General features: G+C 67.7%; 48 protein-coding genes (1 of these 48 running past the window's edge). 21 read left to right on the forward strand and 27 right to left on the reverse strand.

Annotated features, from left to right (window positions below):
* Nucleotides 1–4,314: carboxyl transferase domain-containing protein (locus ACFVWG_RS40300; protein WP_391548807.1), on the forward strand; the 4,314-nt coding region annotated here is incomplete at its 5' end.
* Nucleotides 4,315–4,324: 10 nt separating this feature from the next.
* Nucleotides 4,325–6,604 carry a transglycosylase domain-containing protein gene (locus ACFVWG_RS40305; protein WP_391548808.1) on the forward strand — a complete coding sequence of 760 codons (2,280 nt, stop codon included), beginning with the start codon at nt 4,325–4,327 and terminating at the stop codon, nt 6,602–6,604.
* On the opposite strand, the gene ACFVWG_RS40310 is transcribed toward ACFVWG_RS40305, so the two are convergent.
* From ACFVWG_RS40310 to ACFVWG_RS40320, 3 genes are all read right to left on the reverse strand, one after another.
* Entirely contained in the window at nt 6,590–6,925 is a 336-nt protein-coding gene (locus tag ACFVWG_RS40310; protein WP_391548809.1) for a hypothetical protein, read from the reverse strand. The genes ACFVWG_RS40305 and ACFVWG_RS40310 overlap by 15 nt on opposite strands.
* A gap of 88 nt (nt 6,926–7,013) precedes the next feature.
* Nucleotides 7,014–7,238, reverse strand: a complete 225-nt coding sequence (gene infA, locus ACFVWG_RS40315) for a translation initiation factor IF-1 (protein WP_391548810.1) — start codon at nt 7,236–7,238, stop codon at nt 7,014–7,016.
* A gap of 2 nt (nt 7,239–7,240) precedes the next feature.
* The gene (locus ACFVWG_RS40320; RefSeq protein WP_391548811.1) at nt 7,241–7,996 is read right to left on the reverse strand and encodes a GNAT family N-acetyltransferase; all 756 of its coding nucleotides are present in this window, start codon (nt 7,994–7,996) and stop codon (nt 7,241–7,243) included.
* 210 nt (nt 7,997–8,206) lie between these two features.
* Here ACFVWG_RS40320 and ACFVWG_RS40325 point away from each other — a divergent pair, with 210 nt between their 5' ends.
* From ACFVWG_RS40325 to ACFVWG_RS40335, 3 genes are all read left to right on the forward strand, one after another.
* Nucleotides 8,207–9,004 (forward strand): hemerythrin domain-containing protein, encoded by a 798-nt coding sequence (locus ACFVWG_RS40325; RefSeq protein ID WP_391548812.1) that lies wholly within the window; start codon nt 8,207–8,209, stop codon nt 9,002–9,004.
* Nucleotides 8,910–11,327: an FG-GAP-like repeat-containing protein gene (locus ACFVWG_RS40330; protein ID WP_391548813.1), complete on the forward strand. Its 2,418-nt coding sequence runs from the start codon at nt 8,910–8,912 to the stop codon at nt 11,325–11,327. Before ACFVWG_RS40325 ends, ACFVWG_RS40330 begins: the two co-directional genes overlap by 95 nt.
* 88 nt (nt 11,328–11,415) lie before the next feature.
* Nucleotides 11,416–11,646, forward strand: coding sequence for an Imm74 family immunity protein (locus ACFVWG_RS40335; RefSeq protein WP_391548814.1), 231 nt, complete (start codon nt 11,416–11,418; stop codon nt 11,644–11,646).
* 40 nt (nt 11,647–11,686) lie between these two features.
* Here the strand turns inward: ACFVWG_RS40335 and ACFVWG_RS40340 are convergent, their stop codons facing one another.
* The 3 genes from ACFVWG_RS40340 to ACFVWG_RS40350 are packed head-to-tail and all read right to left on the reverse strand — an operon-like array spanning nt 11,687 to nt 14,037.
* A complete protein-coding gene (locus ACFVWG_RS40340) occupies nt 11,687–12,877 on the reverse strand; it encodes a cytochrome P450 (protein WP_391548815.1) in 1,191 nt (396 codons plus the stop codon).
* Nucleotides 12,874–13,401 carry a TetR/AcrR family transcriptional regulator gene (locus ACFVWG_RS40345; protein WP_391548816.1) on the reverse strand — a complete coding sequence of 176 codons (528 nt, stop codon included), beginning with the start codon at nt 13,399–13,401 and terminating at the stop codon, nt 12,874–12,876. The genes ACFVWG_RS40340 and ACFVWG_RS40345 overlap by 4 nt, the downstream gene beginning before the upstream one ends.
* Nucleotides 13,402–13,452: 51 nt before the next feature.
* Entirely contained in the window at nt 13,453–14,037 is a 585-nt protein-coding gene (locus ACFVWG_RS40350; protein ID WP_391548817.1) for a TetR/AcrR family transcriptional regulator, read from the reverse strand.
* Between the two features lie 97 nt (nt 14,038–14,134).
* Here ACFVWG_RS40350 and ACFVWG_RS40355 point away from each other — a divergent pair, with 97 nt between their 5' ends.
* The 3 genes from ACFVWG_RS40355 (at nt 14,135) to ACFVWG_RS40365 (ending at nt 18,912) form a co-directional block, all read left to right on the forward strand.
* Nucleotides 14,135–14,620, forward strand: coding sequence for a hypothetical protein (locus ACFVWG_RS40355; RefSeq protein WP_391548818.1), 486 nt, complete (start codon nt 14,135–14,137; stop codon nt 14,618–14,620).
* Between the two features lie 70 nt (nt 14,621–14,690).
* Nucleotides 14,691–15,326 carry a nucleotide disphospho-sugar-binding domain-containing protein gene (locus ACFVWG_RS40360; RefSeq protein WP_391548819.1) on the forward strand — a complete coding sequence of 212 codons (636 nt, stop codon included), beginning with the start codon at nt 14,691–14,693 and terminating at the stop codon, nt 15,324–15,326.
* Between the two features lie 172 nt (nt 15,327–15,498).
* Nucleotides 15,499–18,912, forward strand: a complete 3,414-nt coding sequence (locus ACFVWG_RS40365) for an error-prone DNA polymerase (protein ID WP_391548820.1) — start codon at nt 15,499–15,501, stop codon at nt 18,910–18,912.
* Between the two features lie 120 nt (nt 18,913–19,032).
* Here ACFVWG_RS40365 and ACFVWG_RS40370 read toward each other — a convergent pair whose 3' ends face one another.
* Complete coding sequence (locus ACFVWG_RS40370) at nt 19,033–19,593, reverse strand: hypothetical protein (protein WP_391548821.1); 561 nt, start codon at nt 19,591–19,593, stop codon at nt 19,033–19,035.
* Between the two features lie 219 nt (nt 19,594–19,812).
* Here ACFVWG_RS40370 and ACFVWG_RS40375 point away from each other — a divergent pair, with 219 nt between their 5' ends.
* On the forward strand, nt 19,813–20,241 hold the full coding sequence (locus ACFVWG_RS40375; protein WP_391548822.1) for a hypothetical protein: 429 nt from the start codon (nt 19,813–19,815) through the stop codon (nt 20,239–20,241).
* Nucleotides 20,242–20,490: 249 nt separating this feature from the next.
* Here ACFVWG_RS40375 and ACFVWG_RS40380 read toward each other — a convergent pair whose 3' ends face one another.
* On the reverse strand, nt 20,491–21,753 hold the full coding sequence (locus tag ACFVWG_RS40380; protein ID WP_391548823.1) for a S8 family serine peptidase: 1,263 nt from the start codon (nt 21,751–21,753) through the stop codon (nt 20,491–20,493).
* 85 nt (nt 21,754–21,838) lie between these two features.
* On the opposite strand from ACFVWG_RS40380, the gene ACFVWG_RS40385 reads away from it, so the two are divergent.
* From ACFVWG_RS40385 to ACFVWG_RS40395, 3 genes are all read left to right on the forward strand, one after another.
* Nucleotides 21,839–24,433, forward strand: coding sequence for a CHAT domain-containing protein (locus ACFVWG_RS40385; RefSeq protein ID WP_391548824.1), 2,595 nt, complete (start codon nt 21,839–21,841; stop codon nt 24,431–24,433).
* A 63-nt stretch (nt 24,434–24,496) separates the two neighbouring features.
* On the forward strand, nt 24,497–25,060 hold the full coding sequence (locus tag ACFVWG_RS40390) for an RNA polymerase sigma factor (RefSeq protein WP_391548825.1): 564 nt from the start codon (nt 24,497–24,499) through the stop codon (nt 25,058–25,060).
* A gap of 17 nt (nt 25,061–25,077) precedes the next feature.
* Complete coding sequence (locus tag ACFVWG_RS40395; protein WP_391548826.1) at nt 25,078–25,542, forward strand: hypothetical protein; 465 nt, start codon at nt 25,078–25,080, stop codon at nt 25,540–25,542.
* Nucleotides 25,543–25,584: 42 nt separating this feature from the next.
* Here ACFVWG_RS40395 and ACFVWG_RS40400 read toward each other — a convergent pair whose 3' ends face one another.
* The 4 genes from ACFVWG_RS40400 to ACFVWG_RS40415 all read right to left on the reverse strand — a co-directional run bounded on the left by ACFVWG_RS40400 (nt 25,585) and on the right by ACFVWG_RS40415 (nt 32,060).
* Nucleotides 25,585–27,033: an alkaline phosphatase PhoX gene (locus tag ACFVWG_RS40400; protein ID WP_391548827.1), complete on the reverse strand. Its 1,449-nt coding sequence runs from the start codon at nt 27,031–27,033 to the stop codon at nt 25,585–25,587.
* Nucleotides 27,034–27,566: 533 nt separating this feature from the next.
* The gene (locus ACFVWG_RS40405; RefSeq protein WP_391548828.1) at nt 27,567–29,030 is read right to left on the reverse strand and encodes a DUF4832 domain-containing protein; all 1,464 of its coding nucleotides are present in this window, start codon (nt 29,028–29,030) and stop codon (nt 27,567–27,569) included.
* Nucleotides 29,031–29,042: 12 nt separating this feature from the next.
* Entirely contained in the window at nt 29,043–30,803 is a 1,761-nt protein-coding gene (locus ACFVWG_RS40410) for a DUF4832 domain-containing protein (RefSeq protein ID WP_391548829.1), read from the reverse strand.
* 114 nt (nt 30,804–30,917) lie between these two features.
* Complete coding sequence (locus ACFVWG_RS40415) at nt 30,918–32,060, reverse strand: ROK family protein (RefSeq protein WP_391548830.1); 1,143 nt, start codon at nt 32,058–32,060, stop codon at nt 30,918–30,920.
* A gap of 169 nt (nt 32,061–32,229) precedes the next feature.
* Here ACFVWG_RS40415 and ACFVWG_RS40420 point away from each other — a divergent pair, with 169 nt between their 5' ends.
* Together ACFVWG_RS40420 and ACFVWG_RS40425 are read left to right on the forward strand one after the other, a co-directional pair.
* Nucleotides 32,230–33,210: a Gfo/Idh/MocA family protein gene (locus ACFVWG_RS40420; RefSeq protein WP_391548831.1), complete on the forward strand. Its 981-nt coding sequence runs from the start codon at nt 32,230–32,232 to the stop codon at nt 33,208–33,210.
* A 10-nt stretch (nt 33,211–33,220) separates the two neighbouring features.
* Entirely contained in the window at nt 33,221–34,216 is a 996-nt protein-coding gene (locus tag ACFVWG_RS40425) for a Gfo/Idh/MocA family protein (protein ID WP_391548832.1), read from the forward strand.
* On the opposite strand, the gene ACFVWG_RS40430 is transcribed toward ACFVWG_RS40425, so the two are convergent.
* The 6 genes from ACFVWG_RS40430 to ACFVWG_RS40455 form a co-directional block, all read right to left on the reverse strand.
* Entirely contained in the window at nt 34,209–35,525 is a 1,317-nt protein-coding gene (locus ACFVWG_RS40430; RefSeq protein ID WP_391548833.1) for an aspartate aminotransferase family protein, read from the reverse strand. The genes ACFVWG_RS40425 and ACFVWG_RS40430 overlap by 8 nt on opposite strands.
* A 1-nt stretch (nt 35,526) precedes the next feature.
* Entirely contained in the window at nt 35,527–36,873 is a 1,347-nt protein-coding gene (locus tag ACFVWG_RS40435; RefSeq protein WP_391548834.1) for an aminotransferase class III-fold pyridoxal phosphate-dependent enzyme, read from the reverse strand.
* Nucleotides 36,870–38,414 (reverse strand): aldehyde dehydrogenase family protein, encoded by a 1,545-nt coding sequence (locus tag ACFVWG_RS40440; RefSeq protein ID WP_391548835.1) that lies wholly within the window; start codon nt 38,412–38,414, stop codon nt 36,870–36,872. The genes ACFVWG_RS40435 and ACFVWG_RS40440 overlap by 4 nt, the downstream gene beginning before the upstream one ends.
* Nucleotides 38,415–38,691: 277 nt before the next feature.
* Nucleotides 38,692–39,057, reverse strand: a complete 366-nt coding sequence (locus ACFVWG_RS40445; protein WP_391548836.1) for a hypothetical protein — start codon at nt 39,055–39,057, stop codon at nt 38,692–38,694.
* Entirely contained in the window at nt 39,054–39,629 is a 576-nt protein-coding gene (locus ACFVWG_RS40450) for a hypothetical protein (RefSeq protein WP_391548837.1), read from the reverse strand. Before ACFVWG_RS40450 ends, ACFVWG_RS40445 begins: the two co-directional genes overlap by 4 nt.
* A complete protein-coding gene (locus ACFVWG_RS40455; protein ID WP_391548838.1) occupies nt 39,620–40,180 on the reverse strand; it encodes an RNA polymerase sigma factor in 561 nt (186 codons plus the stop codon). Before ACFVWG_RS40455 ends, ACFVWG_RS40450 begins: the two co-directional genes overlap by 10 nt.
* Nucleotides 40,181–40,398: 218 nt before the next feature.
* Between ACFVWG_RS40455 and ACFVWG_RS40460 the strand changes: the two genes are divergently transcribed.
* From ACFVWG_RS40460 to ACFVWG_RS40480, 5 genes are read left to right on the forward strand one after another with little or no spacing between them, the layout of a single operon-like run.
* Complete coding sequence (locus tag ACFVWG_RS40460) at nt 40,399–40,890, forward strand: Asp23/Gls24 family envelope stress response protein (RefSeq protein ID WP_391548839.1); 492 nt, start codon at nt 40,399–40,401, stop codon at nt 40,888–40,890.
* 39 nt (nt 40,891–40,929) lie between these two features.
* Nucleotides 40,930–41,118, forward strand: coding sequence for a hypothetical protein (locus tag ACFVWG_RS40465; RefSeq protein WP_132173446.1), 189 nt, complete (start codon nt 40,930–40,932; stop codon nt 41,116–41,118).
* The gene (locus tag ACFVWG_RS40470) at nt 41,111–42,220 is read left to right on the forward strand and encodes a DUF6286 domain-containing Asp23/Gls24 family envelope stress response protein (RefSeq protein ID WP_391548840.1); all 1,110 of its coding nucleotides are present in this window, start codon (nt 41,111–41,113) and stop codon (nt 42,218–42,220) included. Before ACFVWG_RS40465 ends, ACFVWG_RS40470 begins: the two co-directional genes overlap by 8 nt.
* Nucleotide 42,221: 1 nt before the next feature.
* Nucleotides 42,222–42,797: a hypothetical protein gene (locus ACFVWG_RS40475; protein ID WP_391548841.1), complete on the forward strand. Its 576-nt coding sequence runs from the start codon at nt 42,222–42,224 to the stop codon at nt 42,795–42,797.
* Nucleotides 42,798–42,846: 49 nt separating this feature from the next.
* Nucleotides 42,847–43,314, forward strand: a complete 468-nt coding sequence (locus tag ACFVWG_RS40480) for a nitroreductase family deazaflavin-dependent oxidoreductase (protein WP_391548842.1) — start codon at nt 42,847–42,849, stop codon at nt 43,312–43,314.
* On the opposite strand, the gene ACFVWG_RS40485 is transcribed toward ACFVWG_RS40480, so the two are convergent.
* Nucleotides 43,315–45,048 (reverse strand): L-aspartate oxidase, encoded by a 1,734-nt coding sequence (locus tag ACFVWG_RS40485; protein WP_391548843.1) that lies wholly within the window; start codon nt 45,046–45,048, stop codon nt 43,315–43,317.
* 168 nt (nt 45,049–45,216) lie between these two features.
* On the opposite strand from ACFVWG_RS40485, the gene ACFVWG_RS40490 reads away from it, so the two are divergent.
* Both ACFVWG_RS40490 and ACFVWG_RS40495 read left to right on the forward strand, forming a co-directional pair.
* Nucleotides 45,217–46,566 (forward strand): NAD(P)/FAD-dependent oxidoreductase, encoded by a 1,350-nt coding sequence (locus ACFVWG_RS40490; RefSeq protein ID WP_391548844.1) that lies wholly within the window; start codon nt 45,217–45,219, stop codon nt 46,564–46,566.
* A 947-nt stretch (nt 46,567–47,513) separates the two neighbouring features.
* Nucleotides 47,514–49,208: a DUF222 domain-containing protein gene (locus ACFVWG_RS40495; protein ID WP_391548845.1), complete on the forward strand. Its 1,695-nt coding sequence runs from the start codon at nt 47,514–47,516 to the stop codon at nt 49,206–49,208.
* Between the two features lie 463 nt (nt 49,209–49,671).
* Here ACFVWG_RS40495 and ACFVWG_RS40500 read toward each other — a convergent pair whose 3' ends face one another.
* The 8 genes in view from ACFVWG_RS40500 to ACFVWG_RS40535 are tightly spaced (at most 35 nt apart) and all read right to left on the reverse strand, a layout consistent with a single transcriptional unit that may run on beyond the window.
* Nucleotides 49,672–50,874, reverse strand: coding sequence for an ROK family protein (locus tag ACFVWG_RS40500; RefSeq protein WP_391548846.1), 1,203 nt, complete (start codon nt 50,872–50,874; stop codon nt 49,672–49,674).
* Between the two features lie 12 nt (nt 50,875–50,886).
* Nucleotides 50,887–52,578, reverse strand: a complete 1,692-nt coding sequence (gene groL / locus ACFVWG_RS40505) for a chaperonin GroEL (protein WP_391548847.1) — start codon at nt 52,576–52,578, stop codon at nt 50,887–50,889.
* Between the two features lie 35 nt (nt 52,579–52,613).
* Nucleotides 52,614–53,639, reverse strand: coding sequence for an NAD(P)-dependent alcohol dehydrogenase (locus tag ACFVWG_RS40510; protein WP_391548848.1), 1,026 nt, complete (start codon nt 53,637–53,639; stop codon nt 52,614–52,616).
* Nucleotides 53,636–54,331 carry an iron-sulfur cluster assembly protein gene (locus ACFVWG_RS40515; RefSeq protein WP_391548849.1) on the reverse strand — a complete coding sequence of 232 codons (696 nt, stop codon included), beginning with the start codon at nt 54,329–54,331 and terminating at the stop codon, nt 53,636–53,638. Before ACFVWG_RS40515 ends, ACFVWG_RS40510 begins: the two co-directional genes overlap by 4 nt.
* Entirely contained in the window at nt 54,331–55,374 is a 1,044-nt protein-coding gene (locus ACFVWG_RS40520; RefSeq protein ID WP_391548850.1) for an amidohydrolase family protein, read from the reverse strand. The genes ACFVWG_RS40515 and ACFVWG_RS40520 overlap by 1 nt, the downstream gene beginning before the upstream one ends.
* A gap of 14 nt (nt 55,375–55,388) precedes the next feature.
* Nucleotides 55,389–55,763, reverse strand: coding sequence for a propane 2-monooxygenase effector subunit MimD (gene mimD / locus ACFVWG_RS40525; RefSeq protein WP_391548851.1), 375 nt, complete (start codon nt 55,761–55,763; stop codon nt 55,389–55,391).
* On the reverse strand, nt 55,760–56,944 hold the full coding sequence (locus tag ACFVWG_RS40530) for an aromatic/alkene monooxygenase hydroxylase subunit beta (protein WP_391548852.1): 1,185 nt from the start codon (nt 56,942–56,944) through the stop codon (nt 55,760–55,762). The genes mimD and ACFVWG_RS40530 overlap by 4 nt, the downstream gene beginning before the upstream one ends.
* Nucleotides 56,941–57,671, reverse strand: the 3' portion of a protein-coding gene (locus ACFVWG_RS40535; RefSeq protein WP_391548853.1) for an NADH:ubiquinone reductase (Na(+)-transporting) subunit F. The gene runs 334 nt beyond the window's last position; the window shows 731 of its 1,065 coding nt (coding positions 335–1,065); the start codon falls outside the window, past its right edge — the gene reads right to left on this strand; the stop codon is at nt 56,941–56,943. The genes ACFVWG_RS40530 and ACFVWG_RS40535 overlap by 4 nt, the downstream gene beginning before the upstream one ends.

Below are 57,671 nucleotides of genomic sequence, written 5' to 3' on the forward strand. Positions count from 1 at the left end.
GCGCTGGCCCGTCTGCGCCGCGCGGTCACGGCGACCACCGTGCTGATCGAGGGCGGCGCCACCAACAAGAGCTTCATCCTCGAACTGCTGGACCAGCCCGAGGTGATCGACGGCAGCGCCGACACCGGGTGGATCGACCGGGTCCGCGGTGAGGGCCGTCTGGTCTCGCACAAGCACTCCGGGATCGCCCTGGTCGCCGCGGCGATCGAGGGCTACCAGGACGCCGAGAAGGTCGAGCGCAGCCGCCTGCTGGAGACCGCCCACGGCGGTCGTCCGCAGGTGCAGCACGAGGTCGGTCGCGCGATCGACCTGAAGCTGCGTGGCGCGAGCTACCGGGTGACCGTGACGCGGATCGGCCGGACGCGGTTCCGGGTCGGCGTCGGCTCCGGTAACGATCCCTTCCAGGTCGTGGACGCGGACCTCGAGCGCCTCGACGGTCACAGCGGTCGGCTGACGGTCGGCGGGCAGCGGTTCCGGCTCGTCACCGCCACGCACGGCCCCGTGCACCTGATCGAGGTCGACGGGGTGACCCACCGCGTCAGCCGGGATGAAGGCGGCGTACTGCGTTCGCCCGCGCCTGCTCTCGTGGTCGCGACGCCGGTGCAGACCGGTGCCGAGGTCGAGGCCGGTGCGCCGGTCCTCGTGCTCGAGAGCATGAAGATGGAGACGGTGCTGTATGCGCCGTTCAAGGCCACGGTGAAGGAGCTGCAGGTCTCGACCGGCAGCCAGGTCGAGACCGGAGCACCGCTGCTCCGGCTGGAGCCGATTGCCGATGAGGCCGACGCCGAGGCGGCTGCTCCGGTGCAGAACGGCGTACGGCTTGAGCTGCCGCGTCGTTCGGGTGAGATCTCGCCGCAGGAGCGCGTCGAGCGCGGTCTGGACGACCTGCGCAGCATGCTGCTCGGGTTCGATATCGACCCGCGCGACGAAGGCGGGATGCTGGCCGGCTACCTGCTGGCCCGGACCCAGTTGCCGCAGCCCCCGGTGGTCGCCGAGATCGACCTGATGTCGGTATTCGCGGACTTCGCCGAGCTGAGCCGGAACCGGCCGGCCGGTGAGGAGATCAGCACCGAGAACCGGGTGCACAGCCCGCGTGAGCACTTCCACACCTACCTGCAGAGCCTCGACCCCGAGCGCGGCGGTCTGCCGGCCGAGTTCCAGGCCCGGCTCGCTCGCGTGCTCGCGCACTACGGCGTGACGGATCTCGAGCGCAGTACCGAGCTCGAAGAGGCCGTGTTCCGGATCTTCCTCGCGCAGCAGCGGACCACGCCGGACATCCTGCTGGTCACGTCGGTGCTGGAGCGCTGGATCGACGAGTCGCGCCCGGAGGCACCGCTCGACGAGGCGGTGCACGAGTTGCTGGACCGGCTGGTGCTGGCCACGCAGCTGCGGTTCCCGATCATCGGCGACCTGGCGCGCAGCGTCCGGTTCCGTTGGTTCGACCAGCCGCTGGTCGACGCGGCACGCGCTTCGGTGATCGACGGCGTCGGTGACGAGGTCGCCGATCTGGCCGCGAACCCGGCCGCGCCGAACCGGCAGGACCGGATCGACGCGCTGGCCGCGATCCCGGAGCCGATCGTGCGGTTCCTGGCTGAGCGGCTGGAGGGTGGCTGGGGTGAGCGTGAGCCGCTGCTCGAGGTGCTCATCCGCCGGCACTACCGCGAGTACGAGCTGCACGACGTCCACGAGGTCACCGTCGAGGGACGGCCGTTCGCGACCGCCGACTACACGATCGACGACCGGCCGACGCACCTGGTCACCACCGTCGGGACCACGGCCGAGCTGGCCGACCCGGACAGTGGCTTGTCCCAGGCTTTGACCGCGCAGCTGGACGGGCGTCCGGCCGGCCACGAGGCAGTCGTCGAGCTCTACCTGTACGGCGCGGATCTGCCCGCCGTACAGCAGGATGCTTCTGATCTGTACCGGCGGATGGTGGCCGAGCTGCCGATCGCTCAGCGCGCCCGCCGGATCTCGGTCGCCGTGGCGTCGGGTGACGGTCAGCCGGTCTCGTACTTCACGTACCGCCCGGCCGGTGGCTCGGTGGTCGAGGACGACAACGTCCGTGGCGTGCACCCGATGGTCGGCCGTCGCCTGAACCTCTGGCGGCTGCGCGACTTCCGGATCACGCGGCTGGATGCGCCGGACGACGTACTGCTGTACTACTGCGTCGCTCGGGACAATCCGGCCGACCAGCGGCTCGTGGCGCTGGCGCAGGTGCGTCAGTTCGCGGTGGTCCGCGACGAGGACGGCCTGGTCACCGGGCTGCCGCACGCCGAGCGGGCGATCGCGAACTGCCTGGAGGCGATCCGCCGGGCCCGCACCGCGCGCGGTGCGGCCGGAGCCAAGCTGGACATGAACCACGTCTGGATCCACATCTGGCCGGTCGTCGACGCCCAGGTCGACGAGGTCACCACGCTGAAGAGCAAGATCGCCCCGATGACGGCCGGTGCCGGGATCGAGGAGGTCCTGATCCAGGGCCAGGTCGAGGCTCCGGACGGCGTCGCCTACCCGGTCGCGGCCCGCTTCTACGCCCAGCCGGGCGCCGGCGTCGTCACGTCGATCGAGGAGCCGCCGACCACCAAGTTGATGCCGCTCGACGACTACGCGCAGAAGGTGCAGCGCTCGCGGCGCCGGAACACGATCTATCCGTACGAGGTCAGCGGCATCGTCACCGGTCCGGGCGGCTCGTTCGTCGAGCACGACCTGGACGACACCGGCATGCTGGTACCGGTCGAGCGTCCTAAGGGCCTGAACAAGGCCGGGATCATCCTCGGTCTGGTCAACACGCCGACGACGCGCTACCCCGAGGGCATCACCCGGGTCGCGCTCAGCGGCGACCCGACCAAGGCGCTCGGTGCGGTCGCCGAGCCGGAGTGCGCACGGATCATCGCGGCCATCGACCTGGCCGAGCGGCTGCAGATCCCGATCGAGTGGTACTCGCTGTCGGCCGGGGCCCGGATCTCGATGGACTCCGGCACCGAGAACATGGACTGGGTCGCGAAGGCGCTGAAGCGGATCGTCGAGTTCACCCAGGCCGGTGGCGAGATCAACATCGTCGTGGCCGGGATCAACGTCGGCGCCCAGCCGTACTGGAACGCCGAAGCGACGATGCTGATGCACACCAAGGGCATCCTGGTGATGACGCCGGACAGCGCGATGGTGCTGACCGGCAAGCAGACCCTGGACTTCTCCGGCAGCGTCTCGGCCGAGGACAACTTCGGGATCGGCGGTTACGACCGGGTGATGGGCCCGAACGGCCAGGCGCAGTACTGGGCGCCGGACCTGAAGGCGGCGCGCGACGTACTGATGTCGCACTACGACCACACGTACATCGCACCGGGGGAGTCGGGGCCGCGGCGCGCGGAGACGACCGACCCGATCGATCGGGATGTGACGCCGTACCCGCACATCGTCGAGGGCAGCGACTTCAAGACCGTCGGCGAGATCTTCTCGGCGGAGACCAACCCGGATCGCAAGAAGGCGTTCGACATCCGCACGCTGATGCGGGCGGTCAGCGACCAGGACCACCCGGTGCTGGAGCGCTGGGCCGGGATGGCCGACGCGGACACCTCGGTGGTTCAGGACGCACGGCTGGGTGGCTACCCGGTCTGCCTGGTCGGGATCGAGTCCAAGTCGGTACCGCGGCGCGGCTTCCCGCCGGCCGACGGACCCGACACCTACACCGCCGGCACGCTGTTCCCGAAGTCGTCGAAGAAGACGGCACGCGCGATCAACGTGGCCAGCGGCAACCGGCCCCTCGTCGTACTGGCGAACCTGTCCGGATTCGACGGGTCACCGGATTCGATGCGTAACCTGCAGCTCGAGTACGGCGCTGAGATCGGTCGCGCGATCGTGAACTTCGAGGGTCCGATCGTGTTCTGCGTAGTCTCGCGGTACCACGGTGGCGCGTTCGTGGTGTTCTCCAAGCAGCTGAACCCGCGGATGACGGTGCTCGCGGTCGAGGGCTCTTTCGCCTCGGTGCTCGGTGGGGCACCGGCTGCGGCCGTGGTGTTCTCGGCCGAGGTCGACGCCCGGACGGCGGCCGATCCGCGGGTCGCGGCGCTGGCCGAGCAGGTCGGTGCGGCGAGTGCGGCCGAGCGGGCCGAGCTGGCGACCGAGCTCGCGGAGGTGCGAACCGCCGTACGGTCGGAGAAGCTGACCGAGGTGGCGACCGGGTTCGACAAGATCCACAGCATTCAGCGGGCTCGCGACGTCGGCTCGGTGGACGCGGTGATCAGCGCGGCGGAGTTGCGGCCGCGACTCATCGAGGCAATCGCTCACGGCCTGTCGTCGGGTGGTACCGCAGAGGTCTAAGCTGTGCGCCATGCGCAGCGGGGAAGGCGCTCCAAACAAGGCACGAGCGTTGATCACGTTCATCGGCGTCAGCGTGCTGTCCGGTGCGCTCGCGGCTGGGCTGGCGATTCCGTTGGCCGGATTCGCCGGAATCAGCAGTGAGCAAGTGGTGAAGACGGTCCAGGACCTGCCGCGTGAGCTGGTGGTCGAACCCGTTGCCGTCCGCAGCCGGATGCTGGCCGCGGACGGTTCGGTGATCGCGACCCTGTTCGAGCAGAACCGCGTGCCGATCCGGCTGAACCAGGTCGCGCCGATCATGAAGACCGCGATCATCGCGATCGAGGACTCGCGCTTCTACGAGCACGGCGCGCTGGACCCGAAGGGCACGCTGCGCGCGGTGATCCGGAACCAGGGCAGTGGCGAGGTCCAGCAGGGCGGCTCGAGTATCACCCAGCAGTACGTGAAGCTCAGCCTGATCGAGAAGGCCCGCACGCAGGCCGAGCGGGCCAAGGCGACCGAGGTCTCCTACGAGCGCAAGCTGACCGAGCTGCGCTACGCGATCGCGCTCGAGGGTCAGCTGACCAAGAACGAGATCCTCGAGCGGTACCTGAACCTGGTCAACTTCGGGGACGGGACGTACGGCGTACAGGTCGCTGCCCAGCACTACTTCGGGACCACGGCGGACAAGCTCACACTGCCGCAGGCCGCGTTGCTGGCCGGGCTCGTGAAGAACCCGACCGGATACGACCCGACCAACAACCTCAAGCGTGCCAAGGCCCGCCGCGACGTGGTGATCCGGCGGATGCTCGAGCTCAACGTGGTCTCGGTGCACCAGGCGAACCTGGCGCTGCAGACCCCGGTGATCGACCGCGCCAAGATCCGTCCGGTGCCGAACGGGTGCGCCAACTCGCGCTACCCGTTCTACTGCGACTACGCGGTCGCGAAGCTGCTCGCGAACCCGGCGCTCGGCAAAACCGTCAAGGACCGCGAGCACTACCTGAAGACCGGTGGCCTGACCATCCGGACGTCGCTGGACCCGCGCATCCAGGCGGCCGCGCAGGCGTCCATCGACGAGCACACGAAGCCCACCGACACCGCGGTCGCGGCGATCACGGTCGTCCAGCCGGGGAGCGGACTGGTGAAAGCGATGGTGCAGAGCAAGCCGTACGGGAACGGGCGTAACCACACCAACTACAACTACAACGTCGAGAAGTCGTACGCCGGTGGGTACGGCGGGTTCCAGAACGGTTCGACGATGAAGGCGTTCACGATCGCGGCGGCGATCCAGGCGGGGATGCCGCTGGACTACCGGATCAACTCGCCCCAGCAGATCGACATGAGCGACAAGAAGTTCCGGACCTGCACCGGCTTCACCCGTGACCCCACGTATCGCCCGCGGAACTCGACCCGCAGCGGCAACCTCACCATGGTCGAGGCGGCCCGCTACTCGACCAACACCTACTTCCTGCAGCTCTCGCAGCGCGTCGGGCTCTGCCCGATCGCCCGGGTCGCCGCCCGGCTCGGCATGTACAACGCGCAGACACTGCATCCGCTCGACCAGGTCATCTCGATGACGCTGGGCGTCAACTACGTGACCCCGCTGCAGATGTCGAACGCGTATGCGACCTTCGCGGCGCGCGGCAAGTACTGCCAGCCCTTGGTCGTCACCTCGGTCCGGAGCAAGGCCAACCGGCCGGTCATCAGCCCGAAGGTCAAGTGCAGCCAGGCGCTCGCCCCGGGAGTTGCCGACGGCGTGAACAAGGTGCTCAGCGCGGTGATGGAGCCCGGCGGCACCGGCGGCAAGCTGAAGTTCGGCCGCTGGGACCTGGCCGGCAAGACCGGAACCATCCAGGAGAACAAGGCCGTCTGGTTCTCCGGCTACGCCCCGAACCTCGCGGCCGCCGCGGTTGTCGCCGACGCCAACCTGCCCTACACGAACCTGATGTACGGCCACACCCTGGACGGCCGCGACATCTCCGACCCGACCGGCTCCGGCACGGCCGGCCCGCTCTGGGAGACCGCGATGCGCGGCGCCCTCAAGGGCATGCCGCTGCGGCACTTCGTCGAGCCGTCCAAGAAGATCATCAACGGCGACCGCAAGGGCCTGCCCGACGTGACCGGCCTGGACCGCGCCGAAGCCACCAAACTGATCCGCAAGGCCGGCTTCGACGTCACGATCGCCAACAAGCTGGTCACCTCACCGGTCCCGACCGGCAAGGTCGCCTACACCGACCCGCGCACCGACTCCGGCGCCACCAAGGGCTCCCTCGTCACCATCTACCTGTCCAAAGGCCCCTCACAGCGGCCGTAGGTCTGAACCGGGAATCCACGTGACCCGGCCGCTCTCGTCGCAGAAGCGGCCGAGCCATTCGCCGTTGTGGCGGATCCACACATCGAGCTCCCCGGTCGCCCACTCCGCCCGCTGCACCGGCTGCACCGGATCAATCCGCCGTACGGCGTCCGCGGGGCGCGGCCCGTGCGTGTCGTACTGCACCTCCAGATCGGAGGCCATCCGGACCGCCTCCACCTCGGTGCCGAGACCACTGGCACGCCAACCATTGACCGCGCCGTCCCAGACACCGAACCCATCGGATCCGTCATCTGCGGGGCGCACCGTGAACCGACCAAGCATATTTTCAGATTAGCCGATCATCGAACATATGTTCTAGTCTTGATCCGGTGAAGGTTCGTGCACAGTGGGTCAGGCGCCCGTGATCTCGTCAGTTGCGGTAGCGGAAGATGATGCGGCCTCGGGTCAGGTCGTAGGGGCTGAGCTCTACCAGGACCCGGTCCTCGGGGATGATCTTGATGTAGTTCTTGCGGATCTTGCCGCTGATGTGGGCGAGGACCTGGTGGCCGTTGGTGAGTTCGACGCGGAAGTTCGCGTTGCGGAGGGATTCGACGACGACGCCGTCGAGTTCGATGGCACCTGCTTTTCTGGGCATGGTCAGGCCCCCTTCTGATTGACGCTGCGGTGGACGAGTTCGAGGTTGCTGCCGGTGCGGCGGGCGCCGAAGCCCGCGAACAGTGCGGTGGCCGCGACGTTGGTGTCGTTGACCTCGGCCGCGACCGTCTCGGTGCCGGCGCGGTGCAGTTCGGTCAGTACGTGGGCGAGCAACGCGCGGGCGATTCCGGTACGGCGCTCGCCGGGCCGGACCGCGATCAGCCCGATCCGCGGTTGCCGGGTGTGCGTGGCCAGCCGGAGCAGGCCGACGTACCGTTTGTTGCGTTGGGCAACGGTGTACTTCGACGGGTCGAGCGGTCTGGTCCCGCCCTGCCAGGGGAGGACCTCGGCGGGCATGGTCTGCCACTCGATCTCGCTGCGGATCGCCTGGTCCAGCTCGCGCAGCGGTTCTTCTTCAGCCGTCGTGATGACGACCCCCGGTGGTAGAGCGACTGAGGAGGGCCCGGTCGGTACGACGAATTCGTGCTCGCGGCGCCAACTGGTGAAACCGGCGCGTTCCCAGCTGGCCGTCAGGTCATGGTCGGTCTCGTCGACGACCGTGTACAGCGGACCGGTCTGGTCGGCCAGGATCGCCGCCGCCAGTGGTTCGAAGACATCGTCGCGCCAGGTGTCGATGCTGAGGAAGGTGCGGCCGTCGAGCCTTCGCGATGCATGACCGCGACCGACGACCAGATCGTTCTCCACCGCGTGCCATTGGTTCTCGGCAACACGGGAGACCGTGAGAAGCAAAGAGTTCATAGGTGTTTCCTTTCGGGAGTGCCCAACATCTCGGGGCGCTCCCGGCGACACCTATGTCAATCGCCCGCCCGTGACCACGGGAAGGGGAGCACCCACTGCGAAACAGCGTTCATGGGTTCCCACCTCCAAAAGTGATGTCACGGACCACGGCACGGTACCAACCCACCCGCCGTACCCGCCAATGGTTTTTCCGGCCATTAGGATTCCCGGATGACCGAGGGTGAGACGACCAGGCTGGTTGCCTGGAGCACTGAGCTTCGCCGGGTGCACACACGGATCCGCGAAGCCCTGCAGGTCACCCGTGGTGCCGTGCAGCAAGGGATATCGAGCGAGCAGGCGAGCCGTGACCTGCTGCTCTACTGTCATGGGTTCTGCGCAGCGCTCGACGGGCATCATCAGGGCGAGGATCGCGCACTGTTCCCGGCCATCGAGGCTGCACATCCGCAGCTCGCTCCTGTCCTGCGCTCACTCACGCAGGACCACTCGATGATCTCGCACCTTCTGCAAGGGCTGCGTGAGGCGGTCGATCGGGCGGCGTCTCCGGCCGAACTCGATCAGCACCTCGATGGCGTGGCAGCGATCATGGAGAACCACTTCCGCTACGAAGAGAAGCAACTGCTCTCCGTGCTGGAAAACCTGGAACTCCACGCTGCGTGCAGGACGTGCTCGGGCCACTCTGAGCCGCTGCCGCGCACCGGTCGTGATTTCGGTCACAGGTTCTCTCGGCGTGGACTGGAAGCGCTCCCAGTTTCCCCTACGCTGGCCGTGGCCAGAGTGTTGAACGCTCAAGCACTTGTTTCGCATTCGCGACGAGTCGCTCGTGTGCCCAGCGATCTCGTGGTGACCCCGCGAGATCCGGCACAGACCGAAGGGGAGTCAGATGTCCGCCCGAAAGAGACCCTTGGTGCGGGTGATGACCGTGCCCGCGGTCGTTGTCCTTCTCCTTGCCGGTCTGTTGCCGATCTCGGCCGCCTACGCCGCCGAGGCGCCGTACCCGCATGCCTGTGAGCCCGACAGCCCGCTGTGGCCGGGTTGCATCCCGACCGAGACCGCGATGTCCAATGCCACCAGGACCGGCCCGAACAAGGCCTTCTTCTGGACCGGCGGCATCGAGACCCAGGCTGGAGCGATCGCCTCTGTGCGTGGTGGGTCGACGCTGGAGATGCTGCTCGACAACGCCCACCTCGTGATGCCTCGGCTGAAGCCGCGGACCCAGCCGGCTGTCGACGCCTGGGACTACGCGTCGCGCTCGATGGCGCGGTCGGCTTCCGGCTCGTCGTACGTCGTCAAGGGCGACACCGTCCGGCCGGGGAATGTCTGGGAGCGGGTGGAGTTCCCGGCGCTGAAGGCGAACCCGTTGATCAACTGCGTCTACGAGATCACAGCCCGAACTGCGGATCAGCAGCTGCTCTGGTTCCGTCCCGGCAAAGAGCGGGAGTGTCTCGACAAGGAGCAGCTGGAAGAGGCCATCCTCGCCTGCAAGAACTGGGACAGCGCGGATTGGCCGCACGACATCAAAAGTGAGGACCCCACGTCGACGGTCTTCTTGAACGGTCAGCCCTGGAACGAAAGAATGTTCCTCTACGGCGGTGCCCCCGATCCTGGCGGCCAGACCAGAACACACGTCTTCTCCACCGCGCCGACAACTGCTCGGTCGGTGGCGGAAGCCCGGACTTTCGTGCAGAACAACGGCCGCATGTACGTGCGATTCGCCGCGAACAATCGTGACGTCGAGTCGATCGAGGTCCGCACCGCCGACGGACGGGTCGTCCTCGAGAACGCCGGGATCGACACGCTGGACTGCGAAAGCGCGAAATTGGGCAAGTGGGGGCTGCGGAAGCGCAACATCCGCGCGCTTCCGGCCGGCGACTCGATCACCTACGGCATCGGTAGCTCCACCGAGTCGAGCTATCGTGCGGACCTGATGGACCAGTTGCACGGCAACACCGTCGACTACGTGGGCTCGCAGCGGTCCGGGCAACTGTCGGATCCCGACAACGAAGGCCACCCCGGCGCGGTGATCAGTGAGATCTCCGGAAGCGCACTGGGGACCTTGTCCAGCAGCCGGCCCAACGTGGTGCTGCTGCACGCCGGAACCAACGACCTGAACAAGCCCGTCGACCCGGACAACGCTCCCGGCCGGCTCGCGAAGCTGATCGATGACCTCACCGCCGCCGCACCGCAGACGCCGGTCCTGGTCTCCACCCTCGTGCCCGCGTCCAACCCGACGACCCAGGCACGGATCGAGGACTACAACAGCCACGTCACCGAGATCGTGAACGACCGGCGTGAGGCCGGCAAGCGTGTCGTGGAAGTGGACATGGGCGCCCTGACGACCGCCGACCTGCGCGATGGGCTGCACCCGAACGACGCCGGCTACGAGAAGATGGCCGACGCTTTCTACGCGGGTCTCACGATCGCCAACAGCAGAGGCTGGATCGTGGATGCCACCGGCGGCGGCGGTGGCGGCGGCTCCGTCTGCCAGACCGATCCCGTCTGGCATCCGTGGGGCCAGGTGGCCAGTGGCGGCTTCACCAACACCAGCAGCCCGCAATCCCCGTACGTCGACTTCGCCGACCTCAACGGGGACAACCGCGACGATTACCTCGTCGTCAACAAGACGTCGGGTGCGGTGACCGCCTATATCAACGGCGGGCTGGGGCCGAAGGACGGCAACGCCGTCTGGCACCCGTGGGGCGAGGTCGCCTCCGGCGTGCTCACCTCGGGGAACTACCTCGATTTCGCCGACCTCAACGGAGACGGTCGCGACGACTACCTCGTCGTCAACAACACGTCGGGTGCGGTGACCGCCTACATCAACGGCGGGCTCGGTCCCAAGAACCAGAACGCTGTCTGGCACCCGTGGGGCAAGGTCGCTTCCGGGGTCAAGACCGCGAGTAACCACGTCGCCTTCGCCGATCTCAACGGTGACGGTCGTGACGACTATCTGTTGGTCAACAACACGTCGGGCGCGGTGACCGCCTACATCAACGGTGGTCTCGGACCCAAGAACCAGAACGCGATCTGGGACGCGTGGGGTCAGGTTGCCTCCGGCGCCGGCGAGTTCGTCGTTTTCGCCGATCTCAACGGTGACGATCGCGACGACTACCTGCTGGTCACCCCGCAGAGCGGCGCGGTCACGTCGTACGTCAACGGCGGTCTCGGCCCGAGGAACCAGAATGCGATCTGGCATCCCCGAGGACAGGTCGCCTCCGGCGGCGGCGCATCGGGCGCGATGGTCCGGTTGGTCGATCTGAACGGTGATCACCGCGACGACTACGCCATGCTGAACAACGTAGGGGCCGTCAACCTGTACGTGAACGGCTGCTAGCACGTGTTCTAGGTACGGGGATGTGCTCGGCGGAGGTCGGGCCGAGCACATCCGCACCTGTTTCCGCCCCGTGGCAGAAAGGTCTGACGTGGAGATCGTGGACGCGGCACGAGGCCACCTGCGCCTCGAACTGAACGGCCGCACCACAACGGTGTACGGCGAATTCTTCGCGGTCGGCGACATCGACTACTACATCGAACGAGCCTCTATCGCCCGGTGGGACGACGGCGCCTCAATGTCGTTACCCGATCAGGAACTCATCATCCGGGAACTGCCCGGAGTTGCCACGCGCTCCGGCTTGCGACTGCTGATCGAATGACCGCGGCTGGATCGCCTCCGGCGGGTGATCTCCCGCGAGCTCACCCGGCCAGAAGTGGCAAGGTGGAGTAGCCGCGGATGACTCGGGATTGGCGCCAGGTCGGGGTGGCTGGCGAGCGGCGGAGGTTGGGGAGTCTGGTGGCGAGTTCGGCGAAGGCGATCTGGGCTTCGAGGCGGGCGAGTGGGGCGCCCAGGCAGTAGTGGATGCCGCTCGAGAAGGCCAGGTGCTCGGCTTGGCGTGAGCGGGTGATGTCGAAGACATCGGGCTCGCTGAAGACTGCAGGATCGCGGTTGGCAGCGGCGAGGAGCAGCAGGATCCAGCTGTTCGGCTGCAGGTTGGCGCCGCCGATCGACACCGGCTCGTGCGCGAAGCGGCTGGTGCTCTGCACCGGGGGCGACCAGCGCAGGACCTCCTCGACGGCAGCGGCCGCGCGCTCTGGTTCGGCCCGCAGCAGTTCCCATTGCGCCGGGTGATCGAGCAGGGCGGCGATGCCGTTGCCGATCAGGTTGACGGTCGTCTCGAAGCCGGCGATCAGCAGCAGCCTTGCTGTGGTGTGCAGCTCGTACGGCGTGATGCCGTCCGGCGAGGCGGCGACGAGATAGCTGATCACGTCGTCGCCTGGGTGCGCCTTCTTCAGTGGGATGAGCTCGCTGAACAGCTCGTAGAGTTCGGCGTTCGCGGCGGCGAGCGCGGCCGCTTCAGCCGGAGTTTCGACGCCTGACAACGCCGAACCGACCACGGTGCCGTGCTGGGACAGCCGATCGACGTCGGCGTCCGGGATGCCCATCAGCGTCGTGATGACGCCGATCGGGAGCGGTGCGGCGAAGTCGGCGATCAGGTCGAACGGGCGGCCGTCCGCGGTCTTGCGTTCGATGCCGGTGATCAGGTCGCGGGTGAAGTCGGCGATCCGCTCGGCGTACCCGGCCATCATCTTCGGCCGGAAGGCCGGCGCCGCGATCCGCCGCAGCCGGGTGTGGTCCGGTGGTTCGCGCTCGAGGAAACCGAGGTCCAGGGTGTTGCCCGAGGTGTCCTCCGACGTCGGTCCCGGATCGCCGACCGGCCGGACACCGAAGCGCCGGTCGCGGAGAACCGTGTTGCAGATGGCGTAGTCGGTGGTCAGCCACTCCTGACCGGAACCGACCACCGATCCGCCGCCGCGCAGCTGCTCGTAGATCGGGAACGGATCCTCCGGCCCGGACCGGGCCCAGAACGCTTCGATCGCGGAAGTCATCGGGTCAGCACCCCTCCGGTGAACGTCGACAGAACCAGGTCAGGCGCGTCCCGGGGCGCGAGCCAGCCGCCTTGGATCAGCTCCCAGGCGGTGAACACCAAGGCATGCAGAGACCGGACAAGCCACCAATCCGGTACGCCGGTGCGAATGCTTCCGGCGCCACCGACAATCGCGGCGATCGGCGCGGTCAGCGCGTCGGTCCGCGAGGTGATCGTGTCGTCGGCGAAGACCTCGGGTTGTGCCGTCAGCAACGTCAGATAGGCGCCGAACGGCAGCAGGTCGACGACCATCCGGCGGAGCGGATCAGCATCGGCCGGCGCGGCCGCGATCACCGATTCGCTGATGTCGAGAGCCCGCGACGCGACCCCCACCAGCAGGTCGTGCCGAGTCGCGAACTGCTTGTGCAACGTTGTCCGCCCGATCCCCGCAGCCAGAGCGATCTGCCCCAGCGACGCCGCCGGATCCTTGGCGAGCACAGCTGCAGCGATATCAAGAACCGGCGCTGACACCAGCTGAACACTCATGTTCACGACCGTACAGCGTTGTTCACCACCCCGAAAGGCCCTCGGAACCGATCAGTGTGCCGACAGTGCGGCCCAGCCGTGTTCGAGGAGGTCGAAGGCGCGGTCGACGGACTCCTCGGGGGCTGACCTTCGCTGCCGCAGGAACCTTGCTGCTAAGGCGAAATGGGCCAGTGCGGCACAGGCCGGGTCGTCCTCGGGGAGGCCGTGGGCTTCGGCGATCGCTCGGGCCAGTGACGTCTCGTGGCGCATCCAGAGCCGTTGGCCGTACTCGATCAGTGCCGGTGTGGAGTGGATGAGTTCACGGAGTTGTCCGATAGCCGGGTCCTGGCTGCGATCGTCCATCCTGCGGACGATGTATTCGCGCAGTGCGGTCACCACCGACTGACCGGCCGGGCGGTCGCGGACCGAACTCACCAAGGCCGCTTCCAGCGCCTCGTCCTCGTCGAAGACGAGCGCCTCCTTGCCGGGGAAGTGCTTGAACAGGGTCGCGGTCGAGACGTCGGCGGCCTCGGCGATCTCCCGGACGCCGACCTGGTCGAAGCCGCGGGCGACGAACAGTTCGAGCGCGGCGTCGGCCAGCGCCTTGCGGGTCGCGGCCTTCTTCCGCTCCCGCCGTCCCACGGGTGTCTCGGTCACCTCCGCACTCTACCGCAACGGATCGAAAAGTAGAACGGTTATACTTTTAGAACCGCTCTGTTTGAATGCGGCGGCCCTCCAACCTTCAGGAGATCTCATGCGAAAGCATCTGCTGTTCGTCGCGACCGCGGCGTCCGGCCATATCAATCCGACCCTGCCGCTCGTCGAGGCGTTGGTCCGGCGCGGCCATCGCGTCAGCTATCCCGTGCCGGAGGCGTTCGCCGACCAGGTACGGCGGGCCGGGGCGGACGTCGTACCGGCTCCATCGCCCAATTTCGGGTCCGGTGGTCCGGGTGGCGGGCCGCTCGAGTTCACTGCCGAACTGGTGGGCCGGATGGCCGGCGGCTTCATGGATGGCCTGGGCGCGAAGATCGAGCCGCTGGTCGCGCGATTCGCCGACGCACCTCCCGACGCCGTCTGCTACACCTCGATGGCGATCGAAGGTCCCGCGGTCGCCGACATCCTCGGCGTACCGGCTATTCAGTTGTTCCCGAGCTATGCGTCCAACGAGCGTTACGCCGTTCGCGACGAGTTCCTGCCGACTGAGGCCGAACCCGCGCGCCGCCGTACTGGAGGCGATTGAGCAGGCCGCAGCGCGGTTGCGCAGCCGGGCTGAGGCGCTGGGGGTCCAGCGCGACATCGGTGGGCTTTTCATGCCGGTACCTGAGGATCTCAACCTCGTCTTCATGCCACGCGAGTTCCAGTACGCCGGTGACACCTTCGATGCCCGCTATCACTTCATCGGCCCGTCCCGGCGCACTGATAGTGCGGCGGGGTGGGAACCGCCGACCGGCGATCGCCGGCTGCTCTTCATCTCGCTGGGGACCACCTTCAACAGCAATCCCGGCTTCTTCCGGAGTTGCTTCGAAGCCTTCGGTGACACGGACTGGAATGTCGTGATGGCCATCGGCACCAAAGTCACGGCTGCTGACCTCGGGACTGTCCCTGACAACTTCGACGTCCGGCCCTTCTTCCCGCAGCAGGCAGTCCTGGAGCATGCCGCGGCATTCGTCACCCACGCTGGGATGAACTCGGTGATGGAAGGGGCGTGGCATCAGGTCCCGATGGCCGCCGTACCCCAGATGCCTGAGCAGGCTGCCAATGCGCGCCGGATCTCTCAGCTTGATCTGGGCACGATCGTCGGGGACGGGGGACTGCGCGAAGCCGTCGATGCCGTCGCCGATGACCCCAAGATCAAGGCCGGACTGGTCGCCGGACGGCGAGCCATCGACAACGCAGGTGGTGCCGACGCCGGCGTCGACGCCATCGAGAAGTACCTGCTGAGGTAGAGCCGGTCGCCCGAGGTGGGTGTGCACCCTCTGCGGTGGGTTTGAACAGGTTATGACCTGTTCACGCCCACGGGTTCTTGTTCACGCCCCCAAGGGCGGTCGCCTTGGTGGTCGGGATTTCGGAGGTTATGAGAACATATGTTCTAATTGAGGCCTCGGGGAGGTGGTCGCGATGGGGTACAACAATCCGCCGGTGAAGTGGTCGGAGTTGGAGCGGCGGTTGTCGGACCGGTCGCGGCCGGGGAGCCATGGTGGGCGGCCGGTGACGGCGGACGGTGGGGACAGTCCGGCGTGGTCGCAGCATCGGGGGCCTTATGTGCCGACGCGGGTTGAGCGGGGCGAGTCGGCGGTGGCTTATGCGGAGCTGCATGTGCACTCGAACTACTCGTTTTTGGACGGGGCTTCGCAGCCGGAGGATCTGGTCGAGACCGCGGTACGGCAGGGGCTGCATGCGTTGGCGCTGACGGATCATGACGGGTTCTATGGGGCGGCGCGGTTTGCGGAGGCTGCCGCGGCGTACTCGTTGCCGACGGTGTTCGGGGCGGAGCTGTCGCTGGGGCTGACCGGTCCGCAGAACGGGGTGGCTGATCCGGAGGGGAGCCATCTGCTGGTGCTTGCCGAGGGGCAGGAGGGGTATCACCGGCTGGCCGGCGAGATCACGCATGCGCAGTTGGAGGGTGGTGAGAAGGGCAAGCCTGTCTACGATCTGGAGCGGTTGGCCGCGAAGAGCAAAAGCTCGTGGGTGATTCTGACCGGGTGCCGCAAAGGGTTGGTGCAACAGGCGTTGGAGCGGGGTGGCCCGGCGGATGCCGGGCAGGAGCTGGATCTGTTGGCGCACCTGTTCGGCAAGGATCGGGTGGTCGTGGAGCTGACCGATCACCATCTGCCGGCCGACAGCACGCGGAACCGGATCCTGGCCGGTCTGGCCGCCGATCGTGGTCTGCCGGTGGTTGCCACCAACAACGTTCACTACGCGACCCCGGCGCAGCACAAACTGGCCGCCGCGCTGGCCGCGGTCCGGGCCCGCCGCGACCTGGACGCGATGGACGGCTGGCTGCCACCCAGCGGGATGGCGTTCCTGCGCACCGGTGAGGAGATGGCCTACCGCTTCCGCCGGTACGACGGCGCTGTCGCGCGATCGGTCACCCTGGCCGACCAACTCGCCTTCGACCTGGGTCGGGCGAAGCCGAAGCTGCCGTTGCGCGATGTCCCGAAGGGGCACGATCCGGACAGCTGGCTGGAGTACGTCACCCTCGAGGGTGCCGCCCGGCGGTACGGGACACCCGAGCAGCGACCGGATGCCTACGAGCGGCTGAAACGGGAGCTGGCCGTGATCAAGGCGAAGGGCTTCCCGGGGTACTTCCTGATCGTGCACGACATCGTCAGTTTCGCGCACAGCAACGGGATTCTCTGCCAGGGCCGGGGTTCGGCAGCGAACTCGGCGGTCTGTTACGCGCTCGGGATCACCGCGGTGGACAGCATCCTCTACGACCTGCCGTTCGAGCGGTTCCTCGCCTCGACCCGGGCCGAGGAGCCGGATATCGACGTCGACTTCGACTCCGACCGGCGTGAGGAGGTGATCCAGTACGTCTACGACAAGTACGGCCGTCAGAACGCTGCCCAGGTGGCGAACGTGATCTCCTATCGCCCGAAGTCCGCCGTACGGGATGTTGCCAAGGCACTGGGGTATTCGGTCGGTCAGCAGGATGCGTGGTCGAAACAGGTGGACGGCTGGAGTCCGGAGATCACCTCGACCGAGCACGACATCCCGGAGCGCGTCGTGAAGATGGCGACCGCGTTGCTGAAGTTCCCGCGGCATCTGGGGATCCACTCCGGTGGCATGGTGCTGACCGAGCGGCCGGTCGGCGAGGTGGTGCCGATCGAGCATGCCCGCAAGGAGAAACGCACCGTCCTGCAGTGGGACAAGGACGACTGCGCGTGGATGGGGCTGGTGAAGTTCGACCTGCTCGGGCTCGGGATGCTGGCCGCGCTGCAGTACTGCCTGGACATGGTGCGCGACCAGCTGGGGGAGTCGTGGCTGCTGCACACGATCCCGAAGGAGGAGGCCGGGGTCTACGACCAGTTGTGCCGAGCTGACTCGGTGGGGGTGTTCCAGGTCGAGTCGCGGGCTCAGATGGCGACACTGCCACGGCTGAAACCGCGCCGGTTCTACGACCTGGTCACCGAGATCGCGCTGATCCGTCCCGGCCCGATCCAGGGCGGCGCGGTGCATCCGTACATCCGCCGCCGGACCGGTGAGGAGCCGATCACCTACCTGCACCCGAAGCTGCAGCCGGTGCTGGAGCGGACCATGGGGGTGCCGCTGTTCCAGGAGCAGTTGATGCAGATGGCGATGGCGGTCGGCGAGATCGACGGTGACGAGGCCGACCTGCTGCGTCGCGCGATGGGCTCCAAACGCGGGGTCGAGAAGATCTCGTCCCTGAAGGCCAAGCTGTACGACGGGATGGCGCGCAACGGGATCGCCGGTGACCTGGCCGACGAGATCTACGCCAAGATCGAAGCCTTCGCGAACTTCGGATTCGCCGAGTCGCACTCGATCAGCTTCGCCCTGCTGGTCTACTCGAGCACCTGGCTGCGGCTGCACTACCCGGCCGCGTTCCTGGCCGCGTTGCTGCGAGCCCAGCCGATGGGGTTCTACTCACCACAGTCCCTGGTCGCCGACGCGCGCCGGCATGGTGTCGAGGTGCGGCGGCCGGATCTGCTGCGCTCCGGGATCAACGCCGAGCTGGAGGTGCTGGTCGACGGTCAGGAGCTGACCGGCCCGACCGGTTCGCCGGACTGCCTGAAGGATCCGCAACCGCCGGTCGGTCCGTTCGACGTGTCGAAGCCGTTCGATTCGTCCCTGCACCGGCGGGACGGCGCCTTCGCCGTACGGCTGGGGTTGTCAGAGGTCCGGACCGTGGGGGAGAAGGGCGCGACGCTGATCGTCGAGGAGCGCGAGCGCGGTGGCGACTACCGCGATATGGCCGACCTGGTACGACGTACTGGGATCACTGCCGCACAGGTCGAGGCGCTCGCCACCGCCGGGGTGTTCGACTGCTTCGGGCTGGATCGGCGACAGGCGTTGTGGGAGGCGGGCCGGGCTGCCGAGGAGCGCCCGGAGCGACTGCCCGGTGTCTCCGCGGCCGGTCCACCACCGACCCTGCCCGGGATGAGCGAGATCGAGACCGACATGGCCGACCTGTGGTCCACCTCGATCACCGCCACCAGCCACCCGATGCAGCGCGTCCGCGATCAGCTCCGCACCGACGGCATCCTCTCGGCCGCCCAGCTCCGCGAGGTCCCCGACGGCACCCGCGTCCGCGTCGCCGGCGTGGTCACCCATCGCCAGCGCCCCGCCACCGCCTCCGGCGTCACCTTCATGAACCTCGAGGACGAGACCGGCATGGCCAACATCGTCATCACCAAAGGCTGCTGGCACCGGCACGCCGCCGTCGCCCGCAACGCCACCGCCCTCATCATCCGCGGCCGCGTCGAACGCGCCGGCGAAGTCACCAACCTCTCCGCCGAAACCCTCGAACGCCTCCCGCTCGCCACCCGCACCCCGTCCCGCGACTTCCGCTGATCAAAGACACGGCGCTGATCAAAGACCGTCGTTGATCAAAGACACGGCGCTGATCAAAGACCGTCGTTGATCAAAGACACGGCGCTGATCAAAGACCGTCGCTGAATCAACGCCGAGCGATCACATGCAGCTGGAGCTGAAGTCCAACCAGGCGGGGGTGTCGCCGACCTTTTGCGTGCGGAAGTAGCCGATCGCGCCGGCGCCGTCGACCGCGCGGGCGAACGACCCTTGGCCGATGATCCGCAGCTGGTACTTGTGTCCCCTCGTCAGCGTGACGTTCGCGGCGCCCGAACCGTAGTTCACCTTGGTGCCGTTCGGATACTGCAGGCTCTTGGTCACCGGGTACTGGCGGGTCGAGCAGTCCAGCAACTGGTAGTACATGATCCCGTCGTACAGCTTCCCCGCGGCGCTCCACTTCAGCGTGATCCGGCCGGTCGTGGCTCCGGTCCGGCCGTAACAGCCGACACCGCGGATCTCGTTGACCTTCCGGGACGATCCCGTCCCCGTCCCACCGGCGCCCGGCCTCCCCGGGCCGCTGCCAGCTCCGGCGTACGACGAGTTGGCGAACGCGACCTGGTATCCGTTGGGGCAGTCGCCCGGTGACGGCGGATCCTGGGCGAAGGCGTGACCGCCGGTCGACAGCGCCGCCCCGGCCAGTGCCAGTACCAGCGCTCCGCGCACACCTGCTCTTCGCATCATCAAAGATCCCCATTCCGATCGTGGTGCCTGAGTGCAACCGCTTTGACGCTAAGTGACGGAGCACGGAGGGCGCCAGCATTCTGCAGCTTGTTGCAGACATTGGTGCGCGGGGCAACCATTTGACCCCTGGGCGGCGTCCGGTGCCGCCGGGAGGTGCAACGAACGGGCTTCGAGGGGCGTCTAGGGTGGGAGGTGATGATCATGATCCGACGGTTCGGTACGACGCTGGCGGCGGGCGCCGCCGCCCTGGTTTTGGTTGCTTGTGGCAATGAATCTGCAGGAGGAGATCGAGAAGTGAATCCGTCCGGGAACAGTTCGAGCAGTGGTTCGAGTTCGGCGACGCCGGGTGGTGCGGCGCCGACCGGGACGCCGGGTGGTACGGCGGTGGAGCAGGCGACGGCGGACCTGGTGACGAAGCTCGGCGTCCAGGCGGCCGGGGTGAAGGTGGTCTCCGCCGAGGAGGTGACCTGGTCGGACGGGAGTCTGGGCTGCCCGGAGCAGGGGATGCGCTACACGCAGGCCCTGGTGAACGGGATGCGGATCGTTCTGGAGGCCGACGGCAAGCGCTACGAGTACCACTCGGGCGGCTCGCGCGCGCCGTTCCTCTGCGAGAACCCGCAGGCGCGCTGAAAAACCCGCTGAAAAAACTTTTGAAAGTCGGTGTATCACCGGTCCGGCGGGCGGACTCCGCACTTATGGAACGCCGTTGAACTGCTTCCGGGGGGAAGGCAGGGCAAGGGCCTCCGTGGGGGGAGGGACTGACGCGGTGCGCGAGGAGTTTCGGTGGTCAGGCCGAAGTTTCTCCGCACCGCGTCAGTGCGTGCTGCCGGTCCCTGCCAACTCACCTGACTGAGCTGGCAGGGACCGGCTTAAGTTTGTTCAGGTCGTGCTGTTGTGAGCATCCCCAGGCTTGAGTACCGGGCCGACCCCGGTGATCGCCTGGCCGAGGGCGAAGGCGAGCAGGCCGTCGGCGGCCTGCAGGGCGTTCTCGCCGGTGCGCGACATCCGCCCGGCGATCAGCCCGGCCACGAGCGGCGTGGCGAACGACGTACCGCTCCAGCGCGCCATCTCGGCGAACTTGCGGACCTCGCCGGTGTGCGGCGGTTCGGTGCAGTGGTACTCGCCGGTCAGGAATGCGTTGGTCAGGTTCTCACCGGGTGCGTAGACGTCGACCCAGCTGCCGAAGTTGCTGAACCCGGCCCGCGAGGTCTCGGCCTCGTCGAGGGCGCCGACGCCGACGGTCTCCGGGAAGGCGGCCGGCCAGAAGTAGTCGCGGGTGGACTCGTTCCCGGCCGCGGCTACCAGGACCAGGCCGTTCACGCGGTTCAGCCGGGTCTCGATGAACACGTCGAGGCCGAGCGGCGGCAGGTCGAATCGAGTGCGGGTACCCGCCGACAGACTGATGATGTCCGGCGCCAGGTCGAGCACCTCGTCGAGAGCAGCCGCCAGGTCGAACTCCCAGATCGCACCGGCGGTGGTGAAGTAGCTCTGGACGACGACCTCGGTTTCGCGAGCCATCGAGCGCAGCACACCGGCGATGAAGGTGCCATGACCGGCGTACGGCTTGATCAGCCCGGCCGAATCGAACGCGCTCTCCAGCTCACCGGTGACACCGTCGAGCCAGCCGGCCGAGGGTGCGGGAGACCAGCCGACATCCAGTACGACGACCTTGACGCCCTTGCCCGTGGTTGTCGTGTCGTCGATGTACGGCTTCGGTTCCTTCGCCTCGACCTCTTCGGGCTCGGTCGCCGGGCACGGACTGACACTTGGTACGACGTAGAACAGGTGCTCCGGGGTGACGACGCCACGACCGAGCCGCAGGTCGGCGTACTTGAGGAACCGCTGGGTCGGGGACGGATCCTCCGGCGCACCCGGCGGTACCTTGGCAGGCAGCTTCAGGCGGGTGACGCCGGCTATGCCGCCCTCAGCCGTCGTACCGCCCTCGAAGAGCCGGATCACGCGCTCCACGTCTTCGTCGCGGAGCAGGACGAAGCCGGCGTGGTAGAGGTAGTCGGCCCCCGTCGACTGCCACTTGGCCGGGAAGACCTCGACGTCTCTGCCGAAACCCTTCAGGATCAGGTTGATCTGGGCGATGTACTTCGGATCGCGCTCGCCGGTAGGTTTGCTGCCTTCTACTGCCATGGAACCGCTTCCCCCTCGAATCACTGAAATGGTCGAGTCCGATCGATATCATTCCACTCCGTCGGCGTACTAGGGGGAAACTCGGATGGCGGCCAAACCCGAAGAATTGCTGGCCCTGGCTTTGTCACGTCCACACGACGCGATCGCGGCCGCGCAGTCGCTGCTGGCCGGCAAGCCGACCGCGGAGACCGCGTCGATCGCCCATCAGGCCAGCGGGATCGGGTTTCGCCAGCTGGGCGAGGTGGATACCGCGATCCGGGAGCTTCGGACCGCACTGCGGCTGGCCGAGAAATCGGGGCTGCCCGAGCGGGAGGCCGACGTACTGGCCACGCTCGGCGCGACGCTCGGGCGGGCCGGGCGCAGCAAGGAAGGGCTGGCGCGGCTGGATCGGGCCGTCGCATTAAGTCGGGGTGCGCTGGCCGGGCGCGTGCTGTTGCGGCGGGCCGACGTACTGCTCGTGCTTGGCAGGCACCGCGAGGCGCTGGACGATCTGCGGCAGGCGATCGCTCGGCTGCGGCGGTCCGGCGATCAGGTGTGGGAGGCGCGGACGCTGAACTATCGCGGCGTCATCCAGGGGAGGCTTGGCGAGACTCGGCAAGCGGATGAGGACTTCGATCGGGCCGGCCAGTTGTATGCGGCGGTTGGGCAGGAGTTCGAGTACGTCGAGACGCGGCACAACCGTGGTTGGATCGCGTTCCTACGGGGTGATCTGCCGACGGCGCTGCAGTTCCAGGAGGAGGCGGCGCAGGGGTACGACGAGGTCGACGTGGTGTCGCCGGACCTGTCAATCGACCGGTGTGCGGTGCTGATGGCTGCTGGGCTGACCGCCGAGGCGTTGACCGAGGCCGACGAGGGGCTCGTCCGGATGGAGACCGGTGGAGTGCCGGCGACCAAGCATGCCGAGGTGCTGTTCACCGCCGCGACGGCCGCATTGGCGGTGGGTGATCTGGCGACGGCCCAGGAGCGGGCTGAGCGGGCGCGCCGGTTGTTCTCGGCGCAACGGCGTTCGTTCTGGTCGGTGCGGGCGTCGATGCTGCACCTGGAGGCGCGGTACCGGTCGGGTGAGCGTGGACCCGGGCTGCTGCGGCAGGTGGTCCGGACCGCCGGTCGGCTGGACGAGCTCAGTACGGCGGAGGCATCCGCGGCGCATCTGTTGGCCGGTCGCCTGGCGTTGTCCGAGGGACGCCGGCAGACCGCGGATCACCAGCTTGAGTTGGCGGGGCGGTTGTCGAAGAACGTGCCGCCTCCGGTGCGCAGTGCTGCGTGGCTAGGTCGTGCGTTGCGCGCCGAGGCGCGAGGTGAGGTACGGCGGATGCTGACCGCCTGCGGGCGTGGTCTCGACGCACTGGACGAGTACCGGCTGATGATGGGCGCGACCGAGCTGCGTGCCCGCACCACCGGCTACGGCGCCGAGCTGGCCGAGCTGGCGCTCCGCGACGCTCTCCGCCGCAACGATTCCCAAGCCCTCCTTACCTGGGCCGAACGCTGGCGCGCCACCGCACTCACGGTGCCGCCGGTCCGCCCACCCGACGACGAACAACTGGTCACCGACCTCGCCCAGCTCCGCGACGTGGTCAGCCGCCTCGAGTCCACTCCCGAACCGATCCGGCCGCCCTCCCTGGAACGGGATCGCCGCAGACTGGAGACAGCAGTCCGCGACCGCGTCTTAAGGGCCCAAGGCAACGAATCACCCGACTCCGCCGTACCGGAGTCCTTCGACGTGGACGTGTTACACAAGGAGCTTGGTGGTACGGCGCTGGTCGAGTTGATCGATGTTGGTGGAGTGCTGCACGCCGTGGTTGCTGCTGATGGGGAGCTGACGCGGTACGAGGTGGGGCCGATGGCGACTGCTGCCGTGGAGGTTGAGCGGTCCCGGTTCCGGTTGCGGTGGTTGGCGCATGGGCGGTCGCGGACCGGGCCTTCGCTGGAGGTCCTGGGCGCCCGGTTGGAGAAGGCGATCCTGGGGCCTGTCCACGAGGTGCTCGGGGACCGGCCAGTGGTGATGGTGCCGCCGGCGAGCCTGCAGGCGGTGCCGTGGGCGATGGTGCCTGCACTCGCCGAGCGGCCGGTGAATGTCGTCCCGTCGGCGGCGATGTGGTTGCGGGCACGGCGGTTGCGGCCTCCGAGTGATCGCCGGGTCGTGCTGGTGCTCGGGCCGGGCCTGACCGCCGGGCGTGCGGAGATCGATCGGCTGACCGAGCAGTACCCGGATGCCGTCGTACTGCGGGATGGCACCGCGACCGCGGAGCGGGTGCTCAAGGAGCTCGACGGCGCGTGGATCGCGCACATCGCGGCGCATGGCACGTTCCGCGCCGACAGCCCGCTGTTCTCGTCACTGCGCCTCGACGACGGTCCGCTGACCGTGTACGACTTCGAGCGGCTGCGGCGAGCGCCGTACCGGCTGGTGTTGTCGAGCTGCGACTCGGGACTGGCCAAACCGGTCGGCGCCGACGAGCTGCTCGGGCTGAGCAGCAGTCTGGTTCCACTCGGCGCGGCGGGGATCCTGGCGAGCGTCGTACCGGTGAATGACCCCGCGACGGTTCCCTTGATGACCGCTGTGCACGATCATCTGCAGGCGGGCCGAACACTCGCAGAAGCGTTCATGCTGGCCCGGAGGGCGACAGCCACGGACCCGGTCGCCGATGCGGCCGGGCGGTCGTTCGTCGCGCTCGGAGGGTGAGCGGGTTGTATCAATCGGCGACCTCGGTCGCTCCGTAGAAGTATCGGGGGAAGGAGACAGGGCATGCGGGACGATCCGGTTGTCGTCGACCTGGTGGCGAGGGCGGTCGACGGGGACAAAGGCGCCTGGGACGAACTGGTCGAGAGGTATGCACCGTTGATCTGGGGAATCGGACGCCGGTACCGGCTGACGCCCGCGGATATCGACGATGTCGGCCAGGGCGTCTGGTTGCGTCTGATCGAGCACCTGCCGAGTCTCCGGGAGCCGGCGGCGCTTCCCGGCTGGATCGCGACCACCACACAGCGGGAGTGTTTCCGCCTGCTGCGAGCGGCCAGCCGGGTCGATCCGGTCGACCCGGCCGAACAGCGCGACGCGGTCGAGCCGGCGGTCGCCGAGGAAGAGGTGCTCCGGTTCGAGCGCTGCGCGATCGTCCGGACCGCGTTCGGGCAGTTGTCCCAGCGCTGTCAGTTGCTCTTGGCAATGATTACCAAGGACCCGCCGACGCCGTACGACGAGATCAGCCGGCAGCTGGCGATGCCGGTCGGAAGTATCGGGCCGAACCGCGCCCGGTGCCTGGAGCGGCTCCGCCGGACACCGGCGCTGGCCGGCCTGGCCGAGAACCGCTGAACGAGGAGGTGAGTAGGGTGACGGAGACCGACTGGAACGACGACGGCCAACTGCTCGAGGTGCTGCGCGACGCGCTGGCGACCGAGCGGGACGTGCCGCGTGCTTTTGTCGATGCCGGCAAGGCGGCCTTCGCCTGGCGGACCATCGACGCGGAACTGGCCGCACTCACCTACGACTCGGCCTGGGACACGGTGGACGCCGCGCCGGTCCGTTCGGCGGAGAGTGCGACGCTGCGGGCGCTGACGTTCGTCTCGGAGGGCTGGACGATCGAGCTCGAGCTCACCCCGGAGGGCCTGCTCGGCCAGCTCGATCCGCCCGCGGCCGGTGAGATCACGGCCCGGACCGACTCCGGCGTACTGGCCACGGCACGCATCGACGAGCTCGGCTTCTTCGTGCTCAAGCCGCTGCCGAAGGTGCCCTACCGCCTGGTCTGTATCCCGGACGACGGTCCGACGATCCTGACCGGCTGGGTTACGCCCTAAGACGCAACCCAGCCAGACGGTGTCAGACGGTTTGGCGCTATCTCAGCCCAGGTACTCGTGCCACGGGCCGGTGATGGCCAGCGTGATACCCGGGGTCTGGATGTTCACGAAGAGCACCTTGCCGTCGGCCGAGAAGGTCGGGCCGGTGAACTCGGAGTCGTTCAGCATGTTCCGGGCGATCGCGTAGGCCGGGCCGCCGGGGGTCGCGCTGAGGACGTGGCTGCTCGCGATCCCGTCCTCGGCGAGGACGAGCGATCCCCACGGGGTGACGGTGACGTTGTCCGGAGCGTCGAAGTTGAAGTCGTCGTACTTCGCGGCGGTACCCTTCGCGGCAGCGGGGTTCGCCGGGAAGTAGGTGACCAGCTGAATGGTCTGGGACCGGTAGTTGTAGAACCAGATCATGCCCTCGTGCGGGATGCCGTCGGCCGGGATGTCGGTCGTACCGATCTTGGCGAACGAGTTGACGACGTAGACGCCGTCCTTGGTGCCGTAGACACCCTCGAACTTCTTGCCGCGGGTGACCTGGCCGTCGGTGAACTGCTTGCGCACCGAGGTCGTGGTGGCGTCGCGGTCGGCGACCTTGACCCACGCGACCCGGAACGGGCGCAGCAGCTGGGCCGAGGTCAGGTAGGCGACATCCGGGATCGGCTTGCCGTCGTCACCGAGGATCGCCAGCGCCTCGAGGGTGCCGAAGTCCTTGTCCTGCAGGTCCTGCCAGCTGCGTGAGCTCAGCTTGTACCCGCGCGGCGCCGACCAGCGGTAGAACGACCCGTTCGGGCCGGAGGCGTCCTCGGACAGGTAGATGTGGGTGCGGTCCTCGTCGATCGCCAGCGCCTCGTGGGCGTAGCGGCCGAGGGCCTTCAGCGGCACCGGGTGCGCGGTCTCGCCGTCGCCCCAGACCTCGAACACGTACCCGTGGTCCTTCAGCCGGGTGGTGCCGTTGGCCTTGTTCTCGGTCTCCTCGCACGTCATCCAGGTGCCCCACGGCGTCGGGCCGCCGGCGCAGTTGGTGATGGTGCCGGAGATGCCGACCCACTCGCCGAGGTTCTTGCCGTTGCGGTCGACCGAGATGACCGTGCAGCCACCGGCCGCACCGACACCCGAGTCGTAGACCGTGCCCTCGATCTGCGGTACGCCGAGCGGGTCGGCCGCACCGATCTCGTGGTTCTGGATCAGCCGGTACGTGTCGTGACGACCGCCGGGGAAGACCGCCGTACCGTCATGCAGGGTCGGCGTCGGGTGACCGGACTTGAGCTTGGTCTCACCGGCCTTGGTGACGACCCGGTACTTGAAACCGGCCGGCAGCGCGAGCAGGCCGGCCGGGTCGTCCAGCAGCGGCGGGAACGGCTTGTGCTGCGGGAACGGCGACTGGTGGCCGTGCGAGGCCGGAGTGGCTTCGGCCAGGGTGGGCATGGAACCGACGGTGGCGAAGCCGACACCGGCGGCACCAGCCGCGGCGCCTCGCAGGACAGAACGACGATCGACAGACATGGAGCTCCTTGGACGCTGTAGGTGGAACGCCCTGATCCTCTCGTGACGAGCCCTGCCATTCGGCAAACAGAAGCTGAACAACGAGCATCCTGGTGATGGGTCAAGCAGTTGCTTGCGGCTGGTGTCGGCAGTGCGTGGTCGGCTCGTCGCGGCCTGCAAGGAAATTAGGGGAGCCTATACTCGCGAGCGTGCGCGACGAACGGATCGAAGCCTGGGCCCGAGCGCACGAACCGGCCGTCGTGATCGCCTACGAAGCCGCTCTCGTCCGCCCCGGCCACCCCCCGGCAACAGCGTGATCCGGTACGACGTTGAGCACGGCTCGGTCATTTCCCCGGCCCGAAAGTGGTTGGTGGGTGCTCAAGGTGGGCGGGCCGCTCGACCTTGAGCACCGTTCAACCGTTTCCGCGGGCGCCGCGTGGATGCTCAAGGTGCCAGGTCAATTTGTTGCTATTGGCAACCGCTGGGGAAGAGCCAAAGAGACATAGCGTCAACGCTGTGGCCAGGATGATTGTCCGTCGCACGGCAGAGAAGCATCACCTCGAGACGGTCACGTCCTGACCGAGGTCGTTGTAGCCGGTCGTCGCCTGCCAGGTACCAGCGTTGGCCAGCTGTACGGCGTAGATCGGGTTGGTGGTGGACGACTGGAGTCGCGGCGACGGGTCGGCGAGGTTGAGCAGCAGGCGATAGCGGCCGGGCGCGATCGGCGCCCGAACAGTTGCCTTGAGAGTGCTCGTCGTGCCGGCGGCCCAGAGTCGCGGATCGGCGGGCAGGTTCACCCGGTAGCTGTGCTTGTCACCCTGGAAGATCAGCTGCACCTGACGACGATGGTACGGCGCTGCCCAACCGTCGTTGCGGATGTCCAGACTGACCTGTACTGCTCCGCCCGGTCGGGTCTTCGAGGTGAACGTGCCGCGAACCAGCGCCAACCGGTAGCCGAGCTTCTGCTTGGCCACCGTGATGTTCGTGCCCCAGCTTCCGAGCACATCCGGGTGGTAGTCCGTGTTGAGGAACGAGAAGTGCAGCCGCGCCATCTCGGCCGACGCCGAGTCCCAGTCGGAGCGCGGTGAGTTCACACCGCAGGTCTCGCCACCCTCCGGCACGTAATTGGTGTCCTGGGCAACGAAGTCCTTGTCGAGCTCGATCGGGTCGCTGAGGTAGGTCCCGAAGTCGTCCGGGCTCGCCAGGAAACAGTCGTTGTGATGCCCGATCCGGGCCGCCGGTGAACCGTCGTACGCGTGATCCGCAGAGAGCGCTCCCTCCGTTCCCGTGATGAGTCCCAGCATGCGCTGCTTCATGTACGGCGTCCTGACCTGCACCATGAGATCGCGGGGGAGCGCTCTCAGCAACGCCATCACCACCGCGCGGCGGTCGGCCCAGTTCTGGTCCGAGACCTGGCTCGGGTCGGCCGGGTTCGCGAAGTAGTCGGTGTAGTAGCCCTCACCCCAGAGGCCGACGAACCCGGACTGCACCAGCGCGATCACGTCGGCGTTCTCCCGCAGGATCGGGCTCAGCTGGTTGATGTGTTTCAGAACGCGCTGCACCGGCGCATCGCCGTACGGGATGGTGGGCGGCCAGCCGGCCGGTTGCGCGTACGCGAACCGGACGATCACCTTGACGCCGGCCGCGCGGGCGGTACGGAAGTCCGCGCGGACGAGGTTGAGGTACGCCGGGTCGAGCTTGTCGCTGCCGGCGAACTTCTCCAGGTAGAAGACCCGGAGAATCTGGGTAACGCTCTCTTGCGTTCTGAAGTTGCGCAGGGTGGTGAGGTCGAGCGGTTCGTAGCCCGAGCCGTCGGCCCGGTAGTGGGTCTCGGTGTGGTGGTAGAAGCCACGCTCCTGGTTGGCGATCACGGCATCGGTCGCCGCGTAGACGCGAGTAACGGTCGGTCCGTCGCGATGGGCGTCGGCAAGTTGCGCCGGGCCTGACAATCCGAGGATCAGGGTTGCGCCGACCAGGCGCGCTAACCCCGCGCGAAGCGCGAAAGACGACAACTTCATCAGGGGAATCTCCTAGCTGATCGTGATGGTGTGCAGGAGCGAGTTCATCCCGGTCGACGACTCCCAGGTGTTCTGGTTCGCCAGCCGGATCGAGTACTCCGGCCGCGTGGAGAGCAGTGGATCGGGCAGGTTGAGCAAGAGCTGGTACGAGCCGGTCGGCAGACTCGAGGGCACGGTGAGCGTCTGCGAGACCGTGGTCGCAGCACCGGCCGTCCAGCGCCGCGGGTCCGAGCTCATCGCCAGCTTGTAGTTGGTACCGGTCGACGTGTTCCGCAGTACCAGTTCAAGACCACGCGAGTTGTACGGCGTCGCGTAGCCGTCGTTGCGCACCGACAGTGAGATCGGCAGGCTCCCGCCCCGCACCGCCGAGGTCGGGAACGTCCCGGTCTCCAGGCGGAAGCGGTATCCGAGTTTCTTGGTCACGTCGGCCAGGCAGCCGCCGGTGTTCCAGGAGCTCAGCACGTTCGGCTCGTAGTCGGTGTTCAGGAACGACCAGTGGAACTGCGCGAGCTCGGACGTCGCCGTCGGGCAGGTCGACCGCGGTGCGTTGACCCCACAGGTCTCGCCACCCATCGCGACGTACTTGGTCTCGTCCTGCAGGTACGGGTACTCGACCGAGGTGTTCTCGTAGGTGCCGTAGTCGTCCGGACTCGCCAGGAAGCAGTCGTTGTGGTGCCCGGTCCGGGAGGTGGCGGATCCGTTGTAGGCATCGGCCGACTGCACCGGAGTCGTGGTGTACATGGTCCGCTTGAACTTCGGCGTCCGCAGTTGCACCATCCGGCTCGCCGGTACGACGCTCAGCAGCTTGTCGACGACCGCCTTCCGGTTCGCCCAGTCCGTCGTACCGACGACGCCGGCGTTCCCGAAGTTCTGCGTGTAGTACCACTCACCCCACGCTCCGATCAGTCCGGACTGGACGACGGCGATGACGTCCTTCCCCGAGTTCAGGTACGGCGCGAGCTGGTCGAGGTGGGCGAGAACCTGCGCCTTGGGCGCGTCGTCACCGGTCGTCGAGGTCGTGTAGGCGAAGCGCAGCACCATCTTCAACCCGGCGGCGCGGACGGTGTCGATCTGCTGCTGTAGCTGGTCGAGGGCGGCCTGCGCGATCGGACCGTTCTTGTACTCGGCCAGATAGAAGACGCACATCACCAGCGAGATGCCCTGGCTGGTGCGGTAGCTCTGCAAGGTGCTGAGCGAGAAGTCGGTCTTGTCGCAGTCTCCGGTGTGGTGGTAGAAACCGCGCTCCGGGTTGGCGAAGTTCTCGGTGCTCGCGGTGTAGGTGACGTTTCCACCGGAGCCGCCGCCGCTGTAGACGTGGGTGTACTTGCTGGAGGTCTCCATCGGGGCCTCGACCTGGAAGATCAGGTCAGCGTCGTTTGGATTTGGGCTCTCTCCAAGATCTATACGGTCCACGGTCCAGCGCGCGACGCCCCCGGTCGAGGAGAAGGTGACGGCCTTGACCAGCGCCCAGCTCCAGCCGCTCCCGGTGCTCCGGTAGAGGTTGCCGTTCTCCAGCAGGTAGTCCGCGCCCACCGTGCCTTGGGCGTAGCCGGTGCCGGTGTTCCGGTCGGTGTCGACATACACACGCTGGTACGTCGGCGCGCCGGTGAACGTGTATTGGTACGTGACGGTGGTCGCGGTGTTGCTCGCGGAACCACCGCTGATCGTCGCGCCGGCGGGGGAGACCACCGCGAAGGCGGTCAGCAGTCCGCCGAGGGTGATGCCGGTCAACAGCCGCAGAGCCTGCCGGAGTCGGATGCCTCGTTTGTTCATGGGCCGGATTTCCTCTCGCTGGGCGGGGCGATGGAATAATCATGGACTCCACGGAAACTGTGTCAAGAGTTCACAACGAGGTAGTTTCGAGCACCTTTGCTCAAAACCTGCGCTCTAGAACATCAGCACGGCGGCGGTCGCGGGAGCGTCGCCGTACAGGGTGGACTCGACCTGCTCGACGGCGAGCCGGACGGCGCCGAGGGCAACCCCTTCGTCCCCGAACGCCGAGACGCGGATCTCCGGGGTGCGCAGGCACCAGCGGTCGAGTTCGCGACGGAGCGGTTCGACCAGCACGTCGGCGGAGCGGGAGAAGCCGCCGCCGATCACGACGAGTTCTGGGTCCAGGGTCAGCACCAGCGCCGACGTACCGATGGCGATGTCACGCACATAACCGCGGACGGCTCGCAGGGCGGCGCGGTCGCCGTCGCGGGCGGCGAGGAAGACGCGCTCGACCGGTTCGCCGGGGCTGAGCCAGGCGTGGAGATGCTCCGGTGCGCGCTCCCAGCCGACCGCGGGCAGCGCGCCGATCTCGCCGGCCGAGTTGGCGAACCCGCGATGCAGCTTGCCGTCGATGATCAGCCCGGCGCCGGTACGCAGTCCGGCCAGCAGGAACACCACGTCCTTGGCGTAGCGAGCGACACCGCGCCAATTCTCAGCCAGGGCAGCGAGTTTGCAGTCGTTCTCGACCCGAATCGGGCCGGGGACGATTCGCCGCAAGTGAGCCGTCAGGTCGACGCCGGTCCACTCGGGCAGTGAGTCCGAGAGCATCACCTTGCCCGTGCCGTCGACGAGCCCGGTCGTCGCCACGCCGGTCGCCCAGATCTGCCCGGCCGCCACGTCCGCACCAGCCAGGACCGCAGCGATGCAGTCGTCGACCGCCTGCAAGCGCTCCCGCCGTCCGGCGTCCGGCGCGACGGGGATCCGGGATTGGTGCAGTACGTCGCCCTCGAGATCCGTGACGACCGCCAGCACCTTGTGGCCGCCGATGTCGACGCCGAGCAGTCGCCCGGCGTCGGCGCGAAACCGGTAGCGGCGGGCCGGGCGGCCGACGGTGCCGGCGGTCGGCTCGACCTCGCTGATCCAGCCGCGGCCGAGAAGATCCCGTACGACGTCCTCGGTGGAGGCGCGGGACAGGCCGGTCCGCTTGGCCAGTTCGGTGACGGTCAGTGGCGCCGCAGCCCGCAGTACCCGCAGGGCGGCCACGACGTTGAGTTGCCGCAACCTTTGCAGATCCCCGCCGGATAGTGCCTCACTCATCGCGCGCCCTCAATTAGCTAGGAGTCCTGGATAACTATAGGCCCCGAGTCATCTGTTCCACTGCGTGAAAAAGCTGGCCGCAGCCCTTCCCAAGACCCCATGACAACGTTGTACGTTGGTGCGCGGCCGGTGCTGGTGAGCCGGGACGACCTCGGGCAGGAGGAAGCAGATGCCGAACCCCCTCAAGATCGCGACCCTGGGCTTCTGGCACGTCCATGCGGGCGACTATTCGCGACAGGCGCAGGAGCATCCAGGTACCGAACTGGTGGCGGTCTGGGATACCGACGAAGAGCGCGGCAAGACGGGCGCCGAAGCCTTCGGAGCCGCCTACACAAGCGATCTGGACGCGTTGCTGGCCAGCGACATCGACGGCGTCGTGATCACCACGGCCACCGACGAGCACCGGGACCTGATGATCAAGGTCGCCCAGGCCGGCAAGCACATCTTCACCGAGAAGGTGCTCGCGCCGACCGTCGCGGAGGCCGAGGAGATCATCGCCGCGGCCGACGACAACGGTGTCAAGCTCACCGTCTCGCTGCCGCGCCTGGCGCACGGGTACACGAACGCGATCCGCGAGGTGCTCGACAGCGGGCGGCTCGGTCAGGTGACCTATGCCCGGGTCCGGCTCTCACACGACGGCGCGATTCCGCGCGACGGCAAGTCGGAGGGCTGGCTGCCGCTGCGGTTCTTCGAGCCCAAGGCCGCGATCGGGGGAGCGCTCACCGACCTCGGATGCCACCCGGTCTACCTGACCCAGCTCTTCCTGGGCAGCGACGCCGAGACGGTCAGCGCGACGTACCGGTCGATCGCGGGCCTCGGCCTAGAGGACAACGCGGTCGTGGTGGTCGGCTACCCGAACCAGACGATCGGCGTGATCGAGGCCGGTTTCGCCAGCCCGAACCCGTTCACGATCGAGATCTTCGGCACCGAGAACACGCTCACCTACACCGACGCGGGCAACGTGCTCAAGGTCGGCGACGAGCAACTCCCGGTGCCCGAGGACAGCCTGGACCCGTTCGGTCAATGGGTCGATCACATCACCAACGGCACTCGTGCGGACGACAACATCGCCCGCGCGCTGGAGCTCACCCGCCTGGTGGTCGCCGCGAACGAAGCTGCCACCACCAACACTGTCGTCGCCTACTCCTGAGGAGATCACCATGCCCCAGATCAAGGTCGGCCTGATCGGCGCCGGCGGCATCGCCTCGGCCCACATCAAGGGCTACGCGGAGCACGCGGACAAGATCGGCATCACCGCGATCGCCGACGCGGTCGAAGAGACCGCCAAGGCGCGTGCGGCGGAGCTCGGCGCAACGGCGTACACGGACTATCGCGAGATGCTCGCCAATGAAGAGGTGGACGCGGTCGACATCTGCCTGCCGCACCACCTGCACCGGGACGCGATCGTCGCGGCAGCCGAAGCAGGCAAGCACATTCTGTGCGAGAAGCCGCTGTGCCTGAGTGCCGAGGAGGCAGCCGACGTACGGCGTGCTGTCGAGGCAGGAGGGGTGACACTGATGTCGGCGCACAACCAGCTGTTCATGCCCGCGGTCGCCAAGGCGAAGGAACTCCTCGAGGCCGGCACGATCGGCACGGTTTACGAGGTGCGGACCACTGACAGCTTCTACAACGACTTCGACCCGAGCTCGATGGGCTGGCGTGCCAGCAGCAAGACGAGCGGTGGCGGTGAACTCATCGACACCGGCTACCACCCGACGTACCTGATGCTGCACCTCGCCGGCGGAATGCCGGTCGAGGCGACCGCGATGCTGTCGACACACCGCCTGAAGTTCATGGAGGGCGAGGATTCCGCCCAGGTACTGATCCGCTTCGACAACGGCGTCGTCGGCCAGCTCGTGACCAGCTGGGCCTACGAGCCGGCCGGATCCACCGAACGCTTCTCGGCCGTCGGCGAGCTGGGCTCACTGCACAGCGACGGTACGGCGCTCACCTACAACCTCCGCTCTGGTGAATCGGAGACCTTCGACCTCGAACCCGTCGACACCTTCGCCGCCGAGATCGGTCACTTCGCCGACTCCCTCATCGGCAAGACCCGCCCCATCCACACCGAGGTCGAAGGCATCGCCGTACTGGGCATCCTCCTCGCCGCCTACGAAGGCGCCCGCACCAACACGATTGCCACTGTCATCAACTGAGTGTGTCGCGGATAGCTGCCGCGCAGCCCTGCGTGATCTCCGTGATCTGCGCAGGGCTGATCACTAGCGGGGGGCCGAGGACGAGGAGGTCGCCTTCGGTTCCGTTCGCACAGCCGGTGGAGTGGTACAGGAGCACGCCGCGCTCTTTGGCTGCTGTGACGATTCGCTCGGCGACACGGTCGCCGCGCGCGAACGGGGCCTTGGTCTCGCGGTCGGCGACCAACTCGATCGCCCATAGCAATCCACGTCCACGGATGTCGCCTACGTGCGGGTGGTCGGCAAGCTTGGTGTGCAGCTCAGCTCCGAGTTGGTCTCCGCGCGTGGTGGCGGCCTCTACTAGTCCGTCACACTTTAGGACCTTCAGTACGGCGAGGCCGGCCGCGGCTCCGACCGCGTGGTGCGAGTAGGTGAAGCCGTGCACGAAGCCGGCCTTCTGCACCGTGTCGTGCACCTCGCCGCTGCACACCGTCAGTCCCAACGGCCAGTAGCCGGAAGCAGCTCCCTTGGCTGCGACGAGCAGGTCCGGTCGGACGTCCCAGTGGTCAGAGCCGAACCAGCGACCTGTTCGCCCGAACCCGGTCATCACCTCGTCGGCGATCACCAGTACGCCGTACTGTCGGCAGACTGCGGTGATGGCCGGCCAGTAGTCGTCGGGTGGGACGCAGGCCCCGAGGGCTGCTCCGGCGATCGGTTCCGCGATGAACGCGGCCACGTTTTGTGGGCCCTGGGCAACGATCAGCTGCTCCAGTGCTTCGGCGTGCTTCGCTCCGCAACCGTTCGGGTGGGTGTCCGGGAACGGGCAGCGATACTCGTACGGCGAGGTCGTGTGTGCCGCCGATCCCAGCCACGGCAGGTACGGCGCGCGCAGCCCGTCGCGGCCGGAGACGGAGAGCGCTCCCCGGGTGTTCCCGTGGTAGGCGCCGGTCCGGCCGATCACGACCGACCGATCCTCGCCACGGGCCAGGTGATAGGCCCGCGCGACCTTCAGCGCCGTCTCGACGGCCTCGCTCCCACCAGACACCGGGTAGATGTAGGGGTCCTCGACAGGCAGCAACGGTCCGAGCGTTTCGGCGTACTCGAGCAATGACGCTGAGGCGAACGCGGAGCCGTGAACGTACGCGACCTCGCGGGCCTGGGCCGCGATCGCGTCGGCGACCTCGGCTGAACCATGTCCGATACCGACCACGATCGCCCCACCGGCGGCGTCCAGGTAGCGCCGGCCGGTGGTGTCGAACAGTTCAGCGCCCTGGCCGCCGGCCACGACCGGGAGGTCGCGACCGGCGGCGCGGGAGAAGATGGAGCCGGTCATGTCACCCGGCGACCGCGTCGGCGACCGCGTCGGCCACCGCGTCGGCAAACAGAGAGAGCGCGATCTCGGCTTCTCCGGCCGTGACCACCAGCGGGGGAGAAAGCCGGATAGCGCTCTCTCCACACTCCAGTACCAGCAGCCCACGCTCGAACGCCCGCTGTTGCACCGCGGCCGCGTCGTCCGCGGTCGCGAACTCAACGCCGATCATCAGCCCGACGCCGCGGACGTCCACGATCAGGTCCGGGTGCTGAGCCTGGATCTTGGTCAGCCCCTCGAGCAGGAGTTGCCCGATCTCGGTCGCGTTCTCCATCAGACCCTCGGACTTGATGACCTCGAGCGTCGCGAGTCCGGCCGCACACGCGACCGGAGAACCGCCGTACGTCGAACCGTGCGCACCCGCCGGCCAGCTCTCCATCAGCTCGGCCCGGGCCATGAACGCGCCCAGCGGGAGCCCGGAGGCGAGGCCCTTGGCCGTGATCAGGATGTCAGGCTGCACTCCGGTGTGCTCGATCGCCCACATCTTGCCGGTCCGCCCGGCACCGGACTGGACCTCGTCGGCGATCAGCAGGATGCCGTGCTTGTCGCACAGCTCTCGCAGCCGCGCCATCCAGCCCGCCGGCGGAACCAGGTAACCACCCTCGCCCTGGATCGGCTCGACGAAGATCGCCGCGACCTCGTCGGGAGCAACCTCGTACCGGAAGAGCGTGTTCTCAAGGTGCTCGAAGGTGCTGTCATCGCCGTACGGGGCGTGCAGTACGCCGGGCAGCAGCGGCCCGAATCCCTTGTGGTACTTGGATTTCGAGGCAGTCAGCGTGACCGCGCCCATCGTCCGGCCGTGGAAGGCGCCGTAGAAGCTGATCACGTACGGGCGCTTGGTCGCGTAGCGGGCGAGCTTCAGCGCACCCTCGACGGCCTCGGCGCCGGAGTTCGACAGGAACACCCGGACCGGTCCATCCATCGGCGCGGTCGCGGCGAGCGCGTCGCACATCTCGCTGTAGATCGGCAGGAAGAAGTCGCTCGCCGAGTAGTGCAGGAGGTCGCCGGCCTGCTCCTGGACGGCAGCCACGACGCGCGGGTGGCAGTGTCCGGTCGAGTTGACCGCGATGCCGGCGTTGAAGTCGAGGAAGAGGTTGCCGTCGACATCCTCGATGACGCTGCCGTGCCCGCGGCGCGGAGCCAGCGGGTAGGCGCGGGGGAGTGAGCGGCTGGTGACCGCGAGATCGCGCTCTACGACGGCGCTCGACAGTGGTCCCGGGATCGCGGTCTTGAGGTCCGGTACCGGCCGGCCTTCGGGCAACCACTCAGGTCGGCCAGTGCCGGGCTTGGCGTGAGTTGGGGTCTGGGTCATCGGGCTACCACCGTTCGGGACTGCTCGCGAAGGAACTGCTGGACGTAGTACAGGCCGCCACCGGCCTTGCCGGAGCTGCCGGATCCCTTCCAGCCGCCGAACGGCTGGACGCCCGGCCATGCACCGGTGGTCGCGCCGGCGGCGCGGTTGACGTAGACGACGCCGGCCTCGATGCGGTCGAGGAAGTCGTCGACCTCGGCGTCGTCGGCCGAGAAGAAGCCCGCGGTGAGACCGAGTTCGGTCGCGTTCGCGAGCTGGATCGCCTCGTCGAGCGAGTCAACCGGCTGAACGGCGACGAACGGTACGAACAGTTCGTCGGTCAGCAACCGGTCTCCCGCGGGGAGATCGGCGACCACGGTCGGCTGCACGTAGCGGCCCTCGATCACCTCACCACCCGCGACGACGCGGCCCACGCTCGCGGCGTGCGCGACGGAGTCCTTGAACCGGGCGACCGACTCGTCGTTCACGACCGGGCCGACGAAGACATCGCGCTCGGTCGCGTCACCGACCTTCAGCTCACCGGCCCGGACAGCCAGTCCGGCGACGAACTCGTCGTACACGGAGCGTTCGACGTACACGCGCGAACAGGCCGAGCACTTCTGCCCCGAGAAACCGAAGGCAGAACGCGCGATCCCGGCGATCGCCGTCGGCAGATCGGCCTTCGCCGAGACGATGGCCGGGTTCTTGCCGCCCATCTCGCAGACGACCGGCTTCGGGTACGGCGTCGGGAAGCTGCGGTAGATCTCCATGCCGGCCTGGAACGAGCCGGTGAAGGTCAGTCCGTTCACTCCCGGATGCGCGACCAGCAAGCGGCCGACCTCGTCACCACCGGGGATCAGTTGCAGGACCTCGCCCGGCAGACCCGCGTCCTGCAGGCATTCATAGAGCTTGACCGCGGTGAACGTTCCCTGCGGGCTCGGCTTCAGTACGACGGTGTTGCCCGCGACGAGCGCGCCACCGGCCGGCCCGGCCGCGAGCGCCATCGGGAAGTTGAACGGGCTGATCACGCCCCAAACGCCGTACGGGCGCAGGACGCTCGTCGTCCGTTCGGCGTCGGACAGCTGGTCCATCGGCCGAACGAAGCCGTCGTTGTCGCTGTACTGCTTGCAGTAGTAGCGAATCAGGTCCGCCGACTCCTCGACATCGCCGAGAGCCTCGAGGCGGTTCTTGCCGACCTCCATGGACATCAGCGCGGCGAGTTCGTTGGAGCGCTCACTGATCAGATCCGCGGCGCGCAGAAGGATGTCGACCCGCTCCTGCCAGGGCCGGCCGGACCAGGCCTGTACGGCGTCGGCCGCGACGCTGACCGCGGAGTCGACCTCGGCCGAGGTCGCGCTGTGCACGGTGCACAAGGTGAGCGCGGCATCGCCGGGGCTGGTGATCGTGAACGTTTCCTGGCCAGAGAGCGGTTTCCCGCCCACGAAGCCGGTCAGGTCGGCGCCGAGCCAGTCCTTCGCGGTTGCGAGGCCTTGCTCGTACGCGGTGTGCAGATCCTCGTTGTCCGCACTGAGGGTTGCGTAGGTGACGCGAAACTTCGTCATAGATGTCCTCCACGACACACAGAGATGGGTTGTGGCAGAAAGAGGGCAGAGCGGCAGAACGCGCGCATGCCAAAGGCCACCAGGTGTTAGCTGGTGGCGTGGGAGCGAGTGCTACCCGGGGGGAAGAATCGTGAGCGGCTTGAGGGAGCCCGGAGGACGCATTGGCCTCGCTCCCTTCGCTCACGGTGATCTGCGGCCGGAGTGGCACGCAGACGATGTCACGGCCTTTCTACCATCGAACCCGACGCGGCGACAGGGCGATCTGCGTCACGGTGGGTCAGATGTAGCGCGGCTCCAGATCGAACTCGACAATGCGGATCCGGACGATTGCGGGACGCCCGGTGGTCACTACCAGCGCCGCGGTGACGGCCTGATGAACCTTCTGGCCGACCTCGCTGGCGAGATGGTCGACGCCGACCACGATCCGCACCTCGGCGCTGACCTGTTCGGGATCGCTCAGATCGACCTCGACCCCGGCGACATCGGGGAGCTCGCGGCCGGTCGCCCGTTGCCAGGCCTGCGCGCCGAACTGGCGCAGCAGACCCTTGATCCCGGGTTGCAGCCGAACGACCCCGCCGACCGCTCGGGCCGCCTGGGCCGCCGCGTCGGCAGCCCCGATCTGCGCGACCGCGTCGGCCGTCACAGCTGCCCTCCGGGATTGGTCCAGACGTCGACGACCTCGAAGTCGAGCGATTCGAGCTCTAGCCCGATCTGACCGCGCAACGCCAGTGAGACCCGCTGCCGAGCCTCATCGAGTGCGCCGACCTGACCTGCTCCGAACTCGAGTGCGACCGACATCCACACCCTGATGGAACCGGGTTCCGTCTCCGACGACTCGATCCGGCACTGCCGAGCCCGTACGCCGGTGGTGCCGTCGACCGCATACCGCAGTACGGCGGCGAGAGCGTGTACCGAGACCTCGACCCGGGCCGGTTCGGTGGGCAGCGGAATCGTTCGGCCGAGGTTGAGATCGGCCCGGACGGCGGTCATGATCCGGTCGAGCAGTCCACCGGGGACCTCGACCGGGTCATCGATCAGGAACTGGGTCGCCTCGGCCAGCTGCTCAAGGCCGGCCTGGGCGGTCTGGCAGTGCGGGCAGGTGGCTCGGTGTGCACTGAGCTCACCGGATTCCAGCTCGTCCCAGACGTCTTCGACGGTTCGCCCGCAGGGCAACGGGTGCAGATCGGTGACCGCGTCTTCGGGATTCATCTCCATGGCTTCATCACCTCCGCAAGTTCGGCGCGGGCGCGGGCAATCCGGCCGCGGACCGCCGTGGGCGTCGTACCGACGAGATCGGCGATCTCCTGGTACGAGCGACCGTGGACCTCGCGCAAGAGCCAGCAGGCACGTTGTGGCGGTGGGAGCCGTTTCAGTGCGACGGCCAGTGCCTGCATCGCTGCTGTGTTCCCCACCGCACGGGCGGGATCAGCCTCAATGTCGAGATCCGGGGGAGCGCTCTCTTCGTTCAGCTCGGTAGTCGGCTTGCGGCGCTGCAGAACCGTCAGGCATTTGTTCGTGGCGGTGCGGTAGAGCCAGGAACCGAAGGCAGCGTCGTGCTGGATCTCCGGCAACCGGCGCCACGCGGTCACGAACGTCTCCTGGGCGACGTCCTCGGCGTCGCCGGTCGCACCGTTCAGCATCCGCAGGCAGAGCGTGTAGATCCGCCGCTGGTAGCGGCGGACCAGCAGCTCGAACGCCGCGGGGTCGCGATCACGGGCTCGGGCGACGAGGGTCGCCTCGTCGAGCTCGGTCAGCCCTGTGGTCACTCCACCTCCTGGTTGTGCCTGCGGTACTGAGACGACACTGCATGGCCAGATGTCACGGTAGCCTCCCCAGTCCATCGCGTGAGTCATGTCACGCTGGACAGGATGTGGAGGGACCGTGACGATTCCGCTCGTCCGGCAGTCCTTCTGGCGAACGGCGCCGAACTCCTGACGCCGTTCCCACCGAACGAAGTAGTCGCTGACGAGAAAGGCATCCTCCGATGACCGAAACCGCCACCACCAAGCCGGCCGCCAAGCGCCCGACCGTCGCCCCGATCACCGGTGCGGAGACGGTTGTTGCCGATGGCACCGTTGCCGGCGGCAAGACCTCGATCGCGGATGTCGTGGTCTCCAAGATCGCCGGTATCGCGACCCGCGAGATCCCCGGCGTACACGCTCTCGGCGGCGGTGCCGCCCGGGCGGTCGGGATGCTGCGGGAGCGGATCCCGGGCTCGAAGACCAACCTGTCCCAGGGCGTCTCGGTCGAGGTCGGCGAGTCCCAGGCCGCGGTCGACATCGAGCTCGTCGCCGAGTACGGCGTGGGCATCGCCGACCTGGCCACCGCGATCCGGGAGAACGTGATCTCGGCGGTCGAGCGGATGACCGGTCTCGAGGTCACCGAGGTCAACATCTCCGTCACCGACGTGCACCTGGACGGCGACGACGACGATGACGACGAGGCGGCCGAGACCGCCGAACCCCGCGTGCGCTGACCCACCCTTCCGCAGAACCCTTCCCTAGAGGAGATTCGAGTGAGCACCTCGACCATCGGCCTGTTCGCCGGCCTGTTGATCGCCATCGCTGCCGCGGCCGGCGGGTTCCCCGGCTTCCTGCTCGCCCTCGTGCTGGGTGCGGTGGGACTCGTCGTCGGCCGCTTCCTGTCCGACGGCAGCGGTACCAAGGCACTCGACGACCTCCTCTCCCGCCGAAACCGTGGCTGACACCAGCACCCCGCGCCCGACCGACGAACTGGCAGTCGACGGTTCGCCGGCTGGAGGTGTGGTAGCCGGAGGTGTGGTGGTCGACGGAACGACGGTGGACGGGCGTGCGTCGAACGGACGCGCGCCGGACGAACTCGCACCGGTGGACGGACCGGTGTCGGGGGTCTCGGAGCCGTCCGCGATCGCATTCGGGGGCGATCGCGGCCGGCTCGAGATCGCACAGCGGGCGGTCGAACGGATCGTGGAGATCACGGCCCGCCGGCACCCCGCGGTGTCGCGACAGTCCGCCGTACTGGGTCGTGGGCTGCCGAAAGCGCGAGCGGTGGTTGCTGGTCAGCGGGTCCGGGTCTCCCTGGAGACCGCGATCACGTGGCCCAATCCGCTGGCCGAGACGGCGGCTGATCTCCGCGAGGCGATCACCACGGCAGTCGAAGACCTCACTGGTCTGGGCGTGGATCGGGCCGACGTCACCATCACCACCATCGACGCCTCCGAAACCGCAGAGAGCCCTTTCTCAGCTGACGATTCGGTCTCGGCTGACGCTTCGGTCTCGGCTGATGCTTCGGCGGCGTCCGAGGCGGTGGCTGCCAAGCGGCCGGTGGCGGGGGCGGCGGTTGTTTGGGTCGGCATCGTCGGAGCGTTCGTGCTCATCCTGGCCGGGTGTGTCGCCATTCGGGAGATGGCTGTTGCTTCCGGGTTGATGGATGGTGCGTCATGGGTGGCTCGCGGGTTCGGTCGCAGGTTCGAGTTGGAGCCTGCGGGGTGGATGCTGTGGGCCGGGATCGGTGCGTTGGTTGTCGGTCTGTTGGTCTTGGTGCTGACGTACAAGCGCCGGCGCCGGACGCATCACGCGATCAACGGGGCCGACGGATTCGTGTGGCTGCGGAGTACGGACATCGCCCGGCTGGCCGCCGACAGTGCCCGGCACGTCGACTCGGTGACCGAGGTTTCCGGCCAGTTCAAGCGCAAGCGCGTCGACCTGATCGTCACAACCTTCGGTGATCGCGATCGCGTCACCACCGACGTGACCTCGGTCGTCGACGACCGCCTTCGGATCATCACCCCGGCGCCGCGCACGCGCATCGCCGTACGGGAGGAATGACATGCGACGTGGAGTGATTGCCCTCGACCGTACGGTCGGAACGCTGATAGCGCTCTCTCTGCTCGCCGCCGGCGCTCTCCTGATCGCCTGGCAGTACGACGAGCTTCCGTCCGCACCGGACCGGATCACGGCCGGTCCCTGGACCGATCCGACCGGTGCGGAATGGTGGCCCTGGGCAACGGGTGCTGCTGGAGTGATCGCGATCCTGTTCGGTCTCTGGTGGCTCGCGCGCCACCTGCCCCGACGGGTTGGCGGCCGGTTCGCGCTGCCTGGTGGTGACCGGAGCGGCCAGCTCGTGGCCGACGCTCATTCGGCAGTAGACGCCGCGGCTCAAGCGCTCGCCCGTACGCCGGGCATCCGCGACGGTTCCGGTCAGGTTGTTGCCGACCGCGGCCAACTGGTTGCCGAGCTGACCTGCACGATCGAGCCCACCGCCGATCTGGACGTCGTCCGCGCGGCGGCGGCCCGGACCGCTACCGAACTCGCCCGCGTTGTCGGCCTGGCCGCGATCCGTACCCGGATCCGGCTCCGCGTGGCTCGCTCCGACAAGACCGTTGCCGTCGCTCGCGTGATCTGATCAGGAATCGAGAAGCGGGTACGACGGTCTCATCCCTACTGTCGTAGCCATGGAGAACACGAGCACGCAAGAGACGAAGACACCGGGAACGCCGGGAGCGCTCTCCCGCTGGTTCCAGCGCACGATGAACGGGCGGGCGATCCGCAAGATCCGGCGCGGCCGCGCGACGATGATGGGGATGGATCTGCTGGTCCTGACCACGGTCGGACGCCGCAGCGGGCTGACCCGGGAGAACCCGGTCGCCTGGTTCGCGGACGGTCCGGACGCATGGTTGCTGGTCGCCTCCGGCGGCGGGAGTCAGCACCCCGGCTGGTACGCGAACCTGCTGGCCAACCCCACTGCGGCCACGGCCGAGCTGCCGGGTCGCGGTGTCTTCGCGGTGACGCCGGAGCGGCTGACTGGTTCGTCGTACGACGCGGCGTGGGCCTCGGTGGTCGAGGCCCAGCCACGGTTCGCGAAGTACCAGGAGAAGTCGGCGCGCAAGTACCCGGTCGTCCGCCTCACCCCGAGCGCCTGATTACTCGACGAGCTTTCCGTCGGTGGAGATGTCGTCGCGCATGAGTGCTCGGATCTCGGCCGGGATCTCGGGGATGCGCTCTCTCGTGATCTCGCCGGGGCCGGACCAGACAAGGTTGACCTGCAGCGACTCGTCGAGGTCGGGGTAGTCCGAACGGTTGTGACAGCCGCGGGACTCCCGGCGCTCAAGGGCAGCGTCGAGCGTGGCCCGAGCGGCGAGCGCGGAGGACTTCAGGTCGAACGCGTGCGCGAGATCCTGGAAGCCGGCGATGTCAGGGTGAACGCCGATCTGCGCCGTGCGCTCCTCGATCTCGGCTAGTTCGTCGATGCCGGCCAGCAGACCGGCCTCGTCGCGAACCACCCCGGCGCGCGCGGTGAGAGTGTCGCGGAGCGCTCTCTGAAGGGCCCGGACATTCTCCGGGCCGTCGGCCGCGAGCAGGCCGTCCACCTCGGCCCGCGCCTCTCCGACCACATCCGCGGATCGCTGCTGGGACTCGCGATTCATCGAGAACTTCGCCGCCTCCTCGCCCACGATCCGGCCGAACACGAGTAGTTCGATCAGGGAGTTCCCGCCCAGCCGGTTGGCTCCGTGCAGCCCGCTGGCCGCCTCACCGAGCGCGTACAGACCGTCGACACCGGTCGAGTGATCCTCGGCCCGCACCCACACTCCACCCATCGAGTAGTGCGCGGTCGGCGCGATCTCGATCGGTTGCCGGGTGATGTCGAGCATCTGCAGTTCGAGCAGCGTCTGGTAGACCCGTGGCAGCCGCTGCATGATCGTCTCCCGCGGCAGGTGTGAAACGTCGAGCCAGACCCCACCCTTCGGCGTACCGCGGCCTTCCTTGATCTCCGTGTACGCCGCCAACGCGACCCGGTCCCGGGTGGACAGTTCCATCCGCTCGGCGTCGTACCGGCTCATGAAGCGCTCTCCGAGCGCGTTCCGGAGCTGACCGCCCTCGCCCCGCGCGGCCTCGGAGACCAGCGTCCCGGCCGCGTTCTCGGGTTCGAGCAGGCCGGACGGGTGGAACTGGACGAGCTCGGTATCGCGAATCCGTCCACCGGCCGTGACCGCGAGCCGGAACGAATCTCCGGTGTTCTCATCACGACGAGACGACGTACGACGCCAGATCCTTGTATGACCGCCAGCCGCCAGAATCACGGCATCAGCGTGAATGACATACCGGCGACCGGTGTCGAGGTCGAATCCGTAGGCGCCGAACACGGTGTTGTCACGGACCAGGATTCGGGTCACGTAGACATTGTCGAGAATCGGTACGCCGAGCTGAACCGCGCGATTCACCAGCGTGCGCTGGATCTCCAGGCCGGTGTAGTCACCGGCGAACGCCGTCCGGCGGTAGGTGTGCGCGCCGAAGAACCGCTGCGAGATCCGCCCGTCGGCCTCCCGGGCGAACGGCATTCCGTACCGCTCGAGGTCGGCGATTCCCTGCGCCGCACCCTCGGTGACGATCCGGACCGTGTCCGGGTTGGCCAGCAGGTAGCTCTCCTGCAAGGTATCGGCGGCGTGCTGCTGCCAGGTGTCCTCAGGATCCATCGTGGCCAGCGCGGCGTTGATCCCGCCGGCGGCCAGCGACGTGTGCGCGTCGTTCCGCGGCCGTTTGCCCAGGGCAAGAACTTCGACGCCACGCTCGGCCAGCTCGATCGCGGCCCGCAGGCCACCACCGCCGGTTCCGATCACCAGGACGGAGGTTGCGATCTGCTGCTCGGCCATCGTCATTGACGGTCTCCTTCGGCTCATCGGCGCTCTACAACCACTTGACCACGCAGATTCCAGAACCGTGACAGATCGATCAGGTAACGGCAGTCACATCGGCGGTGGGGCTTGTCACAGTGGGGGCCGATGCGCTGTCTTAGCTGGTGACAGCTTTCCTGGAGGAGGACTTCGGTGCGCACAATCGTGGTGGTCGGGGGCGGATATGCCGGCTTCTACACAGCCTGGAAGCTCGAGAAGAAGCTTCGGCGCGGTGAGGCCGAGGTGGTGCTGATCGATCCGCGCCCGTACATGACATACCAGCCGTTCCTGCCCGAGGTGCTGTCCGGCTCGGTCGAGGCCCGGCATGCGGCGATCTCGCTCCGCCGGAACCTGCGCCGGACCCGGATCGTCGCCGGCTCGGTGACCACGGTCGAGCATGCCCGCCGTACCGTCACCATCCACCCGGTCAGCGGCGACGACTTCGAGCTCCCGTACGACGTGATCGTGGTGACCGCCGGCGCGGTCACCCGGACGTTCGACCTGCCCGGGATCGCGGAACACGCGATCGGGATGAAGCACGTCGAGGAGGCGGTGGCGGTTCGCGACCGGTTGCTCACCGCCTTCGACGAGGCGTCCGTGCTGCCGCCTGGTCCGGTACGACGCCGGCTGCTGACCGTGGTCTTCGTCGGCGCGGGCTTCAACGGTGTGGAGAGTTTCGGCGAACTGCTCTCGCTGGCCAACAGCCTGCTCAAGTCGTACCCCGGCCTGAACCGTGACGATCTGTCCTTCCACCTGGTCGAGGCGACGTCGCGGATCCTGCCCGAGGTGACCGCCGGCCCGCGGGCCTGGGTACGCCGACTGCTCGAGGGTCGCGGCGGTCACCTGCACCTCGAGACCACGGTCGTCTCGGCCGCCGACGGTCATGTGGTGCTGTCGGACGGATCGGAGTTCGATGCCGAACTGATCGTCTGGACGGCCGGCAACGCGGCGACCCGATTGGTTCGCGGCCACACCGACCTGCCGGTGACAGCGCGCGGCCTGATCCAGACTCGTCCTGACCTGCGAGTCGGAACCTCAGATGAGATCGTGCCGGATGCGTGGGCTGCGGGTGACGACGCCGCGATCCCGGACCTCGCCTCGGACGTGCCCGGCGCCTTGACGGTGCCGAACGCACAGAACGCCGTACGGCAGGGAAAGCTGCTCGCGAAGAACCTGATCGCCAACCTCCGCGGTCGCGAGCCCAAGCAGTACCTGCACCACTCACTGGGCGCGGTGGCGACCCTCGGCCTGGGAACCGGCGTCTTCCAGTTCCGTCGCATCGTGGTGAAGGGCTTCCTGGCCTGGCTCATGCATCGCGGCTACCACGTCCTCGCCGTACCGACCTGGGACCGCAAGGTCCGCGTACTGGCGATCTGGCTGGCAGCTGTCTTCTACGGTCGCGACATCGTCTCGCTCGCCTCAGTCCAGCAACCCCGAGCCGCCTTCACCACCGAAGCCGACCAACACCCCCACGCCACCACCGAGAAAGCCAACCACCTCTAGCGTGAAAGAGCGGACCTTCTTTTGCTGAGAATGGAGGCGTTGCCGTAGCGCAAACAGTTGCCGAGAGCCCCCTTTCCCGGACCGCAACCACAGCCCGTCAGCCCCTGCAACGTGAATCCGTCGCGGCGCCTTTCCTGAACCGCAACCGTAGCCCGTCAGCCACAGGCAAGGGTGAACCCCGGTCGCGGCCTCGCCATCCCCCTCAGCCATCGCCTCGCTCAGCCCACCCGTCTTTTGATCGGCCGCAGACATGCTCAGCCACAGCGAGACATAGCCGGCCGAGTCGCCTACCTGGCTTGCAGGGGACTCGACCGCCTCCGGCGGTCGACTGAAACCTTCGGGCGCGCCAGGTAGATGGCTGAGGGGGATGGTGCGGTCGGTGACCAGGGTGGGCGTTGCCTGGGCTTCCGGGCTGTGGCTGAGGTGCGTGATGCCCGAGGTTTGCGCTATGGGTGAGATTTTCGGGTCCAGGCGACGAAGAACTCACCGACTAACCCACCCGGCAGCCGTCGTCTGGTCGGGGTGGATGGCTGGCCGCGTGTCGAGGGGTGTGCACCCCTGTGGTGGGCGTGAACAAGCTATGACCTGCCCACACCCCCCATTTCTTGTTCAAGCCCCCAGTTGCGGGCGCGCGTTCGGCCGCCGGCGGCAGCCACTGAAACCTTCGGGCGCGCCCAGCAGATGGCTGAGGGGGATGGCGAGGTCAGCGACCGAGGTGCACGTTGCCTGGGGCTGACGGGCTGTGGCTGAGGTGCGTGATGCTCGAGGGGGTCTTGCGCTAGTCGGAAACTTTTCGGGTCCAGGTGACCAAAAATTACCGGCTAACGTCATGGGCAGGTGTGGGCAAGTTGAGTGCGCAATCAGCCCACAAAACTGCCCACACATCCCTTGTAAATAAGGGGTTCTCGGGCCGGAAACTGTCGGTGGGCGTGGCTATGCTTTTCGGTATGGAGATCTTGGCGATGCGCCCGGTGTGCATGCAGAGCGGCAGCGAACTGCTGACCAACCTCGACAACGTGCACGCCGCCAAGGCCCTGCTGAACACCTACGAACTGCAGCTCACGGGGCGGCTGGACGAGACGGGCACCGCCCAAGAACTCGGCGCCCGCGACACCGTCGAACTCGTGTCACAGCGATACCGGCTCAACCCCGCCGACGTCCGCAAAGACCTCAAGATCTCTGCCGCCCTCGGCAAGTACCCGGCAGTGGTGGACGCGCTGCCCGACCCCACCGACCCGGCCCATCCCGCGGTCCTGGATCCCGCGCTGGCCAAGGTCATCGTCACGACCCTGGAGAAGGCACCCGCCACGGTCCCGGTCGACGTACTCGAGGTCGCCGAAGAACAGATGATCAACGCCGCACGGATCTCCAACCCCCGCGAACTCACCAAGTTCGGCCTGGAAGTCCTGGCGCGACTCGACACCGACGGTGCTGAACCGGCCGAGGACGAGGCGCGCGCGAAAGAGTCACTGCGGCTGCGGCAGGTCGACGGTGGGGTGAAGTTCTCGGGGTTCGTGGCCGGTGCCAGCGGCGAACAGTTGCTGACCCAGATCCACACAGGAGCCAAACCGCACAAGACGATCGACGGACAACGCGACCCGCGGACCCTCGACGAGCGCCAGGTCGACGCCTTCAAAGGCATCTTGGACGCCGCGGCAGGCAACCCCGACCATCCAGGCGTACCGCACATCACCGTCACCATCGACTTCAACGACCTCAAGAACGCCGTCCTCGCCAACACCCCGGAGGCCTTCCGCCGTACAGACAGCGAACACGACGGGTCCGACGCGACCGGTGAAGCTGGCGCGGTCGGTGAAATGGTGTTCGGGGGCAATCTGTCGGCCTCGGCGGTGCGGTTGCTGGCCTGTGATGCGGCGATCCTGCCGATCGTGCTGGGTGGTGATTCGCAGCCGCTGGACGTCGGCACCGAGCAGCGGTTCGTGAACCGGTACCTCCGCCGGGCGTTGAACAAGCGCGACAAAGGCTGTGTGGTGTGTAAGGCGCCACCGTGGATGTGTCACGCCCACCACGTGATCTATTGGGCCGACGGCGGCCCGACCAGCCTCCACAACCTCGTCCTGCTCTGCGCCGCCCACCACCGCGCGGTCCACGCGGGTCAGTGGGCGGTCTCGATCACCGGCGGCGAAGTCCACGTCACCCGCCCCGACTGGGCCGACCCACCACCCCGCACCAGCCCCCAAGCACTCGCCGACCTAGCCGCCATCATCAACTGGGCCACGCCTGGCCCGAGCACAGGCGCTGAAGGGCTCACGCCTGCCCACAGCGACGGTACCGACGGGCTTGCCACCGACCCCTGGAGCCCTAGGCCTGCAGACGACGGTGGTGCTGGTGGTGGGTTCACTCCGGCTGGCAACGATGGTGGCGACGGGTTCAGATCTGCCCGCAGCGCCGAGGTCGGCCGAGTTGATGGGCTGAGCCCTGACCGCATGGGCGGTGCTGGCGGGATCGGGGCCAGCAGCAACCCGATGTACCAGCAGGCGGCTCGACTTCCTGCCGCCAGCCGCCTACCCAGTCCGGAACTGGCCGCCGCTCGCGAGGCCTTCAGCGCCCACTTGAGGGCGATGGTGCCCGGCTTCACCGATCCCTGGGCGACCGACGCCACCCCAGCAGCCGAACCGTAAGCCTCACCCGCCCCGGCCTCCGCGCGGTCACTGCCTTGCGGATCGCTCAGGCGCGGCCGCAGCTCGCGAATCTGCTCTTGGTCACCAGTCCGAGCACGCCGTGGGTCGCGCCGTGAATCAGGCGGTGGGCCAACACACCGGGTCACGGCGGTCGAGGCTGGCGCTGGCGGTCGCCGTACCGGAGGTGCTGGTGAGGCGGTGGAGTCGTGCTCGGGTTCGTGAGCACCGTCCTCTCGGTAACACAGGGAGCAGGGCGGACATGGTGGCGAAGCGGGTGACCTGTTCGTTGGTGAGGGTGGTGGGCAGGGGGTTCGCCGGGGACGGTTGCTTCGATCAGGCCGAAGCCGCCGTGGATCTGCTCAGAGCGGGCTTTTATCGTGTAGACGTATGCCATCACGGCCGCGGGCAAGGTTCTTCTGGCGATCGTCGGCCAGATCGAGGGCTGGGTGACGACGTACCGGAGCTAAGCACCCGGTACGGCGAGGAGGTCCGCGAGCACGGTGTCGAGCGCCATCCGGGCCGCGCCCAGCGCCACCGAATCGGCACCCATCGTCGAGCTGATCACCTCGATCGGTACCAGCGCCAGCCGGGCCAGCTCACGCCGGAACGGTTCAGCGATGATCGCCCCGCCGCGTGACATCCCGCCTCCGAGTACGACGACCTCGGGATCAACAGCCAGCGCCAGTACGGCGGCGCCGCGGGCCAGCACCTCGGCGAACTCGATCAGTACTCGCTGACTCTCCGGATCCTGCACAGCCGCAGACGCGATCACCAACTCGCCCTCACGACCGGAGGGCAAACCAGCAGCCGCAGCCAACGCCGCACCGCGAGCGTGCAACTGGTCGACCGCGGCCTCCCAACCGAGCGCCGGCCAGGTGCCGATCTCGCCGGCCGCGCCGTGGTGGCCCTGGTGCACCTGCCCGTTGATCAGCACCCCGGCACCGGCGCGATGTCCCGCGAACATGTAGACGATGTCGCGATACCCCTGCGCCGCGCCCTTCCACTGCTCAGCCAGGGCAGCCAGCTTCACGTCGTTCGCCACCGCAACCGGTACGCCGAGCCCGGCCGACAGCTCGGCGGCCACGTCGACCTCGGTGAAGCCGGGCAGCGAGTACACCGCCAGGCCGGAACCGATCGGACCACGTCGTACGTCCTGAACGCCCTCACCGGCCCGAAGCGCTCCGGTCACCCCGCAGGCGGCGTTGGTGATCTCCGCCGGCCCGAGACCGGCCTCGCGCCAGGTGGCGCGCGTGATGTCGATGGCGGCAGCCAACCGACCAACAACGTCCAGCGTCGGGTCCAGCTCGACGCGCTGGGTCGCAAGGGTGTTGCCGCGCAGGTCGGTGACCACGGCCATCGCCTTGTGCGCACCGATGTCGATACCGCTGACATGACCGGACTCGGCCCGGAAACGGAAGTGCCGGGCCGGCCGGCCGGCGCCCCGGGAGGCGGCGGCCGGCTGGCGCGGGGGAGCGGTCTCTTCGACCCGCCCCTCTGCGATCAGGCCGGCGAGGAGCTCCTCGGCCGTTGGGCGGGAGACGCCGACAACGGCGCGTAGCTCCCGCGGGGTCAGTGACTCGGCCTTCAGGAAGGCCTCCAGCGCTGCTGCGGCATTCAGCTTCCGCAGCAGCGAGGAGTCACCTGATCGTCCGGAGTCCTGGGGCACCCCGTGAGATTACTATCCGACCGAGGGGCCGAGCCCGAGGGACTGCGGCGTGCTCGAGTCGGGCGACGGCTGGTGCAAGCCCTCGTCCAACGCGCCGTACTCGGTCATCAGGGCCGCGCTCCCGCCCCACGGCGTCTGCTCTTCGGCGATCAGCGTGTTGGTGGTCAGCAGCAGCCCGGCCACCGAGGCGCCGTTCTGCAGCGCCGACCGAGCGACCCGGAGCGGGTCCACGATGCCCATCTGCAGCATGTTCCCGTAGACACCGTCCAGGGCGTCGAAACCGTCGTCGACCCCCATGGCCGACGTACGCTCCAGGACCTCGCCGCCGTTGTAGCCGGCGTTGGTGGCGATCAGGTACGCCGGTTCGCGCAGCGCACGCCGGACGATCGCCACTCCGATGGCGTAGTCGTCCTTGACGTCCAGATCATCGAGAGCCGACGCGGCATGGAGGAGGGCCATGCCGCCGCCGGCCACGATGCCCTCAGCCATTGCGGCTCGGGTCGCGGAGAGCGCGTCCTCGACGCGATGCTGAAGTTCTTTGAGTTCGGCCGGTGTCGGCGCACCGACCCGAATCACGGCGACCCGTCCGGACAGCGCACCGATCCGCTCGGTCAGCACGTCCTCGTCGACGCCGAAGGACGCCCGCTCCAACTCGGCCCGCAGCTGGGTGAGCCGGAACTCGACCTCTTTCTCATGCCCGCCCTCGGCGACGATCGCGGTCCGGTCCGCGTTGACCCGGATCTGGTCCGCGCGGCCGAGCTGGTCGAGCGTCATCGTCTCGAGGTTGAAGCCGGAGTGCTTGCTGTAGACCGCCCCACCCGTGATGGCGGCGATGTCCTCCAGCTTGTGCAGCCGCCGGTCACCGAAGCCAGGTGCTCGAACGGCGACACACTGGAAGAGCCCGTTCACATGGTTGTGCACGAGCATGCTGAGCGCGGTTCCCTCCAGGTTCTCCGCGATGATCACCAGTGGCCGCGGCGCGCGCATGATCTTGTCCAGCAGCGGCATGATCTCCTGGATCTTGGTGATCTTCTCGCTACACAAAAGGATGTACGGATCCTCCAGCACCGCCTGCATGCTGCCCGGATCCGTCACCATGTACGGCGACAGATAGCCGTTGTCGAACTCGAATCCCTCGACGAAGTCCACCCGCATCCCGTACGTCGCCGACTCCTCGACCGTGACGATGCCGCCGTCACCGATGGTGTGCAGCGCCTTCGCGATCACCGCGCCGACCATGTCGTCGTCGTTGGCCGAGATCGCGGCCACCCGGGCGAGATCGCGCTCGCTCTGGACCGGATGCGCCACCTCGCGCAGCCGCTCGACCAGCTTGCCGACGGCCAGGTCGATACCCCGTTTCACCAGAACGGGGTTGCCGCCGGCCGAGATCGCGGTCATACCCTCGTGCACGATGGCCTGGGCGATCACAGTGGCGGTCGTCGTACCGTCACCGACGATGTCGTTGGTCTTGATCGCGGCTTCCTTGACCAGTTGCGCGCCCATGTTCTCGAACTGGTCCTTGAGGAAGATCTCCCGGGCGATCGTCACGCCGTCGTTGGTGATCACCGGCGATCCGGTGATCTTCTCCAGGATCACGTTGCGGCCCTTGGGGCCCAGGGTCGTCTTCACCGCATCGGCGAGCTGATCCACCCCTGCCAGCAACAGGTCGCGAGCCTGGGTGCCGAAGCGAAGTTCCTTGGCCATGAAAAACCCTCCAGAAGTCAGTCAGCGCCGAAGTTTCAGGGAACGAGAATGGCGCGGCCGCGAACCCGGCCGGCGTCGAGATCGGCGATCGCCTCGGCGGCCGCGTCCAGGGGATAGGTGCGGGTGTGCAGGGTGACCTTGCCGGCCTGGGCGAGCGCCATCAGTTCGGCCAGCTCGTTGAAGGTACCGACGATGTTCCCGATGATGTTGCGTTCGGTGGAGATGATGTCCAGGGTCGGGATCTGTACCTGGCCGCCGTACCCGATCACGAAGTACGAACCGCCCGCCGCCGTCATCGCGAAGCCGTCCTGCTCCGCACCTTGCTCAGCGACAAAGTCCAGTACGACGTGTGCTCCGGCGCCGTCGGTGAGCTCCCGGACCGTCTCGATCTGGTTGCCGTCCGCAACGACCGTCTGGTCGGCGCCGAGCTGCTCGGCGAGTTTCAGCGCCTCGGGATTGCGGTCCACCACGATGATCCGGGTCGCGGTCAACGCGGCCAGGCACTGGATACCGATGTGCCCGAGACCGCCCGCGCCGATCACGACCGCCGTCGTACCAGGCCACAGCAACGGGATCGCCTTGCGGACCGCGTGGTACGCCGTGATGCCGGCGTCCGCCAGTGCCGCAACGTCCTGTGGTCGCGTAGCCGGGTCGAGTTTGACGCAGGCGCGTGCGGAGGTGAGGAGGTATTCCGCCATCCCGCCGTCGCTGTCGAGTCCCGGGAAGGTGCTTGCCATACAGTGCATGTCGTCGCCGGCCCGGCAGGCCCGGCACAGCCCGCAGGTCGGCGTCGGGTGCAGGATGACCGTGTCACCAACGGCGACGTTGGTCACCGCGGACCCGATCTCGGAGACCCATCCCGCGTTCTCGTGGCCGATCGTGTACGGCAGCGGCGGGTGCATCGCAGCGTCCCACTGACCCTCGATGATGTGCAGATCGGTCCGGCACACTCCCGCGCCACCGATCTTGACGACCACGTCCAGCGGGCCCTTGACGGCCGGTTCCGGTACGTCCTCGACGACCGGCTGCTGGTGGTATCCGTGCAGTCGAACGGCCTTCATCTCTGCTCCTCCTCCGGGTACCGGTGTGCAAGCATTCCCCTACAGATCCCGGTGTTGGCCTCGATCCCGGTCCGGGTGAGGCGAGCAAAACCCAAGTACCTCGGTGCCCCGGCCGCCGCTACCGGCCCACCGGTTGCCGGGTCGATCAGCAACGGCGAAGCGTCGTCCACAGGCAACCCGAGCTCGGTACGCCGGCGGCGCAGCCGATCCAGCTCAGGAGACTCCGGTACGTCGCCCAGCGTCAGCCCGGCAAGTGAGGCGGGATCGGTGCCGGAGGCAACCAACGGCCGGCACACCTGGTCGGTGCCGGCCAGCATCGCCTTGGTGACGAACGTGCGCCGTAGCTCGTCCAGCTCGGCGGCCGCCTCACCGTCGAAGCTCGCGACGAACCCGGCCCGGGCGGCGACCCCGGCGTTGATCTGCGCGCCCGCGAAGTGGTCCTCCAGGACCACGTCGACCGAGCGGATCTCCGGCAGGGCGGCCAGGACGTCGTACGCGTCGGCGACCATCAGGAACGCGAAGTTCGCCGCACAGAAGTACGTCGGGAGCCGGAGCCGGACGGCGACGTCGCCGGCTGCCGACACATGGCAGGACGCAACGAACCCGAGCGTGGTGATCGGCTCGTCCAGCTCGGGATCCCGGACGCGGTCCAGGGCGCTCAGCACCCTGGACCGCTCGACGACTGTCGTCATTACCGGGTGACCAGCTTCGCGTCGTCCGGCGCCGCCGGAGTGGCACCGGGGAGCTGCAGCTCATCCGGCACCTTGATGTCGTAAAGCTTGGCCGCGTTCAGTCCGAGGATCTTCTTCTTGCCCTCGACCCCGAGCCGCGGGTAGTCCGCGAACTCCGGCGCGTCCGGGAACTCCCAGTCGACGAAGCCCTCGATCTGCCACTTCGGTTCCCAGATGCCGTAGTCGCTGCCGAAGGTCATCTTGTCCTCGCCGACCCAGAACAGCAGCTCACCCATCACCTTGGCGAAGAAGTGCGGCCGGGCGTGCATCAGACCGCCGATGACGACGGACAGACCGGCGTACACGTTGGGTTCCTGGGTCGCCATGAAGCAGAAGTCCTCGATCCGCGGCAGCCCGACGTGCTCGACGATGAAGTTGAGCTCCGGGAAGTCGGTCGCGGCGTGGTCGATGTCGGACACGTCGAACGCGTCCTTGTCCAGCGGCCAGATCGTGGGCCCTTTGTGGACGTGGACGTTCTTGATGCCCCACTCCTGGGCCTTCTCCAGATACCGGTACGCCGCCGGGTCGGAGAGCTTGTAGCCCCGGGACCCGTTGTTCCACTCGGCGGTGTAGAGCTTGACGCCGGTGGAGTTGTACCGGTCGATGTTCGCCTTCAGCTCCACCAGGCCGGTGTCGCCGTCGCGCGGGTCGAACCGCGTGTTGTGGACGAACATGCCCGGATGCTTCTCGCCCAGGCCGGCGTTCTTCTCGGTGGTGTTGAACCCGTCGGCGTACCACTCCTTGAGGTACGTCGGCTGGAAGACCGCGACGTCCACGTAGCCGTCCTCGAAGACGTCCTTCATCAGGTCGTCCTCGGTGTAGCTCATGAACTTCTCGATCGTCCAGTGGGTCTCCTTCGGACCCAGGCTCTGGTAGGCGTGGAAACACTCGATCCAGCCTTTGGCGTACTGTTCGGCGCCCGGCACCCAGTTGTCCGGCCCGGCGTCCCAGAAGTGCATGTGGCTGTCGACCACGAAGTACTTCTCACCGTTCTTCTCGTACACGGGCGTTTCTCCCTCTACTGCGTGGCGGACAGGTCGAAGCCGATGTACTCGGCCGCGTCCTCGGGATTGGCGAACATGATGGTCCGGTCGTCGAGGTGCACCATCCGCCCGTAGTGGGTGGACATGTTCTCCTCGAACTCGGCCGCGTCGTAGTAGCCGGGCTCCTGGCCGAGGGCCTCGGAGATGTCGTCGTAGACGAAGTCCATCCGGCCGGTCGCGTCGACCCGGATCATCGACGGCAGGGGTGTCACGGTGACGTTGTCCAGACTGCTCATCACCTCGGCCACGACCGCGCCGACCTGGTTGTTCATCAGGGTCACGCCGCACTTGTTCGACGCGGTGTTGTCGGACTTGAACGGGCTCTCCGACGTGGTCTTGAGGCTTGTCACAGTGTCAGCTCCTTCGGGTCGTCGAGGCCCAGCGTGGAGAGGATCCCGCTGAACCGGCTCTTCACCCGGTCGAGTCCGTCCTCGAACCGCGGCGGCTTGGCGTCCGGCTGCGACCACAGCGGCTGCAGGGTGCGGGCGGCGGACAGGGCGAGCGCGGTCCAGGTGGACAGCCAGTCCTGGAGCAGGTCCTTGTTGTGGTCCGCGAACTCCTTGTCGTTCGTCAGCAGCTCGAACATCGCCGTGGTGTAGCGCAGGTCGCGCTCGGCGAAGTCGTGCTCACCGGCGCCGATCACTGTCGGAGTGACGAAGTCACCGTTGCGCGGTGCTGCCTGCTGGACGAGCTGGCTGCGGAACAGTTCGCCGACCAGCGGCTCGAAGACGACGTTCGCCGCGAAGATCGCCTCAGCCCAGTCGTCGATACCGGTCAGCCGTTCCGCGAGATCGCGGACACCCTGCCAGGCCGGATCGGACTTCCAGGTCTCGAGGTGCGCCGTACCGTCGAAGCCTTCGATCTCCTCCGACAGCGTGAGGTTGTAGAGCGCGAGGTCCTGGGCGGCCCGGATCCGGTGCATGCTGTTCACCGAGATCGCGTTGTTGTGCATGTTGGTGGGTGCGCGCCGGTTGGCGTTCGCGTACAGGTACAGGCCGAGGCCGTGGTCGACGTGCATCCAGGCGCCGACATGCTGCTCGACGAAGCGGACCCAGTTCGGGTTCCACTGCTCGAACGCCTTGGACAGCTTGGCCGACTCGATGTTCTGGTTGACCTGGCGGACCACGTTGGAGTTGTTCCGGTAGAACGTGAGCTCCCACTCCTCGTTCGGGTCGCGGAACTCGTGCCAGCCGGTGGCCGGCCACTCCTTCGGGAACATCCCGCCACTGCCGATGCCGCGCTGCGGGGACTCCTTGTCCTGGCCCCACGCCTTGAGCGCGGTCCAGTCCAGCGGGTAGCCGCCGCGGCCGTCGGCGAAGCCGTACAGCCAGCCCTGGCTCAGATAGTGCCGCGGGTCGGGCTGGACGTCGACCGTGACGTCCTCGTACAGGCTCTGCTTGCGCTTCTGCGGCTTGTAGTAGTTGTACTGCCGCGACGACGAGTCCGGGAAGACCCGTGCGCCCGCCTCAGCATCGGTGAAGACCGGCTTCGGCACGCTCCGTTCGGGAGCGGGATTCTGTGTGGTGGTCATCGGCTCTCTGCCTCCAGCACCTTGGGGTCACCGGCATCGCCGGTCGTGGTGAACTTGTCGTAGTAGATGTGCTTCGGTACGACGCCCAGTCCCTCGAGCAACGGGAGTGCGGCCTCGACCATCGGGGGCGGGCCGCACACGTACGCGTCCGCGCCCTTCAGATTCGGCTCGTGCTTGCGGACCACGTCGGTGATCAGCCCGCTCTCGCCGTCCCACTCTTCTTCGGACAGGGCCGGCACGTACCGGAAGCCCGGCAGGGTCTCCTGCAGTGCTTGGAGTTCGTCGTGGAAGCACAGGTCCTGCTGCTTACGGGCGCCGTAGTAGTAGGTGGCCTGCCGTTCGATCCCGCGCTCGGCCATCGTCCGCAGCAGCGACAGGATCGGCGCCATCCCCGCGCCGCCACCGACGAACACGATCCGCGCGCCCGGGTTGTCCCGCAGCGTGAAGACCCCGAACGGGCCGGTGATCTCGAGTTGGTCCCCGACCTTCAGCTGCTGGTCGAGAAACTCGGAGAACGTTCCGCCCGGATAGATGCGGATCACGAATTCCAGCTGACCGCTCTCGCGGCTTGAGGTGTTGGCCATGGAGAAGGAACGGCTGGCCTCGGTCCCCGGTACGGCGATGTCGACGTACTGGCCGGGGAAGAACTTCAGCTCGCCGTCGTCCCCGGTCAGCTTCAGCACCAGGTGCCTCAGGTCATGGGTGACCGGGGTGATCGCGACCACCT

Source organism: Kribbella sp. NPDC058245, from assembly GCF_042882005.1.
GTDB lineage: Bacteria > Actinomycetota > Actinomycetes > Propionibacteriales > Kribbellaceae > Kribbella.

Excerpts from the sequence above, each read along its gene's own strand:
- ACFVWG_RS40420 (WP_391548831.1), top strand. The coding sequence starts at position 32,230 with ATGCCGAACCCCCTCAAGATCGCGACCCTGGGCTTCTGGCACGTCCAT.
- ACFVWG_RS40340 (WP_391548815.1), bottom strand. The coding sequence starts at position 12,877 with ATGACTTCCGCGATCGAAGCGTTCTGGGCCCGGTCCGGGCCGGAGGAT.
- ACFVWG_RS40460 (WP_391548839.1), top strand. The coding sequence starts at position 40,399 with ATGACCGAAACCGCCACCACCAAGCCGGCCGCCAAGCGCCCGACCGTC.
- ACFVWG_RS40360 (WP_391548819.1), top strand. The coding sequence starts at position 14,691 with ATGCCGGTACCTGAGGATCTCAACCTCGTCTTCATGCCACGCGAGTTC.
- ACFVWG_RS40405 (WP_391548828.1), bottom strand. The coding sequence starts at position 29,030 with ATGAAGTTGTCGTCTTTCGCGCTTCGCGCGGGGTTAGCGCGCCTGGTC.
- ACFVWG_RS40480 (WP_391548842.1), top strand. The coding sequence starts at position 42,847 with ATGGAGAACACGAGCACGCAAGAGACGAAGACACCGGGAACGCCGGGA.
- ACFVWG_RS40305 (WP_391548808.1), top strand. The coding sequence starts at position 4,325 with ATGCGCAGCGGGGAAGGCGCTCCAAACAAGGCACGAGCGTTGATCACG.
- ACFVWG_RS40510 (WP_391548848.1), bottom strand. The coding sequence starts at position 53,639 with ATGAAGGCCGTTCGACTGCACGGATACCACCAGCAGCCGGTCGTCGAG.
- ACFVWG_RS40325 (WP_391548812.1), top strand. The coding sequence starts at position 8,207 with ATGACCGAGGGTGAGACGACCAGGCTGGTTGCCTGGAGCACTGAGCTT.
- ACFVWG_RS40385 (WP_391548824.1), top strand. The coding sequence starts at position 21,839 with ATGGCGGCCAAACCCGAAGAATTGCTGGCCCTGGCTTTGTCACGTCCA.
- ACFVWG_RS40380 (WP_391548823.1), bottom strand. The coding sequence starts at position 21,753 with ATGGCAGTAGAAGGCAGCAAACCTACCGGCGAGCGCGATCCGAAGTAC.
- ACFVWG_RS40410 (WP_391548829.1), bottom strand. The coding sequence starts at position 30,803 with ATGAACAAACGAGGCATCCGACTCCGGCAGGCTCTGCGGCTGTTGACC.
- ACFVWG_RS40330 (WP_391548813.1), top strand. The coding sequence starts at position 8,910 with ATGACCGTGCCCGCGGTCGTTGTCCTTCTCCTTGCCGGTCTGTTGCCG.
- ACFVWG_RS40475 (WP_391548841.1), top strand. The coding sequence starts at position 42,222 with ATGCGACGTGGAGTGATTGCCCTCGACCGTACGGTCGGAACGCTGATA.
- ACFVWG_RS40310 (WP_391548809.1), bottom strand. The coding sequence starts at position 6,925 with ATGCTTGGTCGGTTCACGGTGCGCCCCGCAGATGACGGATCCGATGGG.
- ACFVWG_RS40390 (WP_391548825.1), top strand. The coding sequence starts at position 24,497 with ATGCGGGACGATCCGGTTGTCGTCGACCTGGTGGCGAGGGCGGTCGAC.
- ACFVWG_RS40345 (WP_391548816.1), bottom strand. The coding sequence starts at position 13,401 with ATGAGTGTTCAGCTGGTGTCAGCGCCGGTTCTTGATATCGCTGCAGCT.
- ACFVWG_RS40515 (WP_391548849.1), bottom strand. The coding sequence starts at position 54,331 with ATGACGACAGTCGTCGAGCGGTCCAGGGTGCTGAGCGCCCTGGACCGC.
- groL (WP_391548847.1), bottom strand. The coding sequence starts at position 52,578 with ATGGCCAAGGAACTTCGCTTCGGCACCCAGGCTCGCGACCTGTTGCTG.
- ACFVWG_RS40440 (WP_391548835.1), bottom strand. The coding sequence starts at position 38,414 with ATGACGAAGTTTCGCGTCACCTACGCAACCCTCAGTGCGGACAACGAG.
- ACFVWG_RS40485 (WP_391548843.1), bottom strand. The coding sequence starts at position 45,048 with ATGACGATGGCCGAGCAGCAGATCGCAACCTCCGTCCTGGTGATCGGA.
- ACFVWG_RS40430 (WP_391548833.1), bottom strand. The coding sequence starts at position 35,525 with ATGACCGGCTCCATCTTCTCCCGCGCCGCCGGTCGCGACCTCCCGGTC.
- ACFVWG_RS40320 (WP_391548811.1), bottom strand. The coding sequence starts at position 7,996 with ATGAACTCTTTGCTTCTCACGGTCTCCCGTGTTGCCGAGAACCAATGG.
- ACFVWG_RS40495 (WP_391548845.1), top strand. The coding sequence starts at position 47,514 with ATGGAGATCTTGGCGATGCGCCCGGTGTGCATGCAGAGCGGCAGCGAA.
- ACFVWG_RS40450 (WP_391548837.1), bottom strand. The coding sequence starts at position 39,629 with ATGGAGATGAATCCCGAAGACGCGGTCACCGATCTGCACCCGTTGCCC.
- ACFVWG_RS40365 (WP_391548820.1), top strand. The coding sequence starts at position 15,499 with ATGGGGTACAACAATCCGCCGGTGAAGTGGTCGGAGTTGGAGCGGCGG.
- infA (WP_391548810.1), bottom strand. The coding sequence starts at position 7,238 with ATGCCCAGAAAAGCAGGTGCCATCGAACTCGACGGCGTCGTCGTCGAA.
- ACFVWG_RS40435 (WP_391548834.1), bottom strand. The coding sequence starts at position 36,873 with ATGACCCAGACCCCAACTCACGCCAAGCCCGGCACTGGCCGACCTGAG.
- ACFVWG_RS40415 (WP_391548830.1), bottom strand. The coding sequence starts at position 32,060 with ATGAGTGAGGCACTATCCGGCGGGGATCTGCAAAGGTTGCGGCAACTC.
- ACFVWG_RS40375 (WP_391548822.1), top strand. The coding sequence starts at position 19,813 with ATGATCCGACGGTTCGGTACGACGCTGGCGGCGGGCGCCGCCGCCCTG.
- ACFVWG_RS40400 (WP_391548827.1), bottom strand. The coding sequence starts at position 27,033 with ATGTCTGTCGATCGTCGTTCTGTCCTGCGAGGCGCCGCGGCTGGTGCC.
- ACFVWG_RS40355 (WP_391548818.1), top strand. The coding sequence starts at position 14,135 with ATGCGAAAGCATCTGCTGTTCGTCGCGACCGCGGCGTCCGGCCATATC.
- ACFVWG_RS40425 (WP_391548832.1), top strand. The coding sequence starts at position 33,221 with ATGCCCCAGATCAAGGTCGGCCTGATCGGCGCCGGCGGCATCGCCTCG.
- ACFVWG_RS40530 (WP_391548852.1), bottom strand. The coding sequence starts at position 56,944 with ATGACCACCACACAGAATCCCGCTCCCGAACGGAGCGTGCCGAAGCCG.